This window comes from Actinomadura miaoliensis (assembly GCF_039536785.1).
Taxonomy (GTDB): domain Bacteria; phylum Actinomycetota; class Actinomycetes; order Streptosporangiales; family Streptosporangiaceae; genus Spirillospora; species Spirillospora miaoliensis.
Map to the genome: position 1 here is coordinate 1 of NZ_BAAAZG010000005.1, position 56,005 is coordinate 56,005.

Consider the following 56,005-nt stretch of genomic DNA (forward strand, 5'->3'; position numbering starts at 1 on the left):
ATCTGGCTCCGCAGCCTGCCAGCCCTCCCATGATCTGAACTAAGAACAGGCCCTAGTCCGCGCCAGGCCCCGCTCTACGGTGGGCCCGCCGCCGCGCGAGCGGACTGGTGACCTGGCATGACCTGGTCTGCGGGTCGGTGGTGGACCGTCCGACGGTTGTCAGGCGGGCAAGGTGGCCGATGCGGCGTTCCCTTGGTCGCGTGCGAGCCGATCAGAGGGGCGCGCCGGCGTCGGTGCCCGGTCTGTCAGCGGACGCCTCTCGGGCGGTACTGGATGCTGATTCGAGGGCCGGAGTCCTTGGCGCTCTTGGGGATGCTGTGCTCCCAGGTGCGCTGGCAACTGCCGCCCATGACGATCAGGTCGCCGTGGCCCAGGTCGTAGCGGAGGGCGGAGCCGCCGGAACGGGGGCGCAGCAGGAGGGAGCGGGGCGCGCCGACGGAGACGATGGCGACCATCGTGTCTTCCGTGCTGCCGCGGCCGATGGTGTCGCCGTGCCACGCCACACTGTCGCGGCCGTCGCGGTAGAGGCAGAGGCCGGCGGTGCGGAAAGGCTCGCCGAGTTCCTCGGCATAGTGGGCGTTGAGGGCCCGCTTGGCCTGGTCGAGGAGCGGGTCGGGGAGTTCGGCGTCCTCGTCGTAGAAGGCGAGAAGGCGGGGGACGTCCACCACGCGGTCGTACATGTGGCGGCGTTCGGCCCGCCAGGGGACCGCGGTGAGCAGGCGTTCGAAGAGCGCGTCGGCGCCGGCGATCCAGTTGGGACGCAGGTCGATCCAGGCCCCATGGGTGAGCGGGACGCGCCGGACGGACTGTCCGAGTTCGCGTGGGCCCGCCTCGTCCCAGGAGTCGAAGATCGAACCTTGGAGGGCGCTCTCCATGCCGTCATGCTACCCACCAGGTCAAACACATGTTCGAGGGCCTGGGAGTCCCTATCGGCCCGTGAGTCCGAGCCTTCGAGCGGCGTTCCACGCATCCGGCCCGTCGGGGAACGCCGCAACATCATCGTCCAGCGGAGGGCGATCCCGCCGGTGCCACCGCGTCATCGTTCCTGAGCAGCCCGGCCGTGGTCAGGTGACTCGGGTGGCCGACGTGCGTGGGGGGCCGCTTCCGGCCATGTAATGTTTTTCGGCCGTCTATTCGATTACGGTGCCGGTGTGGATGCTTCGGGAGCGGACGCGTACCGCAACGATGGGGTGGGAACCGCCGTCGCCTTGGTCAATGCGGTCACCGCCTGCGGCGCCGACGCCTCTGACGAAGGGCTGCGGGAGATTCTGCTGGCCTTCAAGTACGCGGCCGCGGAGCTGTCGGCGCCGGAGGCCTCGACGTTGCGTCGCTGGGCCCGGGACCTGCGGCCGGTCTTCGAGGCCGAGGACGTGACGGCGGCGGTCGCCCTGCTCAATGGGTTGCTGGCCGCCGTCCCCATGCAGCCGCACATCTCCGACCACGGTCTGGGGCCGCACATGCACTACGCGGTGTCCGGTGCCGCGTTGCCCGACCGGCTCCGGGCGCACACCGCGATGGGTCTGGCGACCCTGGTGTGCGAGTACGGCGTCGACCGGCTCGGTGTCTGCGCCCTGGACGATTGCGACCGGGTGTATGCCGACCTGAACAGGGGACGGCGGCGCCGCTACTGCTCGCGGGCCTGTCTCAACCGCGGCGGCGTCGCCGCTTTCCGTGCCCGGCGGCGGACGCCCGGGCCGTAGATCGCGCTGGAGGACCATGAGCCGTGCCGCCCGCCGCAACCTGTGCACGCTCGCACTGACACTGCTGCTGCTCAAGTCGACCTGGTTCTCGGCCTCCGCCGTGATTCCCCAGTTGCGCGCCGAATGGGGGTTGTCGGCGGGCGCGGCCGGCTGGCTGACCATCTGCGTGCAGTGGGGTTTCGTGGCCGGAGCGCTGGTGTCGGCGGCGACGAGCCTGCCGGACCGGATGGCTCCCGTCCGGCTGATCTTCGTCAGTGCTCTGGGCGCGGCCGTGGCCAACGCGGCGTTGCTGGCCGCCGACGGTGTCGTCGTGGCGAGCATGGTGCGCTTCGCGACCGGGTTCTTCATCGCGGGCGTGTACCCGCCGGCGCTCAAGCTCGTCGCCACCTGGTACCGGACCGGCCTGGGCGCGGCCATGGGGCTGCTGGTCGGCGCGCTCACCGTCAGCTCCGGGGCGCCGCATCTGGTCAACGGCCTGGGCGGGCTGGACTGGCACACCGTCATCTGGGCGACCTCGGTGCTCACCGCGCTCGGTGGGACGATCGTGGTGGTCGCCGTCCGCGAAGGCCCGTACCCCTTCCCGCGCGCCCGTCTGGAGCCGCGCCTCGTCGGACGGCTGCTGGCCGACCGCGGCACCCGGCTGGCGGTGGTGGGCTACCTGTGCCACATGTGGGAGCTGTACGCGATGTGGTCGTGGTTCCTGCTGTTCTACTCGGCGGCGCTGCGGCCGCGCGGTCTGGACGACTCGGCGCTGGCCGCCTACGTCACCTTCGCGGTCTTCGTGGCCGGCGGGGTGGGCAACTATGTCGGCGGTGTCCTCGGCGACCGCTTCGGCCGTGAACGCGCGGCGATCTGGATGATGGCCGGGTCCGCGGCCTGCGCACTGTTGATCGGCTCGCTGCTGCACGCGCCGCCCTGGGTGCTGGCGCTGGCGGGGCTGCTGTGGGGCTTCACCGTGGTCGCCGACTCTCCGCAGTTCTCGGCGCTGGTCACCGAGCTGGCCGACCAGCGGCTCGTCGGCAGCGCGCTGACGGTGCAGATGGCCTGCGGGTTCACCCTCACCGGCGTGACGATCTGGTTGGTGCCGGCGGCGGCGGACGCGGTCGGGTGGCAGTGGGCGTTCACCGTGCTGGCGCCGGGGCCGCTGTGCGGGATCGTCGCGATGCGGCTGCTGACACGTCACCGCGGCGCGCCGCCACCGCCGCCGGGACGCGGGGCGGCGGGCGTCGGCACGTGAGCATGTGGCCGTCAGTCGGCCGCGGCGCGGATCTGCAGCTTGCGGCCGATGCCGTCGCGGAAGGCGTTCAGGGCCTCGGGGTAGCGGTCCAGGGCGAACCGGTCGCTGATCACGACGTCGGGGTCGATGACACCGCGGCCCATCAGGTCCACGGCACGGCCGAAGCTGTGCAGGACGGCCATGCTGCCGACAATGGTGATCTCGTCGTTGTAGACGCGGAACGGGGAGAAGCGGGCGGTGGCGTCGGCGGGCGCGACGCCGAACTGCTGGAACGTGCCACCGCGGCGCACGCGGGTCAGGCCGTCCTCGATGGCGGCGACCACCCCGGTGCAGTCGATGACGACCTCCCAGCCCTGCGGGCGGTCGAACTCGTCGGCCGAGGCGGCCACCGCGTCGGCGCCGAGACGGGTCGCGACCGGCAGCCGTGCGGCGTTCAGGTCCACCACCGAGATGGACGCGGCCCCGGCGCGGCGAGCCAGTTGCAGCATCATCAGGCCCATCGTCCCCGCGCCGTAGATGAGGTAGTGGTCGCCCATGCGGCGCGGCAGCAGGTCGAACCCGCGCACCGCGCACGACAGCGGTTCGATGAGCGCGGCGTGCGACACGTCCAGGTGGTCGGGGAGCCGGTGGCAGTTGGCGGCGGGCGCGAGCGCGTACTCGGCGCAGGCGCCGTTGCGGGTGACGCCGATGGCGTTCCAGTTCTCGCACAGGTTGCCCTGGCCGCGTTCGCAGTAGTGGCAGGCGCCGCAGAACAGCGACGGGTCGACGGCCACGCGGTCGCCGGTGCGCAGGCCCGCCACGCCCGCGCCGACGGCGACGATCTCACCGGCGAACTCGTGGCCGGGCACGATCGGGTACGGGGTGGGTGCGAAGTCGCCGTCGAAGATGTGCAGGTCGGTGCCGCAGATTCCGCAGGCGGCGACGGCGACGACGACCTGGCCGGGCCCGGGCGCGGGGTCGGGCACGGTGGTGACGGCCACGGTTCCGGGGGTCTCGATCAGCGCTGCTCGCATGCCGGCACGCTCCTTGTCAGCGGGGTGGATCTTCAGGCGGGGTGGACGATCTGGACGGGGACGCCGAGGCCGCGCAGCGCGTCGATCTCCTCGGCGGGGGTGGCGGCGTCGGTCACGACCAGGTCGTAGCGGGCGGCGTCGCCGTAGGCGTAGGTGGCGGTCTTGCCGAACTTGGAGTGGTCGGCCAGCAGGATGTTGCGGCGCGCCGCGGCGAGCATGGCCTCCTTGACCTCGGCCGAGTCGCGGCTGGGGTGGAACAGGCGGCCCTCCAGCACGGCGGTGGCCGACACGAACGCCTGCTCGGCGGTGATGCGGGCGAGCGCGGCGGTCACGTCGGGGCCCGAGCAGGAGTTGAAGTCGCCCCGGTAGCGGCCGCCGAGCAGCACCACCTCCACGCCGTCGGCGTGCCCGAGGATCATCGCGATCGCCAGCGAGTTGGTGACCACGGTGAGCCGTTCCACGCCGGCGAGGCGGCGGGCCAGCGGGTGCAGGGTGGTGGAGTCGTCCAGCAGCACGGTGGTGCCGGGACGGACCAGCCCGGCGGCCGCCGCGCACAGGGCGTCCTTCTCCGTGGCGTGCAGGCGTTCGCGGAACCGTTCGGCGCTCTCGACGGTCAGCGACGGCAGCGCCGCGACCCGGCCGCGCAGCTTGCGCAGCAGCCGCCGCTCGACCAGGTCGTCCAGGTCGCGGTGCACGGTCATCAGGCTGACCCCGAACCGCGCGGCCAGGTCGTCGATGCGCGCCTCGCCGCGTTCCATGACGTGACGCAGGATGTCCTGGCGGCGTCGTTCCACGGCGGCCTCGGAGGGACGCCCCTTGCGGTTCACCCCTGTCCTCTCAGGGGCGCACGACGGGCTTGATCGCGGTCTCGTCGCGGGCCGCCACGGTGAGCGCGCGTTCGGCCTCGGCCAGGTCGAAGCGGTGGGTGACGAGCCGGTCGAGGTCGACCTTGCCGGACGCGGCCAGCGCGATCGCGGTCGGCCAGGTGTTGGCGTAGCGGAAGGTGCCGGTGACCTGGATCTCGTGCCGCTGGACGTGGTCCAGCGGCAGCGGGATCTCATCGCCGCCCATGCCGATCAGCACCACGCGGCCGCCGCGGCCGACCAGGCGGATGGCCGCGCCGATCGCGGCGGGCACGCCCGAGCATTCCAGCAGCACGTCGGGTTCGAAGCCCGACACGGGACGTTCGGCGACGTTGACGGTGGCGTCGGCGCCCAGGTCGGCGGCCAGCTCCAGGCGGTGCGGCCGCACGTCGGTGACCATGACCTCGCCGGCGCCGAACGCGCGCGCCGTCTGCGCCGCGATCAGCCCGATCGGTCCGGCGCCGGTGACCAGGACGCGTGAGCCGGGGCCGACGCCCCCCTTCTGGCACGCCCACACCCCGACCGACAGGGGTTCCAGCAGCGCGGCGGCCTCGTCGGACAGGGTGTCCGGCACCGGGTGCGCCATGGCCTCGTGCACGACGACGTACTCGCTGAACGCGCCGTCGATCGGCGGGGTGCCGAAGAACCGCATGTCCGGGCACAGGTTGTAGTGGCCGGTGCGGCACTGGTCGCAGGTGAAGCACGGCACGCCCGGTTCGATGGACACGCGCTGCCCGGGGTGGTTGCGGGTGACGCCCGGCCCGACCGCCGCGACCACGCCGCCGGACTCGTGCCCCAGGACCAGGGGCCGGCGCACCACGAAGTTCCCGATGCGGCCCTCCTCGTAGTAGTGGACGTCGGAGCCGCAGGTGCCGACGGCGCTGACCCGTACCAGCACCTGGCGGGGGCCCGGTTCGGGCACGGGACGTTCGTCCAGCACCAGGTCGTGCACCCCGCGCAGCAGCGACACCCGCATGGTGGCGGGAATGGTGTCGGGAATGGTGGCGGGGATGGTCTCACTCACCTGTGACCGCTCCTAGCGTGAGGCCGGTGACCAGCCACCGGCGGACGGCGATTCCTACGAGCATCATCGGGACGACGACGATGGTGCCGATCGCGGTGAGCTGTCCCCAGTCGATGCCGGTCTGGGTGACCAGCTGGCTGGCCGCGATCGGAAGGGTCTGGGAGCCGGGGCCGCTGAACACCAGCGCGAAGGCGTAGTCGTTCCAGGAGAACACCAGGCACAGCACGAACGTGGTGACCAGCCCGGGTTTGGTCAGCGGCAGCACCACGTACCAGAACGCCTGCCACCGCGAGCAGCCGGCGACCAGCGCCGACTCCTCCAGGGAGTAGGGCACCTGGGCGAAGAACGCGCTCATCAGCCAGATCGCGAACGGCAGGCTGAAGGTCAGGTAGGCCAGCACCAGGCCGGGAATCGAGTCCAGCAGGCCGAGCCGCCGGTAGATCAGGAACAGCGGCAGCACGACGGCGGCGATCGGCGCCATGCGGGTGGAGATGATCCAGAACGACAGGTGCCGTTTGCCGCGCGTGCGGGTGCGGGCCAGCCCGTACCCGGCGGGCGCGCCGAGCACGACCGCCAGCACCGCCGCGGCCCCGGCCGCCAGCATGCTGTGCCAGATGTAGGGGGCCAGGTCGTTGGCGCCGGTGAACAGCTCGCGGTAGTTGCCGAGGGTGGGGGTGAACAGCAGGTCGGGCGTGGCGGCGGTGACCTGCTCGGACGGTTTCACCGACGACAGCGCCATCCAGGCCAGCGGGACCAGGGTCCAGGCCAGCCCGACGGCGACGACGACGGTGGCGGCGACGCGGGAACGGCGGCTGCCGCGCTCCAGGGGCGTTTCGCGGGTCATCGGGTCAGTCCCTCCCGGTCCAGGACGCGGATGAACGCGCGGGCGACGACGATGGACGCGGCGAGCATGGCCAGGCCGATCGCGGCGGCGTAGCCCAGGTCGAAGAAGCGGAACGCGGTCTCGTACAGCCGGACCGGCACGGTCTTGGTGGCGTCGGCGGGTCCGCCGCCGGTGGTGACCCAGATGACGTCGAAGTAGCGGATGGCGTCCATCGAGCGGATCAGCAGCGCCACCAGCAGCACGTTGGAGATGGACGGCAGGATGATGTGCACCAGCATGCTCCGGCCGCCGGCGCCGTCGATGGAGGCGGCCTCGCGCAGGCTCGCGGGGATGGACGTCAGGCCCGCCAGCGCGATGAGCGTGATGAGCGGCGTCCACTCCCACACGTCCATCAGCACCACGGCGGTGAACGCCGACACCTTCGAGCCCATGATGTCGCCGTCGTAGCCGACCTGCCGCAGCACCCAGGTGTACAGGCCGAAGGTGGAGTCGGTGAGGAACCGGCCGAGCAGCCCGACGATGACGGGCGCGACGAACATCGGCAGCAGCAGCAGTGTCAGCGCCGCGTTGCGGCCGCGCGCCAGCCGCCACACCGCCAGTGCCAGGCCGACGCCCAGCAGCATCTCCAGCCCGACGGTGAGGGTGAAGTACACGGCGGTGCGGACCCAGGTCCAGCCCAGGTCGGGGTCGGTGAAGAACCGTGTCCAGTTGTCGGTGCCGACCCACTCCAGGCCGACGCCGCCCAGCAGCCGCACCCGGGCCAGGCTCATGACGATGATGGCCAGGAACGGCACGATCGACAGGGCGGCCAGCAGCAGCAGGCCGGGCGCCATCATGCGTCCCTCGAAGCCGGGCAGCCGGCGGGCGCGTCGTGTGCGCGGTGCGGTGCGGGCGGTGCCGGTGGCGCTGTCGGCGGGGGTGGCGGGGGCGGTGGAGCTGGTCATGCCGCCCACCCCCTGGCGATGATGCGGTCGAAGCGTCTGCGTGCCGAGCGCATCGCCTCGGCGGGCGAGGCGTCACCGGCCAGCATCCGCGACACCTCGGTGTAGATGGCGGTGTCGCACTCGTTCCACATGGGGATCTTGGGGCGCAGGCCGATGTTCTCGGTGCGCCAGGTCCGTTCGACGGCGTCGGTGGTCAGCAGGTTCGGCATCGGTGACGGGCGGCGGGCGGCGGCCTTGACGTCGGGACGCTCGTACACCGACCGGCGGGTGGGGGTGCCGCCGCCGACCTTGCTGGCCAGGCCGCGCAGCTGGGTGTCGGGGGAGGTGGCCCACAGCAGGAACAGCCAGGCGGCGCGGCGTTCGTTGGGCAGCGTGTTGGCGCTGATGGCGATGCCGGTGCCGCCGTACATGCCGGCGCGGCGGGCCGGTCCCTTGGGCAGCGGCGCGTAGCCGACCTTGCCGGGCATGACCTCTTCGTTGCTCGCGGCGAACTCGTGCCAGTTGGGGCACATGGCCAGGCGTCCGGCGCGGAACGCCGCGCCGACGCCGTCCCAGTCCCAGGTGCGCGAGGCGGGGTCGGCGACGGCCAGCAGTCTGCGGTAGAACTCGGCGGCGGTGACGGCGGCGTCGGCGTCCAGGCGGCACGGGCCGGGGTCGACGGTGCCGAGCCGTCCGACGGCGGGGTCGTCGTCGAAGTAGCTCCCGCCGTGGGCCCACAGCACGTTGGAGAAGTCGTTCATCAGCGAGTCGTGCTGTTTGGCCTGGTGGCCGGTGCCGTAGGGGACGTCGTCGACGTTGTCGGTGAACCACTTGGCGATGGCGTAGTACTGCTCCCAGGTGGAGTCGTCGCCGGGGGTGGGGTCGAAGCCCAGGTCGGCGGCCATGCGGTCGTGGTACTTGTCGAACAGGTCGCGCCGGTACTGCCAGATCATGGTGGGGCAGTCGTAGGGCAGGGCGAACACCTTGTCGGAGGCGGCGAAGCGTCCTGCGGCGTCCAGCTGGGTGGGGATGAAGTCGCCGAATCCGCCGGGCAGGGGCGGCAGGCTCGGGTCGGCGGCCAGTTCGCGCAGCTCGACCAGACCCTTGGAGTAGGGGGCGAGCACCTGGTAGGGGTCGGCGTAGATGACCTGGTACTGGGCCTCGCCGGAGGCCAGGTCCAGGGCGACCTTCTGCACCAGGGCCGACAGTTCCAGCGTGACGATGTTGACGCGGATGCCGGTGAGCCGGGTGAACGGCCGCAGGTCGGCGGCGATGGCGGCGGTGGGCGCGGTGTTCTCGGAGATGAAGTTCAGGGTGGTTCCGGCGAACTGCCGCCAGGGGTCGCCGGTGGCGCGGCGGGGCGCGTCCTTGCGGGTGCCGCAGGCGCCCAGCAGCAGCGCGCCGCCTCCGGCGGCGGCCGCGGCGCGCAGCACGGTCCGCCGGGGCAGAGTCGTCGCGGGGGACGTGTGGTGAGGTGACGTGGCTGGGGCGAACGTGTCTGGAGCGAAGGTGTCGTGGGAGGGGGCGGTTCGGGGAAACGGAGGGTCGGCGGGGGACGGAAGGTGAACGGCCATGGACACTCCCTGGTGTGACTGCCGTCACCTTCATCACTTATCAGACAAACCGCCCGTTGTTAACACTCTTTGTGTGAAGAATCCGCGCGGACGCCGGACTCACCCCGGTTCACTGCGGATTCCCTGCGGGGTTCACTGCAGGAGCGCGCGGGCCTCGGCGAGCCGGTCGCACTGCTCACGCCAGTCCCCTCCGGCCACGCCCACGACGACGTCCCGGACCCCGGCGTCGGCGTAGGCGGCCAGCCGGTCGGCCACCCGCGCCGGCTCGCCGGTGAGCGGGAGGTCCATCACCTCCTCAACCGGCCGCCCGTACGCGCCGGCGATGCCGGCGGCGATGTCGGCGCGTCCGGGGAGGTCCGCCTCCTTGCCGACGGCTCCGGTGGCGCCGACCGCGATCCGCGGGACGGGCCGGTCGTGCGCGGCGGCCAGTTCGGCGAGCCGGGCCGCGCCCTCGGCGACCTGCCGGACACCGATCAGGGAGGGGAACCAGCCGTCGCCGAACCGGGCGGCCCGCCGGATCGCCGCCGGGGAGGCGTTGCCCACCCACACCGGCGGCATCGGCACGGCGGGCGCCAACTGGACGTGCGGTTCGCCGGGCTCGCCCGGCAGCCGCACCCGCTCGCCCGCCAGCAGGCGCGGCAACAGTTCCAGCGCGGTGTCGGTGCGGGGGCCGCGCTCGCCGTAGGGGACTCCGGCGGCGGCCCACTGGCCGGGCCCGCCGCCCGACCCGACGCCCAGCACCAGCCGTTCGTCGCAGACGTGGCGCAGGCCGGCGATCTGCTTGGCGGCCCAGGCCAGGGGGCGGATGGCGGGGACGAACACGCTCGCGCCGACCCGGATGCGCGAGGTCGCGGCCGCCGCGGTGGCCAGGGCCACGGTCACGTCCAGGGCGGGGGCGCCGGTGGCCAGATGGTCGCCGTGCCACACGCCGTCCAGTCCCGCGTCCTCGGCGTGCCGGGCGGCCTGCCGCAGGTCCAGGCGCTGCCGGTGTTGCACGGTGACGCCGGGCAGGATCACCCCGATGCCGAGCACGGCCATGATCACTCCTTAACGTGTCGGTGTCGTCGGGGGCGAGCCTGCAATGTCAACCGAACCTGAGGTCAAGCGGCTGCGCCGTGCTCCCGCGTGCTCTCATGTGCTCCGTTGTGCCCCCCTTGTGCCCCCCTTGTGCCCCCCCGCGCGGGGGAGGCGGATCGGCCGCGACGGGGAGGTGGCGGCGGGCGGGCGCGCCGGAACATGGCGGTCATGGAGTCGACCATTCGAGCAGCGGCACGGACGCAACAGCGGGCGGGCGCCGCACCGCCGGGTGCCGCGCCGGCGCGTCCTGCGGTGGCTCGGGCGGCACTGGTGGGCGCTGCGCTGTACGGCATGCTGCGCGTGTACTGGCAGGCGGGGCACATGCCCGAGGCCCTGTCGCCGGTGGACGGGGACCTGATGGTGTTCACCGGCTGGTCATCGGCGGGCCTGTGCGGCGCCGCTGCGGTGGTGTCGGGGCTGCTGTGGGCGTCGCCGAAGGCGGTGACCGTGGGGCTGCCGCGTCGCGGGCTGCTGGCGGCCGGCTGGGCGGTGAGCGCGGCGCTGGTGGCGTCGGCGGCGTTGTTCCTGCTGGACGTGGTGGGCGGGATCCTGCCGGGGCTGGGCGTCCGCTTCTACCCGCTTGGGGCGCTGAGCAGGGCGGCGTGCCTGGGCGTGGCCGTACTGGTGGGCCTGGCGACGCTGGCGCACCAGCGCCGCACCCGGGACGGCTGCGCGGTGTGCGGTCGTGGCGACAACGCGCCCGCCGCGCTCGGCCACACCCCGCGCTGGGTGTTCGCCGCCGCCTACCTGGCGGTGGCCGGGTGCGCGCTGCGGCTCGTCGCGCAGGCGTGCGTGGGGTTCGGGGAGAACCCGATGACCGGCGGGGTGTCGGCGGTGTTGTTCGAGGCGGGGTTCGTGCTGGCCGGTACAGTGCTGCCGCTGGCGCTGGCGCACGGCTGGGGGCGGGTGTGGCCGCGCTGGGTTCCGCTGGCGGCGGGACGGAGGGTGCCCCGGCCGCTGGTGCTGTGGCCCGCGGCCGGGATCTCCGGCGGCATGGTGGTGTACTTCGGGCTGATGCTGGTGCTGATGGTCGGGGAGCGGCTGCAAGGCCGCAACCCGTTCCCGCCGAGCGGAGGGCTGGTGCTGCCCGAGGCGTTCTTCTGGGTCGCCGTGCCGTCCTACCTGCTGTGGGGCGTGGCGATGGCGGTCGCGGCGGCCGGGTACGCGCGCCGCACCCGCACCGCCTGCCGCTCCTGCGGCCGCTGACGTCGCCGGCCCCACAAGCCGGCCCCACGAGCCGGCCGCCGGGGTGCCCGCCGCCGAGTTGCCGGGCGTCGGGTTGCCGGGCGTCGGGTTGCCGGGCGTCAGCCCGCGGCGGGGACGAACTCGGGCTGGTCGAGCAGGCGCAGCCAGCTTCCGTCCGGCTGGCGGCGGACCACCTGGGCGCGGGCGCCCGCCCCGTCCTTGGGCGGGGTGCTGGTCAGGGCGATGTCACCGCTGATCAGGGTGGGCAGCGGCGGCTCGGGCTCGAAGCGGGGCCGGGCCGCCAGCACCTTCTCCCACAGCTCGCGGATGGCCTGGCGGCCCACGGTCTGGGCGCCGGGCGGGTAGGCCATCACCGCGTCCTCCTCGTACAGCGCGGCGATCCCGGCGGCGTCGCCGGCGTTGGCGCGTTCGACGAACAGGCGGGTGAGGTCTTCGGGGCGCATCGCCTTCTCGTACTCGGCCATGACGTCTCCTCTTCGAGGTTCTTCGAGGTGGGTTCGGGTGGAACGTTCTTCAGCCTGCCCGCGCCGCTGCCAGAAGTCCAACAGATTGTTCTGATGGAAACTAGAATCAGCAGTTATGGAATTGCGGCAGCTGGAGTACTTCGTGGCCGTGGCCGAGGAGCGCAACTTCACGCGGGCGGCCGAGCGGGTGCGCATCAGCCAGTCGGGGGTCAGCGCCCAGATCCGGCAGCTGGAGCGCGAGCTGGGCGCCGAACTGTTCGACCGTTCCGGCCGCACCGCCACGCTGACCGTCGCGGGCAAGGCCGCCCTGGAGCACGCCCGGGCCGCGCTGGCCGCCGCCCGGGCGGTCGAGCAGGCGGTAGGCGAGGTGAGCGACCTGATCCGCGGCCGCCTGGCCGTCGGCATGGTGGTCGGCTGCACGGTCACGCCGCTGTTCGACGCCCTGGCCGGGTTCCACCGGGCGCATCCCGGGGTGGAGATCGCGCTGCTGGAGGACGGCTCGGACCGGCTGGTGGACGGGGTGCGCGACGGCGCGCTGGACCTGGCCCTGGTCGGCACCGCGACCGCCGCCCCGGGCGGGCTGCCCGCGCTGACGGTCACCAGCGATCGGCTGGTCGCGGCCGTGCCCGCCGGGCACCCCCTGGCCGACCGGCCCCACGTCACGCTGGAGGACCTGAGGGCCCATCCGATCGTGTGCATGCCGCCCGGGACGGGGCTGCGCACGGTGTTCGACCGGGCGTGCGCCGCCCGCGACGTCCACCCGGTGATCGCGTTCGAGGTCAGCGCCGCCGATGCCATCGCCGACCTGGCGGGCCGCGGCCTGGGCGTGGGCATCCTGTCCAGCTCCATGGCCGGGGCCTACCGCGACCGCCTGACCGCGCGGGTCATCGACGACGCGGACGCGCCCGCCATGCTGGCCCTGGTCTGGAAGAACACCCACACCCCGGCCGTGCGCGCCTTCCTGGCCCAGGCCCGCCGCGCCTTCGCCGGCGCCTCTTCGCGCGTTTCCGACGCGGGGTGAGAGCGGGGTGAGAACGGGCCGGGTTCGGGGGCATACACAGCGGCGACGTGTCGGCGGCGCCGTCCAGGCGAACTCGAGATCGATCTCGACTTGGGGTCAACGGAAGTTATGGTGAAGGTGAAGACCAGTACGTCATAGGGGGCGTGGCCGTGGACGAGCAGGTCGAGGACACCGGCGGCGAGAACACCGGCACGGGCAAGGCCGTGGCGGTGCCCGAAGCGGCACCCGAGGCGGCGCCGCAAGTGGTGCCCGAGGTGGCGGCCGACCGTCCCTCCGGGCAGGGCCGTCCCGACCCGCACGCCGTGGCGCTGCCGGCGCGGCTGGACCGGGCGGCGGCCGAGCGGATCGAGGACGTGTGGCAGGGCGTGCTGGCGCCGTCGGCCGCCGACGCCGCCCGGTTGGCGGCCACCGCGTCCGGACCCGTGCGGCGGCTGGGACGCCAGGCGGCCGAGCGCGCCGCGACCCGCATCGTGGAGCAGGTGTCGCGCAGCCCCGCGATGGACGCCGTGGAGCAGGCGGCCCGCCAGGCCGCGACGCGGCTGGCGCGGGAGGCGGCCGACCGGGCCGTGTCGCAGGCCCGCGCGGCGGCCGAGTCGCACGTGCTGACCGGCACCGCGCTGGAGGTCGGCACCGCCGCGGTGGAGATCGTCGAGCAGGCCGCGTCCCATCCGATGGCCGAGGCGGCGTGGCGGCTGGCCGTGCGCAGCCCGCTGGCCCGCGCCGCCACCGCCACCGCGCTGGAGATGGCCGAACGCACCGCCTCCTCGCCGGTCGTGCAGGCCGCCACCCGCCAGATCGTCGACTCGGCGCTCGACACCGTCGCCGACGTGGCCGTGGACGTGGCGCTGGTCGCCGGCCGCGACATCGTCGTACGGGTCGTGCGGCAGACCGCCCGCGAGGCCGCCCGCGAGCTGGCCGGGACCGCTCGGGCGCGGGCGCGGGAGGCGGCCGACTGGGCGGGGATCACACCGGTGACCTCGGCCGTGGCGGACATGGCGGTCGAGGTCGCCGACGCGGCCGCCGAGGCCGCCGGACGGGCGTCCGGCAACGCCCGGATCCGCTCGGCGGGCGACCTGGTGGCCGCCGTCGCGGGCAGCGCCGTGGCCCGCACCGCCCGCGACCTGGCGGCGCAGGCCGCCACGCGCGCCGCGACAGCCGCGATCGAGGCGGTCATGGCCGAGCTGCTGCGCGACGCGCTGCGCGAGGCGATGAAGGTCGCGTTGCGCGGGCTGATGCGCGAGGTGGCGCGGGAGGTGGTCATAGACGTCATGCGCGGCGGCTGGACCGCGGCGACCCGTCCGGCGCCCGAGCCCGCGTCCCGGCGCGACGGCCAGGTGTCGGTCGCCGACCTGCTGACCCGCGCCGCACGCGCCACCGCGTCCCTGGCCGGGCCCGTGACCTCGGAGGTGTTCGGCGCGGCCACCGGCGCCCCGGTGCCCGCCGTGCCGAAGATCAAGGTCGGTGCGCTGCGGAACCCGTCGCGTTACAGCGCGGGGCTGCGGCGCCGTCCCGTGCCCGCCGCGGCGCCGCGTCCCGCCGTGTTCGTCCCGCTGCCGCCGGACGCCCCGTCCTGAGGGTGCCCTGAGGGTTCCTGAAAGATCCATGAGAATGGTCCGCGCCGTGCGTGGGCACCGCTGCCCGCTGGTTACGGTGTGTGCATGGAGCCGGGGACGCAGCAGGCGGCGGCGGGTGCGCGCATTCTGGTCGTGGACGACGAGCCCGCGGTGCGCGAGTCGCTGACCACCAGCCTGGAGTTCGAGGGGTACCGGGTCGCCGGGGCCGCCGACGGCGTCGCCGCGCTGGAGGAGGTCGAGCGCGCCCGTCCCGACCTGGTGGTGCTGGACGTGCTGATGCCGCGCATGGACGGGCTGACCGCCTGCCGCCGGCTGCGGGCCAGGGGCGCGATGATGCCGGTGCTGATGCTGACCGCCCGCGACATGGTCGGCGACCGGGTGACCGGGCTGGACGCCGGCGCCGACGACTACCTGGTCAAGCCGTTCGAGCTGGACGAGCTGCTGGCCCGCGTGCGGGCCCTGCTGCGCCGCAGCGCCATGGCCGTCGCGGCCGCCGGCGCCGCCGGCGGCGGGGACGGCGCGCAGGACCTGCTGGCCTTCGACGACCTGCGGATGAACACGCTGACCCGCGAGGTGTCGCGCGCCGGCAACCCGCTGGAGCTGACCCGCACCGAGTACATGCTGCTGGAGATGTTCCTGCGGCACCCCCGGCAGGTCCTCACGCGCGAGCAGATCCTGGAGACGGTGTGGGGCTTCGACTTCGAGCCCGCCTCCAACTCCCTGGAGGTGTACGTGATGTACCTGCGCCGCAAGACCGAGAACGGCGGCCTGCCGCGGCTGATCCACACCGTGCGCGGCGTGGGATACGTGCTGAGATCGGCGTCATGATGCGCCGGCTGCCGCTGCGCGGGCGGCTGGCGCTGCTGATCGCACTGGCGGTGGCCGTGGCGGTGGCGGTGTGCGCCTCGGCCAGCTGGTTCCTGGTGCGCGACCAGCTGTACGACAAGCTGGACCAGCGGCTGATGGGGATCGGCGGGCCGCTGATGGGCGAACACGGCGGTCCCGGCGGCCCGGGCGGGCCCAGCGTGTTCCGCATGCGGCGGGACCTGGCGTTCGTGCTGGCCGCGTGCACGCCGACCGCCACCAGCGAGGGCCAGGTGCGGCCGCTGCCCGGCCCGTACACGATCATGCAGGTGGTCACCCCGCAGGGCGGCCCCTGCACGGTTCCGGGCGCCGGGGCGCTGACGGTGACGCCGGCGGACGCGCAGGTCGCGCGGGGAGCGCGGCCGGACGCGCTGCACGACGGCACCGGAGTGGACGCCGACGGGAACCGCAGGGACGTGCGGATCTTCACCCGTCCGTTCCTGGCCGAGGACGGCACCCGCGCGGCGGTGTCGTTCGCGATCCCGCTGGAGGAGGTCACCGCGCCGCTGAACACGCTGGCGCTGTTCCTGGTGGCGGTGACGGCGCTGGGGGTGCTGGCGTCGGCCGGTGCGGGGCTGGTGATCGCGCGGGCGTCGCTGCGTCCGGTGGACGAGCTGACCGAGGTGGTCGAGCACATCGCCCGCACCGAGGACCTGGACACCCGCATCCCCGAGGAGGGCCGCGACGAGATCGCGCGGCTGAGCCGGTCGTTCAACACCATGACCGCGGCGCTGGCCGCCTCCCGTGAGCGGCAGCAGCAGCTGATCGCCGACGCCGGGCACGAGCTGCGCACGCCGCTGACCAGCCTGCGCACCAACATCGACCTGCTGCTGCGCTCGCAGGAGACCGGGCGGGAGCTGCCGCCGGACACGCGGCGGCGGATGCTGGTGAACGTCAAGGCGCAGATGCAGGAGCTGTCCAGCCTGGTCGGGGACCTGCTGGAGCTGGCCCGTCCCGCCGAGCAGGAGCCCTCGCGGGAGATCGTGGCGTTGCACGAGGTGGTGGGACGCGCGGTGGAACGTGCCCGGCTGCGCGGCCCGGGGCTGCGCATCGGCACGGAGGCCAAGCCGTGGTTCGTGCGCGGCGACCCGGGGTCGCTGGAGCGGGCCGTGGTGAACCTGCTGGACAACGCGGTGAAGTTCAGCCCGCCGGGCGGCGCGGTGGACGTGCGGCTGAGCGCGGGCGAGCTGACCGTGCGCGACCAGGGGCCGGGCATCTCCGCCGACGAGCTGCCGCACGTGTTCGACCGGTTCTGGCGTTCGCCGTCGGCGCGGAGCCTGCCGGGGTCGGGGCTGGGTCTGTCGATCGTGGCGCGGGTGGTGCGCGAAAGCGGCGGCCAGGTGAGCCTGGACCCGGCGGACGGGGGCGGCACGCTGGTGCGCGTGCACCTACCCGGCTCCCCGTCCCGCCCGGACTGAAACGCGCCCCCCGGGGCCGCCACCATTTGTGACGCGGGCGGGCGGGGTTTCTCATGCGGGGTTAAGGAAGGACTCAGGGCCTTCCCACACCGCCCGGTCAGCGTGTTCCCATGAGTCACTTGGTCACCGATCGGGCCGACCCCGCCGGGCCGTCGCCGTCCCCGCCCGGTCCGGGCGGACGGGGACGCCTGGTGGAGATCGCCGTGCCCGTCTACAACGAGGAGCACGTGCTGGCGGGCAGCGTGCGGCGGCTGCACTCCTATCTCGAGCAGACCTTCCCCTACCGGTTCCGCATCACCGTGGCCGACAACGCCAGCACCGACGGCACCTGGCGGGTCGCGCGGGAACTGGAGGCCGAACTGCCGGGAGTGCGGGCGGTGCGGCTGGAGCAGAAGGGCCGGGGCCGCGCGCTGCGGCACGTGTGGGGCGCCAGCGACGCCGACGTGGTCGCCTACATGGACGTGGACCTGTCCACCGACCTGGACGCGTTCCTCCCGCTGGTGGCGCCGCTGATCTCCGGGCACAGCGACCTGGCGATCGGGTCGCGGCTGACGCGGGGGTCGGCGGTGGTGCGCGGCCCCAAACGGGAGGTGATCTCCCGGTGTTACAACCTGCTGCTGCGCACGACGCTGGCGGCCCGGTTCACCGACGCGCAGTGCGGTTTCAAGGCCGCCCGCACGCAGATCGTGCAGGCGCTGCTGCCGTCGGTGGAGGACGAGCAGTGGTTCTTCGACACCGAGTTGCTGCTGCTGGCCGAACGCAACGGGCTGCGCATCCACGAGGTGCCGGTGGACTGGGTGGACGACCCCGACAGCCGCGTGGACGTGCTGCGCACCGCGCTGGACGACCTGAAAGGCATGGCGCGGGTGGGACGCCGCATGCTGACGGGCGCGTTCCGCGCGCCGGTGGGTGGGCGGCCCAGGCCCCGGCTGCCGGCCGGGATGGCGCGGCAGCTCCCCTCGTTCGCGATCATCGGGGTGTTCAGCACGATCGCGCAGCTGGTGCTGTTCGTGCTGCTGCGCACGGTGATGGGGCCGCTGTGGGCGAACGCGCTGTCCCTGGTGGTCACCACGGTCGGCAACACCGCCGCCAACCGCCGCTTCACCTTCGGGGTGACCGGGCCCGAGCGGGCGCTGCGCCAGCAGCTGGAGGGCGGGCTGGCGTTCCTGCTGGGATTGGCGCTGAGCACCGGGGGCCTGGCGCTGCTGCACGCGCTGACGCCCGGCGCGTCCCGGGTCGTGGAGGTGGTGGCGCTGGTGTGCGCCAACGGGGTGGCGACGTTGGTGCGGTTCCTGCTGATGCGCGCCTGGATCTTCCACCCGCGGCGCCTGGGACGCCCCGCCGCGCCCGTCTCCGCGCCTGTCCCCGAGACTGTCCCCGAGACTGCCGCCGCGTCCGCTTCGCCTCCTGCTTCGGCTCCTGCTTCGGCTTCGTTTTCGCGTGATCCTGCCCAGAGTCGTCCCGACACGGAAGAGACCCGATGACCACCCCCGCACATTCGACACAGACGTTCCCCGCGGCGTCGCAGCAGACCCGCGCCACCGGTGACGGCCGTGGTGCGCCACGCGGGTCCGGCCGTCTGCGGCGGCTGGCCCTGGGCGGCCCGGACGACCCGCGCTGGTCGCGGCCCGCACTGTGGGGGGTGCTGCTCGCGGCCTTCGCGCTGTACGTGTGGGGGCTGTCGAAGAACGGTTACGCCAACACCTACTACGCGGCGGCGGTCAAGAGCGCGACGCAGAGCTGGAAGGCGTTCTTCTACGGGTCGCTGGACGCCGGGTCGTTCATCACCGTGGACAAGCCGCCGATGGCGTTGTGGGCGATGGCGCTGCCGGCGCGGGTGTTCGGGTTCGGGTCGTGGAGCATGCTCCTGCCGCAGGCGCTGCTGGGCGTGGCGGCCGTCGCGGTGCTGCACGCCACGGTGCGGCGCGCGTTCGGGCATGTGGCGGCGCTGGTGGCGGCCGGGGTGCTGACGCTGACGCCGATCACCGTGGCGATCAACCGCGACAACAACCCCGACACGCTGCTGGTGCTGTTCCTGGTGCTGGCCGCCTGGGCGTGCCAGCGCGCCGTCGAGTCGGGGCGGCTGCGGTGGCTGTCGCTGGCGGCGGTGTTCGTCGGCTGCGGGTTCAACACCAAGATGCTGCAGGCGTTCGTGGTGGTGCCCGCGCTGGCGCTGGCGTACCTGGTGGCGGGCAGGCCCGGGCCGGTGCGGCGGGTGTGGCACCTGCTGGCGGCCGGTGGCGTGCTGGTGGTGGCCGCCGGGTGGTGGATGGCGATCGTGGACGCCGTTCCCGCCGACCGCCGCCCCTACATCGGCGGCAGCGAGAACAACAGCGTGTGGGACCTGGTGATCGGCTACAACGGCCTGGGCCGGGTGTTCGGTGAGGGCGACGGCCCCGGCGGTGGCCCCGGCGGCGGGCCGGGCGGTGGCGGTGGTTTCGGTGGCGCCGCGGGCGCGGGCCGCATGTTCAACCAGATCGTCGGGGGGCAGATCTCCTGGCTGCTGCCGTTGTCGGCCGTCGCGCTGGTGGCGGGGCTGGTGCTGCTGCGCAGGCGGCCGCGCGCCGACCTGCAGCGTGCGACGCTGGTGCTGTGGGGCGGCTGGCTGGCGGTGCATTTCGTGGTGTTCAGCTTCGCCCGGGGCATCTTCCACCCGTACTACGTCACGGCGATGGCCCCGGCGATCGGCGCGTTGACCGGCGCGGGGGCGGTGCTGCTGTACGAGGCGTACCGGCGTTCGGCGGCGTGGGCGTGGGTGCTGCCCGCGGGCGTGGCGGTCACCGGCGGGTGGGCGTTCGTGCTGCTCGACCGCACTCCGGAGTGGCATCCGTGGCTGCGGTGGCTGGTGGCGGCGGTGACCGTGCTGGCCGTGGGCGCCTTGCTGGTCGCCCGGTTCGGCCCGCGGGCGGGACGGTCGGTGACGGTCGCGGGGCTGGTGCTGGGGTTGGTGGCGGTTCTGGCGGGGCCGGGCGCGTACGCGGCGTCGGCGGCGTCGTCCCCGGTGAACGGCAGCAATCCGCTGGCGGGTCCCGGCACGCAGATGGGGCCCGGCGGGTTCGGCCGTCCCGGTGGCCGGGGGTTCCCGGGCGGGCAGGGGTTCCGTTACCGGGGTGATGGCGCGCGGCGTGGCATGCCGGGCGGGGCTTCCGGTGAGGTTCGTGGTGGCATGCCGCAGCAGATGCCCATGCCCGGGCCGGGTGCGGGCTTGGGCGGCGACGGCTCGGCGGGCGTGCCCGGTGGCGCGCCTGGCGGCTCGGGCGGGCCTGGCGGGTCCGGTGGTGGACGCGGCGGCATGGTCGACCAGCAGATGATCTCCTACCTGGAGAAGAACCAGGGGTCGGCCGAGTGGCTGGTGGCGGTGTCGAGCGCGATGGAGGCGTCCTCGATCATCCTGCAGACCGGCCGTCCCGTCATCGCGATGGGCGGCTTCAGCGGCCGTGACCCGGCGATGACCGTGGACAAGCTGCAGCGGTACGTCAAGGAGGGCAGGCTCCGCTACATCCTGCTCGGCGGGCGGGGCTTCGGCGCAGGCGGCCCGGGCGGCGGTGGTTCCGGTGGCGGCTCGGACGTCTCGTCCTGGGTGCAGCAGCACGGCGAGCAGGTCGACCCGAGCGAGTACGGCGGCTCAAGCGGCGACTCGACGTCGGGCAGTGCGACGACGTCGCCCATGGGCGGCGGGCAGCTGTACCGGTTGGGCTGAGGAGAATCCATGGCGAGTGTGTTGGAGGCCGTGCCCGTCCTTCGGGCGCGTGAACGGTCTTTGGGCGGCGATCCGGTGTGGGCGCGTCCGGCGCTGCTGGTGCTGCTGGCGGCCACGGCCGTGCTGTACGTGTGGGACCTGGGCGCCTCGGGGTGGGCGAACTCCTTTTACTCGGCCGCCGTTCAGGCCGGGGCGTCCAGCTGGAAGGCGTTCTTCTTCGGCTCCTCGGACGCGGCCGGCGCCATCACCGTGGACAAGACGCCCGCGGCGTTGTGGCCGATGGCGTTGGCGGCGCGGGTGTTCGGGGTGAACTCCTGGAGCATCCTGGTGCCGCAGGCGGTGATGGGCGTGGCGACCGTCGCCACCGTGTACGCGGCGGTGCGGCGTGCGCTCGCCGGTGCCGTCACCCCGCGCGTGGAGGCCGGGGCGGGGTTGCTGGCGGGTGCGGTGCTGGCGTTGACTCCGGTGGCCGCGCTGATGTTCCGGTTCAACAACCCCGACGCGTTGCTGGTGCTGCTGCTGACGGTGGCGGCGTACGCGCTGGTGCGCGCGCAGGCGCAGGCGAGCACCCGCTGGCTGGTGGTGTGTGGGGCGTGTGTGGGGCTGGGGTTCCTGGCCAAGATGATGCAGGCGTTCCTGGTCCTGCCCGCGTTCGGCCTGGTGTACCTGCTGGCCGCGCCGACGCCGCTGCGCCGCAGGATCTGGCAGCTGGCGCTGGCGGCGGCCGCGATGGTGGCCGCCGCGGGGTGGTGGGTGGCGATCGTCGCCCTGCTCCCCGCGGGGTCGCGTCCCTACATCGGGGGGTCGCAGAACAACAGCGTGCTGGAGCTGGCCTTGGGCTACAACGGGCTGGGGCGGCTCAACGGCAACGAGGTCGGCGGGCTGGGCAACACCAACCAGGACGCCGGGTGGGGCCGCATGTTCGGCTACGCCAACGGCGGCCAGATCTCCTGGCTGCTGCCCGCCGCGCTCATCCTGCTGATTGCGGGGCTGTGGGTGGTGCGGCGGGCGCCGCGTACCGACCGGGTGCGGGCGTCGCTGGGGCTGTGGGGCGGGTGGCTGTTGGTCACCGGCGTGGTGTTCAGCCTGATGCAGGGCATCTTCCACGAGTACTACACCGTGGCGTTGGCTCCGGCGGTCGCCGCGCTGGCCGGCGTGGGCGCGGGGCTGCTGTGGCCGCGCCGGCGGCGGGCGGCGGCCGCGGCGACGCTGGCGGCGGTGGTGGCGGTGACGGCGGTGTGGTCGTACACGCTGCTGCACCGCACGCCGGATTGGCTTCCGTGGCTGGCCCCGGTGGTGCTGGTGGGTGGTGTGGTGGCCGCCGGGGTGCTGCTGGGGGCCGCGTATCTGCCGGGACGTGCCGTCGCGGTGGCGGCGGCGGTGGCCGTGGCGGCGTCGCTGGCGGGCCCGGCCGCCTACGCCCGCGACACGGTCACCACCCCGCACACCGGGGCCATCGTGACGGCCGGGCCGTCGGCGGGTTTCGGGCCAGGACGTTCCGGCCGCGGCGGACGGCCGGGCGGCATGCCCGGTGGCGGTATGCCCGGCGGTATGGCGGGTGGTGCGCGGCGCATGCCGCAGGGCGGTCCGCAGGCCGGGGCGCCCGGCGGGGGCATGAACGGAGGCCTGGACGGGGGCTGGCCGGGCCGTGCTCGCGGTGACGGCGGCGGTTTCCGCTCGGGGCAGGGACGCGGCGCCCCGGGCGGCGGCCGGCCGGGGGGCCTGCTGAACTCGCCGACGCCGAGCGCTGATCTGGTGGCGCTGCTGAAGGCGAACGCGGGCTCCTACCGGTGGACGGCCGCGACGGTCGGGTCCAACAACGCCGCCGGGTACCAGCTGGCCACGGGAACGCCGGTAATGGCGGTCGGCGGGTTCAACGGCACCGACCCGGCCCCGACACTGGAGCGGTTCCAGGCGTACGTGACCCAAAAGAAGATCCACTATTTCGTCGGCGACGGGATGGGCATGGGGCGCGGGGGCATGGGGGGTGCGGCCGGCGGCAGCGACGCCGCCCAGCGGATCGCCCAGTGGGTGCAGGCCAACTTCACCGCCCGCACGGTCGGCGGCGTCACCGTCTACGACCTGACGGCCCGGTGACCCGTGCCCGCCGGGACGGCGCGGTGGACGGCGGTTAACGTCGGTAGGGACGGCACCTGGCGCAGGGACGCCGGACCGCGTCCGGCGCAGCACGGCTGGCCGCGTCATGCGACAAGGGGAGGCAACCGATGGCCGACAGGCTCGACGATTCCGCCGTGACCGCCCGTCTGAAGGACCTGCCGAACTGGGCGCGCGACGGCGACCAGATCCACCGGCGTTTCAAGGCGCCGTCGTTCATGGCGGGGATCGACCTGGTGGGCGAGGTGGCGCGGGCGGCCGAGGAGGCCGACCACCACCCCGACATCGACATCCGCTGGCGGACGGTGACGTTCACGCTGACCACGCACAGCGCGGGCGGGCTGACCGAGCGGGACTTCGCGCTGGCGCGGCGGATCGACGAGGTCGCGGCACGGCACGGCGCCCAGTAGGCGCCGGTGGCGGTACAGGTGGCGGTGTGCGGGCCGCGTGAGTGCTCGCGCACCGAATGGGAGCGGGCCCGTGAGGTGGGGCGGTTGCTGGCCGAGCGGGGCGCGGTGGTGGTGTGCGGCGGCTACGGCGGCGTGATGGCCGCCGTGGCCGCCGGGGCGTACCGGGCGGGCGGCGTGGTGGTGGGGGTTTTGTCGGCGGACGACCGGGTGGGGGCCTGTGAGGACCTGACGGTGGTGCTGCCGACGGGGCTCGGCGAGGCCCGCAACAACGTGATCGTCAACGCGGCGGACGCGGTGATCGTGGTGGGCGGGTCGTGGGGGACGCTGTCGGAGGTGGCGCTGGCGGTGCGGCGCGGCGGGGTGCCGGTGGTGCAGCTGGGCGGCTGGCAGGTCCTGGACGAGCACGGCCGCCCGCTGGACGCCGTCCGCCGGGCAGCGACCGCCGCCGAAGCCCTGGACAGGACCGGCCTGTGGCCCTGACCTCCCGCACACGCCGACGTCACGACCGCCGGTCGCTCGGCTCCCCGGCGCCCTTCTCGCCCTTCCCCCGTTTGGCGTCCTTGTCTGCGGCGTCCTTGGTGTCGGTGTTCTCGGGGGCGGCGGGTTCGCGGCGTCCACGGTCCTGTTTCTTGCGCCGGTCGACCTCGTGGACGGCGACGCCGATGGCGATCAGGATCGGTATCCAGTATTTGGTCGTGGCCAGGATCGCCTGGAGCCAGGCGGGCAGGGCGACGTCGGGCAGGTCGATGTCCGGCCAGGGGATATCGGGCCAGGGAATGTCGGGCAGGGGCAGGTCCGGCGGGTCGATGTCGGGCAGGTCGACGTCGGGGCGCGGCAGGTAGGACACCAGCAGCCGCACCACGGCGCTGATCAGGGCGCTGATGCCCAGGATCCCGAACACCACCTTGCCGGTGGCCGCCACGACGTGCCGTGAGGCGTACAGGGCGGGGTGCTCGCGGGCCAGGCGTTCGCGGCGAGCGGCGCGGGTGCCCTCCGGAGGCGTGAACGGGACTTTTTCCCGCCCGGAGTCGCCGCCCTCCTTTCCCTCGCCGTCCTTCTTCGCCTCGCCGTCCTTGGTTTCGCCGTCTTCGGCGCCGTCCTTCTTGTCGGGGGTGTCGTCGTCGGGGCGGGGCGGGGCCAGGACGCAGCGGGCGGCCTGGCCGTCCAGCAGGCCGAGGGGGTCGAACGCGACCAGCACGGACATGTCGCCGTAGGGGAGCTTGGCCTGGTGCAGTGCCTGGGTCTCGGCCTGCTGGACGCCGTCCACGTACAGGCGGACGATGCGCATCCAGCCGACGCGTTCGGTCTCGACCTGCAGGCGATGCCCGTCGTGGTCGAGCAGCCAGCGGCCGCCGGCAGCCGCGTCGGTCATGACGCTCCCCCTGGTCGTGGACACTGATCCTCCCGTATCGACTGGGTTCAGCGTGCCGGGACCAGGGGGAGGGCGGCATCGGCCGATGGGTCCGACCGCCATCGACCAAAGTCGATGAGCGTCATGCCGATACGGACGACGGCTTGGCACGGCAACGTAAACCGAGTGCCCGGCCGAGGGCTGTGAACGGCTAACGGCGGTGACGGGCCGCCGCCGGTCACAGCGGCGGCCGCACACCGGTCACAGGCCCCGTTCACAGGCTCGGGATCTGGTGGTTGCGGAAGCGTCGACGAAGAGCCGGTGGTCGTCGCGCACCACCGCCGCGTACTCCATCCCGAGCTCGATCATCGCCTGCACGAACGCCGACTCGTGCCCGTCATTGTGATGTGGGCGGCCGGGAGCGCGTCGACACGACCGTCAGGTGGCGCTCCAGAGAGGGCGTTCCCGGCCGGGGGCAGGCATGGTGGCCCTTTGCGGCTGCGGGGGGTGGGGGGACGGTCGCTGGGGTGGGCGGCGTCTGCCGTGGGGGCGATCCGGGCGGTCAGTTGTGGGAAGGCAGGCTGCGGGCAAGGGCGACGACCTGTGGCGGCGCCGTCTCGGGGGATCCGGCGTCGAACGGCGGCCGCGGGTCGTACTCGAACATCAGCTGGACGAGCTGGGCGCGGTGTTCGTCCCAGAGCTTGGCGATCAGGGTGAGGGCCATGTCGATGCCGGCCGACACGCCCGCCGCCGTGATGACGTCGCCGTCGACGACCACGCGTTCGGTGCTGACCACGGCGCCGAGGTCGGCGAGCAGGTCGCGGGCGAGCCAGTGCGTGGTGGCGGGGCGGCCGGTCAGCACGCCGGCCTTGGCCAGCAGGGTCGAGCCGGTGCACACCGAGGTCGTCCAGGTGGCGGTGGGGTGGGCGGTGGCCAGCCACGCCAGCAGCGGCTCGTTGTCCAGGGCGGCGTGCCATGTCGAGCTGCCCGGCACCACGATCACTTCGGGGCGGGGCAGTTCGTCGAATGCGGTGTCGGCCTGGATCACCAGGCCGGAGTCGCAGCGGATCGGGCCGGGGCGGGCGGCGACGAAGTGCGGTGTGACCTCGGGCATGGCGGAGATCGCGTCGTACGGGCCGATCAGGTCCAGGGCGGTCATGTTGTCGTAGAGCACGAAGGCCGCGTCCATGGCGGTTCCCTTCCGGTGATGGTCGTCTGGCTCGATCGGGGCGCTTGATCGAGGGCGGTTTCAGCTTCGGGGATGCGGCGGCGCGTCATCAATGACGGGTCGCCCACGGATCAGGACATCCGGGGTCCGCCGGCCGGGGCGCCTGCAGCATGCTTGTCGGCATGCGGGAGGTGCTGATCGTGGTGTACGACGGCGTCCAGTCGCTGGACGTCACGGGCCCGGCGGAGGTGTTCGACGGCGCCGCCCGGCTGCTGCGCGGCGGGTACCGGGTGCGGCTCGCCTCGCCGGACGGCCGGGAGGTGACGACGTCGTCGGGTCTGCGCCTGGGTGTGCACACCGGCCTGTCGGCGGCCGCGCCGCTGGACACGCTGGTGGTGGCGGGCGGCCTGGCCCCGGACGTCTCGCCCGACGGGGGTCTGGTCGCGGGGGTGCGCGAGGCGGCCGCCGCGGCCCGCCGGGTCACCTCGGTGTGCACGGGCGCGTTCCTGCTCGCCGCGGCCGGGTTGCTGGAGGGGCGCCGCGCGACCACCCACTGGGCGTACTGCGATCGGCTGGCCGCCGCGCATCCGGGTGTCACGGTGGCGCCGGACGCGATCTACGTGCGGGACGGTCCCGTGGTGACCTCGGCGGGTGTGACGGCGGGGATCGACCTGGCGCTCGCGCTGGTCGAGGAGGACCACGGTGCCGCGCTGGCCCGCGAGGTCGCCCGCTGGCTGGTGGTGTTCATGCAGCGGCCCGGCGGGCAGTCGCAGTTCAGCCGGCGCGCCCGGACCCGGCCCGTGCGGCGTGAGGCCCTGCGCGCTCTGCTGGACCACATCGCCGCCGAGCCCGCGGCCGACCTGTCGTTGGAGGCGATGGCGGCGCGGCTGGCCATGAGCCCCCGCCACTTCAGCCGGGTCTTCGCGGAGCAGGTGGGGGTGAGCCCGGGACGGTATGTGGAGGAGTCGCGTGTGGAGGCGGCCCGCTGCCTGCTGGAGACCGGCGACGACGGTGTCGACACCGTGGCGCGGCTGAGCGGTTTCGGCAGCGCCGAGACGATGCGGCGGGCGTTCCTGCGGCACGTCGGCGTGCCGCCCACCGCGTACCGGGACCGTTTCGGCACCGCGGCCCGTCCCGTCGCGCCGCGGCCGGACGCCGCCAGCGGGTGAGGTTCCCGGCGCCGAGCGTCCGGCCTGCCTGCGGGCGGCCTCCGGCACCTTGGTGTCCATGCCGGCGGTCGGCGCGGATTCGTCACGTGGTGCGCCTGGGCGGCTCCGACGTGGGGCGGCGTTGCCACCAGGTCACCGGCCTGGTCGACCAGCGCGGTGTCGTGGCGGGCAACCCGCGCCCATCACGGCGCGCCGCGTCCGCACGCCGCTGCGCCTTCGGCGGCAACGGCTCGCTCCGCTCCCGCAAGCCGTCCCGCACGAGCCATGGCGGCTGCTCCCCCTCCTCACACCGATGGGCGAACAGGCGGAGCGATCGTCACCGGGTGACAGTCATCTGTCTGGGGTGAGGAGAGGTTTGACGTCCAGGATCGGCGTTGCGTCGAGGGCTTCGAGGTGGCGGACGTGGACGCGTGTTCCGGCGATGGTGAGGATGTGCACCTGATGCAGGCCGATCGGGTTGGGCCGGTCGGGACTGCGGGTGGCGAAGACGCCGGCGCGCGGGCGGGTCGCGTCGCCGCGTGGGTGGACGGTGAGCGTGTCGCGCTCGGCGCGGTCGAGCCAGGTGAGCAGGAGCACGTCGGTGCCCGGGGCCAGTCCCTGCAGGGCGGGTGCGTACCGGTCGTCGAAGACCAGCCAGGCGTCGGGGGCTCCCTCGTCGGCTTGCCGTGGTGCCGCCGCTGGATCGGTCAGGGACGACTCGACACGCCCGATCACGCGCACGGGGTATTCGGTCACGAGCTTGGCTCCTTTCCTGGGTGCCAGTTGAAACACTGTTGATCTCGTTTGGAAGTGGGGCACGGCGGTCGGGTTCCGACCGGCTCGGGGAGAACGGGGTTGACTCAGCGTCGCCGCAGGTCGCCGGTTTCGATCGCCCGCTGGAACGCCTTACAGAATCCTCGTCAACGCCGCCGCTCCCGGTTACGTCGACACCGACAGCAACAACCACACCGGCCACCTCACCCCGGCGCAGGGTGCCGCGGTGGTGGTGCGCCTGGCCACGCTCGGCGTGGACGGCCCGACCGCCGGGTTCTTCAGCGAGGACGGGCCGCTGCCCTGGTGACGGGCAGGCGAACAGACCTGGGCTCGAATGCGCAGCACTACGGCGACCAGATTGTTGCGCTGGCTCTCTGACCGCCGTGGTCAACGCGGCCGACCGGTGCGGCGTGATGGCGCACGACCGGGGCTCTTCCTGCGCACCCGGCATGTCACCCGCATGTTGAACCGACCGGCAGACGCCCCGGGCCCGGGCTTGGCCTCAAGTTCGCGGCGGGGAAGGATCGCCGGGGGCGGGGTCAGGCGGGGAGGGCCGCGTCGTCCGGGTGTTCGCCGGAGGGTTGGCGGAGGTTTTGGCGCAGGTGGTCGGCGGTGAGGGAGCCGGTGGCGGTGAGAAGCTCGGCGGGGGTGCCGGTGAACAGGACACGGCCGCCGTGTTTGCCGCCGCCCGGCCCGAGGTCGATGATCCAGTCGGCGTGTTTGATCACCTCGAGGTCGTGTTCGATGACGATCACGGTGTTGCCGGTGTCGACGAGGCGGTCCAGCAGGGCGAGCAGGGCGTCCACGTCGGCCATGTGCAGGCCGCTGGTGGGTTCGTCCAGCACGTACAGGGCGCCGGTGCGGTGCAGGCGGGTGGCGAGTTTGAGGCGTTGGCGTTCGCCGCCGGACAGGGTGCTGAGCGGCTGGCCGAGGCGCAGGTAGTCCAGGCCGACGTCGGTGAGGGCGCGCAGCCGGGTCGCGACGGGGCGTTCGGTGAACACCTGCAGGGCCTGGCCGGCGGTGAGGTCGAGGACGTCGGCGATGGTGTGGCCGCGCAGGGTGTGCCGCAGCGCCTCGGGGCGGTAGCGGGTGCCGCCGCAGGTGCGGCAGGTGGTGGTGACGGGGTCCATGAACGCCAGGTCGGTGACGATGACGCCGTTGCCGTCGCAGTCGGGGCAGGCGCCTTTGGCGTTGTGGCTGAACAGTCCGGGGTCGGCGCCGGTGGCGTGGGCGAACAGGCGGCGCAGGTGGTCCATGACGCCCAGGTAGGTGGCGGGGCTGGCGCGGCGTGAGGCGGCGATGGCCGACTGGTCGACCACGATGGCCTCGGGGTGGCGGGGCAGCAGTTCGCGGTGGACCAGGGTGCTCTTGCCCGAGCCGGCGACGCCGGTGACGGCGGTGAGCACGCCGGTGGGGAAGTCCACGGTGACGTGGTGCAGGTTGTGGGTGGTGGCGTCGGTGACGGTGAGCCGGCCGGTGGGGCGGCGCACGTGGCGTTTGGGCGGGGTGCGGCGGCGCAGGTGGCGTCCAGTGAGGGTGTCGGCCTGGCGCAGCGCGGACACGGTGCCCTGGAACACCACGTGTCCGCCGTGGGTGCCGGCGCCGGGGCCCATGTCGATGACGTGGTCGGCGATGGCGATGACGTCGGGGTCGTGTTCGACGACCAGGACGGTGTTGCCCTTGTCGCGCAGCTGGACGAGCAGTTCGCCGAGGCGGCCGACGTCGCTGGGGTGCATGCCGACGCTGGGTTCGTCGAAGATGTAGGTCATGCCGGTGAGGCTGGAGCCCAGGTGCCGCACGACCTTCAGGCGCTGGCCCTCGCCGCCGGAGACGGTGTCGGTGGGGCGGTCGAGGCTGAGGTAGCCCAGGCCGATGGCCTCCAGCCGCCGCAGCCGGGTGACGGCGGCCTGGGCGATGGGGGCGCCGACGGGGTCGTCGATGCCCTCCAGCACGCCGATCAGCTCACCGATCTCCATGCGGCAGTAGTCGGCGATGTTGTGTCCGCCGATCGTGGCGGCGCGGGCGGCGGCGTTGAGGCGGTCGCCGTCGCAGGCGGGGCAGACACCGTCGGTGACCATCTCCAGCGCCTCGCGGCGCTGCCGGTCGGGCAGGGTTTCCAGACCGCGTTTGAGGTACAGGCGGTGGAAGCGTTCGGCGATGCCCTCGTAGGCGTTGTGGCCCATCTCCCCGGTGCGGTTGAGGCGCTGCACGCGAAAGCCCTTGCCGTGCAGCAGCAGGTCCATCTCCTCGGCGGTGAACTCGCGCAGTGGTTTGGCGGGGTCGAACAGGCCCGACTCGGCGTACAGCTGCCAGGGGAAGGTGCCGACGCCGAAGGGGGCGAAGCGGATGGCGCCGTCGTTGAGGCTCTTGCTGGTGTCGAGCATTTTGTCGACGTCCAGGCGGGCGAGGCGGCCGAGGCCGTCGCATTCGGGGCACATGCCCTGGGGGTCGTTGAAGGAGTAGGCGGTGGCCTCGCCGGCGCTGGGGTGGGCGCAGCGGGAGAACAGCACGCGCAGCACGGCGTGGATGTCGGTCATGGTGCCGACGGTGGAGCGGCTGTTGCCGCCGACGGGGCGCTGGTCGACGACGACGGCGGGGGCGAGGTCGTCGATGACGTCGGCGTCGGGGCGTTCGTGGCGGGGCATCCGGTTGCGGACGTACCAGCTGAAGGTCTCGCCGAGCTGGCGCCGCGACTCGGCGGCGACGGTGTCGAACACCACCGAGGACTTGCCGGAGCCCGACACCCCGGTGAACACCACGATCTGCTCCTTGGGGATGCGCAGGGTGATGTTCTTCAGGTTGTTCTGCCGGGCGCCTTTGATCAGGATGTGGTCGCGGTGCGCGGCCCGCATGGGCGGTGTCCCTCCTCGGCCGGTGACGGATGTTGGGTGCGGCCGGTTGGCGGCCGGGTGGCCACGTTAGGCGGCAATGAGGTCGGATCCGGTCCTCATTGGCGGGGCATACTGGGCGGGTGACCGACACCTCCGCCCGGCTGCTGCGTCTGCTGTCGCTGCTGCAGACGCGGCGGGAGTGGACGGGCCCGGAGCTTGCGGAGCGGCTGGGCGTCAGCGTGCGGACGGTGCGCCGTGACGTGGAGCGGCTGCGTGAGCTGGGGTATCCGGTGCATGCGACGCTGGGGTCGGTGGGGGGTTACCGGCTGGAGGCGGGCGCGGCGATGCCGCCGTTGCTGCTGGACGACGAGGAGGCGGTGGCGATCGCGCTGGGGCTCGGCGCGGCGGCCGGCGGTGCGGTGGAGGGCATCGAGGACGCGACGGTGCGGGCGCTGGCCAAGCTGGAGCAGGTGCTGCCGGAGCGGTTGCGGCGCCGGGTGTCGGCGCTGCACGCGGTGACCGTGCCGATCGACGGGCCGCCGGCGGGTCCGACGGTGGCGCCGGAGACGCTGACGGTGCTGGCGGCGGCGTGCCGTGACCACGAGCGGCTGCGTTTCTCCTACCGCGCACCGAACGCCGACAAGGGCGCCGACATGGGCGCTGGTGAAGGCGGCGCCGGGGACGCCGATGAGGTCGGCGGTTCGGTGGAGGCGGGGGACGGGCGGCTGGTGGAGCCGCACGGCCTGGTATCGGCGGGGCGGCGCTGGTATCTGCTGGCCTGGGACGTCGACCGTGCCGCCTGGCGCACGTTCCGGGTGGACCGGATGCGGGCGCCGCGTGCGGTGGGGGTGCGGTTCGCGCCGCGTGAGGTGCCGGGCGGGGACGCGGCGCAGTTCGTGCGGCGGTCGCTGGCGGCGTCGCGTCCCACGGTGCGGGCGGTGCTGCGGGTGCACGCCCCGGCGCACGTGCTGGCCGACAGGTTCCGCGTCACCGGCCAGGAGCTGGAGCCGGTGGACGAGCGCACCTGTCTGCTGCGCACCCGGGTGGAGTCGCTGGAGTGGACGGCGCTGCGGGTGGCGTTCCTGGAGCTGGACTTCGAGGTGGTGGAGCCGCCGGAGTTGGCCGACCGGCTGCGTGATCTGGGCCGCAGGCTGCAGCGCGCCGCCGGTCCGCCGCCCCCGCCCTCCTCTCCGTCCCGTCCGTCCGGCGGACCGGCCTGAGCGGCCGCGTCGCGGTGGGCGGCCGTCGTGCCGTCCGGCGTCCGCTAGGCCCTGCGGCGGGGTTCAGTGTGTGCGGTAGGGGGCGAGAAGGCCGTCCAGGTCGGCGTGGACGGTATCGGCGAGCGGGGCGCCGCCGGGGTCCAGCGCCCACAGGATGAGGGTGCCGTTGTAGGTGACGTGGACGGCGCGGGCCAGGGCGGCGGTGTCGACGTCGGCGGTCAGTTCCCCGGCGTCGACGGCTCGGGTGAGCAGGTCGGTGATCTGTTCGCGGACGGCGCGGGCGTGGGCGGCGGCGTGTTCGCGGAAGCCGGGGTCGGTCAGGTCCAGTTGCAGGAACCCCAGGCTGTTGGCCATTTCCTCGGGGTCGCGGACGCTGGAGGCCATGGCGGTCAGCGCTGCGCGCAGGGCCGCCAGGGGTGAGGGGTGCTCGCGGCGCGCTTGGTCGAACGGGTGGCTGGCGCCCTGGGCGGCGCGGCGGGCGAACGCCAGCAGCAGGCCGCGTTTGGAGCCGAAGCGCTGCACGAGGGTGGCGGGTGACAGGCCGGCCTCGGCGGCGACGCCGCCGAGGGTGAGCCTGCCGGGTCCGTGCCGCAGCAGGGCGCGGCCGGTGGCCTGCAGGATGGCCTCGTCGCTGGTGGTGCGCGGTCGCGCCACGGTGCGCGTTCCCTCCGACACGGGTTATTGAATGGCTGTTCGTAAACCTTATCGGACGTCGCCGTCCGGCCCGCGACTCCGGGTGTGATGCCCGGTGTGATGTGCGCGGCGCCCGCGTGCGGGGCTGTTTGGGGTGGTCGCTCACGGGCACGCCCACGCCCGTCACGAAAGGAGAGGAGACGCTTCCGATGAGCACGATCGAGCAGTCGATCGACGTCAGGGTGCCCGTGCGGGCCGCCTACAACCAGTGGACGCAGTTCGAGGACTTCCCGCAGTTCATGGACGGCGTGGAGCGCATCGACCAGGTGTCCGACACCCGCACCCACTGGGTGACCAACATCGCCAAGGTGCGGCGGGAGTTCGACGCCGAGATCACCGAGCAGCGTCCCGACGAGCGCATCGCCTGGACGTCGGTGGGCGAGCCGCGGCAGGCGGGCGTGGTGACCTTCCACCGGCTGGCGCCCGACACCACGCGGGTGATGCTGCAGCTGGAGTTCGCCCCGCAGGGGATGGCCGAGAAGGCCGCCGACGCGCTGCACCTGGTGGAGCACCGCGTCAAGGGCGACCTGCGGCGGTTCAAGGAATTCATCGAGGAGCGCGGCGGGCAGGAGACCGGTTCCTGGCGCGGCGAGGTCGGCCAGGACCCCACCTCCTGACACCCCTCACGGCGCCCCCATGACGCCATGACGGCACGGCGCCATGGGCGGTGGTGAGGCGGTGACGTTCCTGGGCCCGCCGGGCATGGCGGAGACGTCCCCCCGTCCGGGACGTGGACCGGAGTAGACGTGGGCCGGGCGAGACGTCCATCGAGCAGGCGTCTCGCCCGCCATGTCCCCCGGCCCGCGGCCCCGCGCGGCACGGTTCTTGGCAATGTTCGCCCGTTTCCGTGCCGCGGGGCCGTGTTACAAACACGGGAACAGAACGTGAACCGCAGGGGTCTGCCCCGTGAACGGTTCGCGTCGGCGACGCACACACGGAGTGGCCCATGGCAGTGCCCGTCACCCGACGGCGGCTTCTGGCAGGTTCCGGCACGCTCGGCGCCGGGATCGCGTTCACCGGCCCGGTGGAGGCCCTGTTCTCCGGCTCGGCGCAGGCCGCCGAGGTCGGCGGCGCGGCGGGGTACGGGCCGCTGGTGCCCGATCCCAAGGGCGTGCTGGACCTGCCGCGCGGGTTCCGCTACACGATCCTGTCGCGGGAGGGTGAGCCGCTGCGGTCGGGTCAGGGTCCGGTGCCCAGTCACCACGACGGCATGGCGGCCTTCCCGGGGCGCCGCGCGGGCGAGGTGCTGCTGGTACGCAACCACGAGAACCGTCCCGACGCCGCGCACCGTGTGCCCGCCGTCGACGGGCTGACCTACGACCCCGAGGGCAAGGGCGGCTGCACCGCGCTGGAGGTGGACGCCGCCGGGCGGGTGCGCGCCGAGCGCGTGGCGATCGCCGGGACCGCGGTCAACTGCGCCGGCGGCCCCACCCCGTGGGGGACGTGGCTGACGTGCGAGGAGACCGAGGACAGGGCGGGCACCAACGGCTACACCAAGGACCACGGGTTCGTGTTCGAGGTGGATCCGCGGGGCCGCCGCACCGAGCCGGTGCCGCTGACGGCGATGGGCCGCTTCCAGCACGAGGCGGTGGCGGTCGATCCGCGCGACGGCGTGGTGTACGAGACCGAGGACGCCTTCGACCGGCCGTTCGGGCTGTTCTACCGGTTCCTGCCGCACCGGCCGCGGGGCGGGTTCGGCAGCCTGCGCGCGGGCGGGCGGCTGGAGGCGATGCGGGTGCCGGACGTGCCGGACCTGTCGGTGGTGCGCGAGCCGGGCACGGTGTTCGAGCGGATCGAGTGGGCGGCGGTGCCCGACCCGCTGGCGCGCCGGACGCCGATCCGGTTCCAGGACTTCGGCCCGCGCGGCATCACGCACGCCCAGAAGCTCGAGGGCTGCTACTGGGGCGGCGACCGGGTGTACTTCGTGTCCAGTTTCGCCCGCAGCCGGGAGGGGTCGGGCGCCGACCACTTCGGGCAGGTGTGGTCGTATGAGCCGGCGCGGCGGCGCCTGACGCTGGTGGTGGTGTTCGGCCCGGACACCGACGTCCAGGCGCCGGGCGAGTCGCCCGACAACATCTGCCTGGCGCCGCAGGGCGGGCTGATGGTGTGCGAGGACGGCAGCGGCGCCCAGCACGTGTTCGGGGTGACGCGCGGCCGCCAGGTGTATCCGATGGCGCGCAACCGGCAGAACATCGGCACCGAGGCCGAGCCGGAGTGGGGGGAGTTCGCCGGGGTGACGTTCTCTCCGGACGGCCGGACGATGTTCGTCAACGTCTACGACCCGGGCACCACGTTCGCCGTCACCGGCCCGTGGCGCCGCATGTGACCGCCGCCTGACCGTTCGCGCGGGCGGCCGCGTCGTCGGCGGGCGCGGGTCTTGACGGGCAGGTCTTGACGCGCCGGTCGTCAGGTGCCGGCTGTCAGGTGCCGGTCGCCGCGCTAGCGGTTTCCGAGGGGTCGTCCGGCCGGATATCGCCTGCCCGGGTGCCGTCCGTGAGCGTGCCGTCCGTGAGCGTGTCGTTCGCCGGGGGCTCGTTCGTGAGCGTGTCGTTCGTCAGGGTGTCGGCGGCCGCGCACAGTTCGTCCAGCAGCGCCGACACCGCGGGCGGGCGGGGCGCGTCGGGCAGCAGCACGCTGACGTGGCGTCGTCCCAGTTCGGGGGCGGGCGGCAGCGCGACGTGCGGTTCGCGGTGCAGGCCCAGGGCCAGGCCGGGCAGTGCGGTGACGGCCAGGCCGCGGGCGACCAGGCGCTGCACGGCGATGTGGTCGTCGGTTGCGAACGCCACGCGCGGGGTGAACCCGGCGTCCCGGCAGGCGCGCAGGAGGTGGCCGCGGCAGCGTTCGCAGCCCGAGGCCCAGGTCTCGTCGGCCAGGTCGGCCAGGTGGACGCGGTCGGCGCGGGCGAGCGGGTGGTCGCCGGGCAGCACCACGCGGATCGGGTCGTCGAACAGCGGGACCTGCCGCAGCCGCGTGCCGGCGTCGGGCGGGGTGTGGGGGTAGGCGAACACCACGGCCAGGTCGGCCTCCCCGGCGCGCAGCGCGGCCACGGCGCCGGGCGGTTCGGCCTCGGTCAGCGACACCGTCACGCCGGGGGCGCGGGTGCGCAGCGCGGCCAGGGCGTCGGGCAGCAGGGCGGCGGCCGCGGTGGGGAACACCGCGATGCGGGCCCGCCCGGCGCGCAGCCCGGCGATGGCCGCCAGCCGCTCCTGCGCGTCGGCCATGCGCGCCAGGGCGTCGTCGACGTGCTCGACCAGGATCCGCCCGGCCTCGGTGAGGCGGACGCCGCGGCCGTGCCGCACCACCAGCGGCGTGCCCGCCTCGGCCTCCAGCCGGGCGATGTGGTGGGAGATCGCCGGCTGGCTGTAGGACAGGGCGCGCGCGGCGGCGGTCATCGAGCCGAGCCGGGCGACTTCGCGCAGGATGCGGGCGCGGTTGAGGTCCAGCATGCCGGCAAGGTATCAATGATGTTGGGGTCTGGCCTCGAAGATAGTCCTTTGTGTTATGGCGGCGGGGTGGTCGATGATCGGGGCATGACTGCTTCGATCGACATCGACCGGGCGCGGCGCGAGTTCGCCCCCCAGGTCACCTACCTCAACACCGCCGCCTACGGGTTGCCGCCGCGGGCGGCGCACGAGGCGATGTTGGCGGCCGAGCGTGACCGCGCGGCCGGGCGGATGACCACCGGGCAGATGGACGAGGTGGTGGCGCGGGCGCGGGGCGCGTTCGCCCGGCTGGTCGGCGTGCCCGCCGAGCGGGTGGCGATCGGGCCGCAGGTGTCGTACTTCGTGGGGCTGGTGGCGTCCTGGCTGCCCGACGGCGCGACCGTGCTGGTCGCCGAGGAGGACTTCACCTCGGTGCTGTTCCCGTTCGCGGCCCGGCCGGGGCTGCGGGTGCGGCCGGTGCCGCTGGAGTCGATCGCCGAGGCGGTGGACGGCACGGTCGACCTGGTGGCGGTGTCGGCGGTGCAGTCGGCCGACGGCCGCCTGGCCCCCATGGAGGATCTGATCGAGGCGGCCCGCGCGCACGGGGCGCGGGTGCTGCTGGACGCCACGCAGGCCGCCGGGTGGCTGCCGCTGCCCGCCGACCGCGTCGACCTGCTGGTCGTCGGCGGGTACAAGTGGCTGCTGGGCCCGCGCGGCACCTGTTTTCTGACCGGCGACCGGGAGCTGCTGGCGCAGTTGCCGGCGGTGGCGGCGGGCTGGTACGCCGGGGCGCAGGTGTGGGAGTCGCTGTACGGGCTGCCGCTGCGGCTGGCCGGTGACGCGCGCCGTCTGGACATGTCCCCGGCGTGGCAGAGCTGGGCGGGGCACGCCCCGGCGCTGGAGCTGCTGGAGCGGGTCGGCGTGGACGCCGTCCACCGGCACAACCTGGCCATGGCCGACCGGTTCCGCGCGGGCCTGGGCCTGGAGCCGGGGGATTCGGCGATCGTGTCGGTGCCGGTGCCCGAGGGGACGGCCGAGCTGCTGCGCGAGCACGGCGTGGTGGCGTCGGTGCGGGCCGGGCGGTTGCGCTGCTCGTTCCACCTGTACACCGAGGAGGCCGACGTGGACCGCGCGCTGGAGCTGCTGGCGGACCGCGTCACCGTCGGGTGAACCACCGCCTTATATAAGGCTTGACTTTAATAAGTTGGGGTCGATAGTTTCGGTCCGTGCACGCGTTCGACGTTCTCGGTGACCCGGTGCGCCGCCGGATCCTGGAACTGCTGGCCGAGGGGGAGATGACCTCCGGCGCGGTGTCGGAGCGGATCCGGGACGAGTTCGGGATCTCCCAGCCGGCGGTGTCGCAGCATCTGAAGGTGCTGCGCGAGTCCGGGTTCGCGACGGTGCGCGCGCAGGGCACCCGCCGCCTGTACGCGGTGGACTCGGCGCCGCTGCGGGAGGTGGACGCCTGGCTGGACCGGTTCCGGCGGTTCTGGACGCCGCACCTGGACGCGCTGGGCACCGAGCTGGCGCGGGGGCGGCGGGAACGCCGCCTGCGCGAGTCCGCCGGCCGCGGCGAGTCCGCCGGCCGTGGTGACGACATCGGACGCGGTGACCACACCGGGCGCGGTGACACGGCGCCGTGATCCGGGTCGTAGGGACCCGGGTCGCGGTGACCCTGGTGACTGGGGGTCGCGGTGACACCGGCCGCGGCGCCATCGACTCTGACAAGGAGAGCCCTCATGATCGAGGTCAGTGAGCAGATCAACGCGGTGACCCGCACCATCGGCACCCGGACGCTGGAGGCGGGGGAGGCGCGGGTGCTGACGATCGCGCAGACCTATCCGGCGCCGATGGAGGACGTGTGGGACGCCTGCACCAACATCGAGCGCATCCCGCGCTGGTTCCTGCCGGTCACCGGTGACCTGCGGGCCGGCGGCCGCTTCCAGCTGGAGGGCAACGCCGGCGGGACGATCGAGCGCTGCGACCCGCCCAAGAGCTTCACCGCCACCTGGGAGTTCGGCGGGGAGGTCAGCTGGATCGAGGTGCGGCTGACCCCCGTCGAGGACGGCGGCACGCGGCTGGAGCTGGAGCACGTCGCGCACGTCGACGACGAGATGTGGGCGCGGTTCGGCCCCGGCGCCGTCGGCATCGGGTGGGACGGGGCGCTGATGGGCCTGGCGCTGCACATGACCACGGGCCGGGCCGTCGACCAGCAGGAGGCGGCGGCCTGGATGACCTCGCCGGAGGGCGTGCGGTTCTACCAGGAGAGCAGCGAGCGGTGGCGGGAGGCCAGCGTCCAGGCGGGCACGGACCCGCAGGCGGCCCGCGCGGCGGCCGACCGGGTCTTCGCCTTCTACACCACCCCTCCCGAGCAGTCCTGACTCGCGGCGCGCGGCGGGAACCCCGAAGGGGTGGAAGGTGGTGCGGGCGGCGGTTCCTTCCGCCGGTCGGCCGGGGTGTTCGCCGGTGCCGGGAAGTCGCGTCGTACGGACGGTTGTCAGGCCGATTTCGCGAGTGAATAATCGCCTGTAACTTTTGCTCCATATTCGGCGGCTCTGCGCACTTTAGTTACGAAGGTGACCGGCCGCCGGAGTGAGGAGACCGCCGTGTCGTCCCTGCACTCCCCGTCACCGCCCGGATCCAGACCCCGTGACACGCTGCCGGACACGCCACCGGACGGGCGACCGGGCGCGCTGCCGGATGACGGGTGGGCGTTGCTGTTCCCGGGGACGGGGGCGGCCGGTGCGCCGGCGGTGCGGGCGCTGGCCGGGTCCGGTCGCGCCGCGCGCAGGATCGTCGCCGACGTGCTGGATGCCGTGCAGGAAGGGCTGCCGCGCCGATGGCCGTCGCTGCGGCGCGTCCTGCTGGACGATCCGGCGTCCTACCGCGCCGCGGCCGCCACGCCCGGCGTGCCGCAGCTGTCGGACTACGCCACCTCGGTCGCCGTGGAGCGGGTGCTGCGCGCGGGCGGTGCGGCCCCGGCGTTCGCGGTCGGGCAGAGCTTCGGGGAGATCGCCGCGCTGGTGTGCGCGGGCGCGTTCACCGTCACCGACGGCGCGCGCCTGGCGGTGGGCGCGGTGCGCGTGCTGGCCCGGCACGGCCACGGCGGCGGCATGGCGCTGCTGCAGGCCGCCCCACCGTCCGCCGAGACGCTGATCGGGCGGGCGGGGGCGGCCGGCCAGGTGGTGGTGGCGTGCGTCAACGCGCCGGAGCTGACGGTGGTCGCGGGCCCGGAGGAGTCCCTGGAGCGCGTGCTGGACGCGGCGCGCCGGCAGGGGGTGCGGGCCGGGCGGCTGGCGGTGCCCTACCTGTCGCACCATCCGGCGATGGCCGCGGCGGGCGAGGAGTGGTACGCGATGATCCGGGACGTGCCGCGGCGGCCCCTGGAGCTGCCGGTGTACTCGCCGGTGCGCGGCCGCGCCTACAGCGACGGCGACGACCTGCACCGGGCGATGGCCGACTGCATGGCCCGGCCGCTGCGGCTGCCGCCGGTGCTGCGGGCGGTGCGGGACGCGGGCGCCACGGTGTTCGTGGAGGCCGCCCCGGGCGACACGCTGTGCCAGTGCGTGCGGCTGACGCTGCCGCGTGCGCGCACGTGGGCGCCGCTGCACGAGCGTTCCCACCGCCGCCGACCCGCCCGCGCCACGTCCCCCGCCGCGTCCCCCGCCACCCCGGCATCGCAGACCTCGCCGTCATCGCCGGGGTCGTCTGGGGGCGGTGCGGCGCGCGTATCACCGTCCGACGGCATCGCCGCACGGCCCGCCACCGGCCCCGCGTCCCCGGCCGCACCGGCGGGCGCGCCAGCAGGCGGGTTCGGGTCCCGGGCGGGGGTTCGTGCGGCGCAGTCGGCGGACTCGCCGTCCGACGCGTGATCGTGACAGGAGCGCCGTCATGGCCACCAGCCCCCCACCCGCATCCGGCCCCGCTGCCGACGGCGACCTGCGGCGTTTCGTGCACGGCACGGCCGTGACCGACGGGAACCGCGCCTTGCTGGCCGAGGCGATCCCCGGCGAGTTCTTCACCTACCCCGGCGGGCTGACCGCCACCGAGCGGCACGCCCTGACCTACCGGCGGCTGCGGCATGCCGGGCTGGCGGCGCCGCCCGCGGCCCGGCTGCTGGACGACCCGCCGCTGCTGTGCGCGCTGCTGGACCGCGCCGCGACCGCCGACCCGGCGCTGTTCCACCTGATGCTGCTGCACTACACCCTGGCGCTGGGCCCGGTGCTGCGGTTCGGCGACCACGAGCACCACGGCCGCGACGGCCGCGACGAGCAGGACGGGGACGACGGGCGGGGGCCGCGTCCCGAGCGGGAGGCGCTTGAGTCGATGGCCTCCTACGGGGCGCTGCTGATGACGGAGGTGGGCCGCAGCAACAGCCACCTGTCGCCGCGCACACTGGCCCGCTACGACGCCGCGTCCGGTGACTTCGTGCTCAGCACGCCCGACGCGCGGGCGGCCAAGTTCCCCACCAACACCGGGCATCCGGGCCTGCCCAAGACCGCCGCGATCTACGCGACGCTGGTGCACGAGGGCGTCGAACGCGGCGTGTTCGTGTTCGTGGCGCCGTTGCGGCGGGAGGATGGTTCCGTCTGCGACGGGGTGCGGATCGTGCCCGCCCCCGAGGTGTCGGGCCTGCAGGTCGACTACGCGGCGGTGCGTCTGGACGGGCTGCGCGTCCCCTACCGGGCGTGGCTGCGCGACGGGGCGCGGATCGACGCCGACGGGTCGTTCCACGATCCGGCCGGCGGCCCGGCGCAGCGGCTGACGCGGTCGATGGGCGTCGCCCCGCCGGTGTGGCGGGCGGTGATCTCCATGTCGGCGGCGGTCACTCGGGCGTCCGCGGCGATCCTGCTGCGGCACTCGGCGGACCGGACGACGCTGGGACGGCTGGCGCCGCGGCGTGCGCTGACCGACTACCGCAACCAGCGCGAGGCGGTTCTGGAGGCGCTGGCGTCGGCGTACGCGCTGACGGCGGTGGCGCGGCGGGTCACCGCGCCGTCCCCGCCGGCCCCTGGGGTACAGCCGGATCTCCAGGCTCAGGCGGGTGGCGGGCCGGTGACGGCGTGGGCGCCGTGGTCGGCGGTCGACCGGGACCTGGCGCTGCTGAAGGCCGCCGCGACCGCCGAGGCCCACGAGACGGTGTCGCGGTGCCGGGTCCACGCGGGCGCGCCGGGTTTCGCCGCCACCGACCGGCTCAACGGCTACCGCGCCCTGGCCCACGCCTACACCAACGCCGGCGGCGACAACCAGCTGATCCTGTTCGACACGGCGCGGGCCATGGCCGAACTGGACCGCTACCGGCCGCCGCCGGTGGCCGGCACGGTGCCCGACGAGGGGGACCTGGCCTCGCCGCGGGTGTGGTCGCATCTGGCGCGGTCACTGGAGCGGGCGTCGCGCGAGCGGCTGGCGACGCGGGTGCGGGCGGCGCGGCGGGACGGCGCCGACGCCTTCACCGCCTGGAACGACAACCTCGCGCTGGCCGCGCGGACCGCGACGGCGTGCGCCGACCGCGTCCTGCTGGAGATCGCCGCCGAGGCGTGCGCGTCGGACCCGGCCGTGGCGCCGTTGCTGCGCCTGTACGCGCTGCGGTGGGCCGAGCGGCGCGCCGGGGCGCTGCTGAACGAGGGGGTGGCGGCGGCCGGGCTGCTGGACCGTGTCGAGGAGCTGCGGCGGCGGGTGTGCGACGAGGTGATGCCGCGCGCGGCCGAGTACGCCCAGGCCTTCGACCTGCCCGCCGAGATCACCGCCCCGGCCTCGTTCGTCCTGGACGCCTGACGTGCCTGGCCGCCCACGGCGTATCGTCGGGCACGTGTCGTCCGGCGTTCCGTGCGGCGTTCCGTGCGGCGTGTCGTCCGGCGCGCGGAGATCTGCCAAGTGCACCGGGGAACCGTGGCCGGGTGACTACCGTTTGACCCAACACAGACCGCGCGGGCGAGGCGGCCCGCGCGGACACCGATATGGAGGGAGACACAGTGGGAGTCAGTCTGAGCAAGGGCGGCAACGTCTCGCTGACCAAGGAGGCTCCTGGACTGACCGCGGTCGTGGTGGGTCTGGGCTGGGACGTGCGGACCACTACCGGTACGGACTTCGACCTCGACGCCAGCGCCCTGCTGTGCTCGCAGGACGGCAAGGTCCTGTCGGACAAGCACTTCGTGTTCTTCAACAACCTCAAGAGCCCCGAGGGGTCGGTCGAGCACACCGGCGACAACCTCACCGGTGAGGGCGAGGGCGACGACGAGCAGATCAAGGTCAACCTCGCCACGGTGCCCGCCGAGGTCGACAAGATCGTGTTCCCGGTGTCCATCTACGAGGCCGACGGCCGCCAGCAGAACTTCGGCCAGGTCCGCAACGCGTTCATCCGGGTGGTGAACCAGGCCGACAACAACGAGATCGCCCGCTACGACCTGTCGGAGGACGCCTCCACCGAGACCGCGATGGTGTTCGGTGAGCTCTACCGTCACGGCAGCGAGTGGAAGTTCCGCGCGGTCGGGCAGGGCTACGCCTCGGGCCTGGCGGGCATCGCCTCCGACTACGGGGTGCGTGTCTGATCCTGGGCCTGCGGGTCCCCGGGGGCGCAGAGCGCGGGGGGTGCGCGGCGATCACGCCGCGCACCCCCCTTTTTTGTCTTTCCGTCGCGCTGTGGCGGCGGCGCAGGGCAGGTGGGGCGGGTCAGGCGGGCACGACGGCCAGTGCCTCGACCTCGATGAGCAGGTCGTCGCGGAACAGGCGGGCCACCTCCACCAGGGTGCTGGCGGGCGCGACCCCCGGCGGCAGAAACTCGTCGCGGACCTGGCGGACGGCGATGACCTGGGACGCGTCCCGCACGAAGTACCCGAGTTTGATCACATGCCGCCAGTCGGCGCCGGCGGCGGTCAGCGCGGTGTGCAGGTTGGTGAACACCTGCCGGGTCTGGGCGCGCAGGTCGCCGGGGCCGACGAGGGCGCCGTCGGCGTCTAGGGCGATCTGCCCGCTGATCACCACGAGGCGGCCCGGGGTGTCGACGCTGATGACGTGGCTGTAGCCGGGGCCGGGCGCCAGCTCCGGCGGATTGATCGCACGGACGCCGGGGACGGTTTCACCGGACGGCTCGCTCACGGGTTGTTCCCTTTCGACGTGGGCAGGACGGTGCGGTCGCGGCCGGGACCGGTCGGCGGCGCCCGCGCCCCCGACCACCCGTCCGCGATCAACGAGGGGCCACTGTAGAAGGCGCCCCGCCCCCATGGCCAGCGATAATCCGCGTCACCGTACCTCCGCCGCCCCACCGGGCCGACGTTCCGGCGACGTCGGCAGGCGGGCCTCCGAGGAGGAGTCGGACCTGATCGTGGCGGTAATCGCCAACGTGGCGGGTCAGCGTGTGCGTCGACGGGCGGCGGGCCCGGTGTCGGCGTGACCTTTTGCGGAGGTCGGTTCGCCGCGGCGGAGGACGGCCTTGATGGAGACGACGGCGTCGATGAGTTCGGTGGCGTGGGCGTGGCGTGGCTGGTGGACGTCGATTGAATGCCGAGCAGGTCGCCCAGTTCCCACAGGGACAGGCCGCCGGCGCGCAGCGGCTGGTGGAAGACCTCAGGCGTCATGGCGCCGCCCCGGTAATGATGCGGTGGTCGCGGAGGAGCGAGGGCGGGGCCAGGCGCGGGATGTGCAGCCCACCGAGGACGGTAATTCAGGCGACCTGCACTTTCGTGCCTGGATCCCCTGGTGTCATCGGTTTTGTCAGGGGCAGGGGACGGAGGACGCAGGGGCGCCGGCAGACCGGGGGCCGCCTGCGGCGTACACACATGCCACCACAACCTGTGTTAGGACGCATGATGACCGACAGATTCGCCCGTGCGCTCGGGTGGACCAGCCTCGCGCTGGGCACGGCGCAACTGGCGGCGCCCAGGGCCGTGACCAGCCTGTGCGGCGTCGACGACGCGCCCGGGGCAGCGACCGTCGCCAGGCTCGTCGGCGGGCGCGAGCTCCTGCACGCCGCGCTGCTGCTCGGCGCCAAGAACCCCGCCCGGTGGGCGTGGACCAGGGTCGCCGGCGACACGATGGACCTCGGCGTCCTCGGCAGGGCCGCCGCCAACCGCGCGGGCACTCGCCGCGCCCGCGCGCTGGCTGCGCTCGGCGCGGTCGCCGGGATCGCCGCCCTCGACGCCGTCTGCGCCCGGCGCGGCACCGCCAAGGCCAAGGGCCCGCTGCAGGTGCGCGCCTCCATCACCGTCAACAAGCCGCGCGAGGAGGTCTACCGCTTCTGGCGGGAGCTGGAGAACCTGCCCTCCTTCATGGTCCACCTGGACTCGGTGCGCTCCCTCGACCAGCGCCGCTCCCGCTGGAAGGCCAAGGGCCCGGTGGTCGACCTGGAGTGGGAGGCCGAGATCATCGACGAGCGGGCCGGCGACCTCATCGCCTGGCGGTCCGTGCCCGGCACCGGCGTCCCCACCGCCGGCCGGGTCAGCTTCACCGACGGGCCCGGCGGGCGCGGCACCGTCGTGGACGTCTCGCTGGAGTACGGCATGCACGGGCGCAAGCTCGCCGCCGCCGTCGCCCGGATGTTCGGCGAGCACCCCGAGCAGCAGGCCCGCGACGACCTGCGCCGCTTCAAGCAGGTCATGGAGACCGGCGAGGTGGTCCGCTCCGAGGGCAGCCCCGAGGGCCACCGCGCCCTGCGCCAGCTCCGCCAGCATCCCGCACAGCCGATCGGAGGACGGGCATGAAGGCCAACGTGTGGACGGGCCGCAACCACCTGGAGGTCCGCGACGTCCCCGACCCGCAGATCCTCAACGCGCGCGACGCGATCGTCCGCGTCACCTCCACCGCGATCTGCGGCTCCGACCTGCACCTCGTGGACGGCTACATCCCGACCGTCAAGAAGGGCGACGTGCTCGGCCACGAGTTCATGGGCGAGGTCGTCGAGGTCGGCCCCGGTGTGCGTGACCTGCGCGCCGGCGACCGCGTCGTGGTGCCGTTCCCGATCGCCTGCGGCGCCTGCTTCGCCTGCGAGGCCGAGCTGTACTCGCTGTGCGAGAACTCCAACCCCAACGCCGGGATGGCTGAGAAGCTGATGGGCCACGCGCCCGCCGGGATCTTCGGCTACTCCCACATGCTGGGCGGCTTCGCCGGCGGGCAGGCCGAGTACGTGCGCGTCCCGTTCGCCGACGTCGGTCCCGTCAAGATCGAGGACGGCCTGCCGGACGAGAAGGTGTTGTTCCTGTCGGACATCTTCCCGACGGGCTTCATGGGCGCGGAGATGTGCGACATCAAGCCGGGCCAGACGATCGCGATCTGGGGTGCGGGGCCGGTCGGGCAGCTCGCCGCGGCCAGCGCGTTCCTGCTCGGCGCGGACCGGGTCATCGTCATCGACCGGTTCCCGTACCGGCTCAGGCGGGCCCAGCGGACCGGCGCCGAGGTCCTCGACTACGAGGAGGTGAACGTGCTGGACGCGCTGCGCGACATGACGGGCGGGCGAGGCCCCGACGCCTGCATCGACGCCGTCGGCATGGAGGCTCACCACCCGACTCCGGCCATGTACGCCTACGACCGCGGCAAGCAGGCCGCCCGGATGGAGACCGAGCGCCCCTACGTGCTGCGCGAGGCCATCATGGCCTGCCGCAACGGCGGCGTGGTGTCCGTCATCGGCGTCTACGGCGGGTTCGTGGACAAGTTCCCGATGGGCACCGTCATGAACCGCTCCCTGACCATCCGCACCGGCCAGTGCCACGTGCAGCGCTACACGGGGCCGCTGCTGGACCGGATCCGCGCGGGGGAGATCGACCCGAGCTTCGTCATCTCGCACCGGATGCCGCTCAGCGAGGCGCCGCGCGCGTTCGAGCTGTTCAAGAACAAGCAGGACGAGTGCAACAAGGTGGTCCTCACTCCGTAGCGCCGGCCTTCGCCGCTCAGAGCCGGTTCCCCTCGCTCTCCGCGGTGGCCCGCCGCTCCGCCCGGTAGGCGGCGAAGGCGGCAAGCCCGGCGGCGGTGAGCGTCGCGGCGGTCCGCCTGCGCCGCACCACGCCCAGCAGGAAGTCCTCGCCGGCCGCCCGCAGCGGCTCGAGCAGCTGTCGGCTGGGAACTGCACGCAGCCCACGCCTTGGGGTCGGGACAAGTAAGCGAGAACCCGACCCTGCTGGTGTTCACCCAGGCTGACAAGGGTGCCCATCCGTCCGTCTTACCGACGCCTCCAGTACGGTCAACCGATCTGGTCGCCGATCAGGTCGACTAGCAGCTGTGCCACGGCGACGCCACCCACCTCGGCGCCGCCGAAGTGCCGCTGCAGCTCATCATGGGCAAGACTCGGCACAAGAACCCCCGCACCGCTCTGCGCTACGTCAAACCCGGCGCCGATGCCGTCACCGAGGTCCTGGCACCCCGCCGCCGTACGCATTGACCAGCGAAGACGAGCGAATGCCCCGGCCAGCACGAGCTGTCACGGCCTAGCGCTGATACTCGCGAGCAGGGTCCCGGCGCCCCGGAACGGCGGGCGGCGGGGCGGCGAACTTTCGGTGACGGGATCGCGGTGGCGGGCATGGGAGGGCCGCGAGGAGGCAGGGTGTGGTGTCGCACTCCGGGTGCCGGCGGCGCGCGAGGGGTGCGGGGAAAGATCCAGACCTGCGAGAATGATGACATGAGTGTGCGTAAGCCGATCGAGTCGTGGCTGTCGGACATGGACGGCGTCCTGGTACATGAGGGGCAGCCCGTTCCGGGCGCCGACGAGTTCGTCCGGCGGCTGGAGGCCTCGGGCAAACGCTTCCTCATCCTGACCAACAACTCCATCTACACCCGCCGGGACCTGGCGGCGCGGCTGGCGGCGGTGGGGCTGAACGTGCCGGTCGAGTCGATCTGGACCTCGGCGCTGGCGACGGCGCGGTTCCTGCAGGACCAGCGTCCGGAGGGGTCGGCGTACGTGATCGGCGAGGCGGGGCTGACCACGGCGTTGCACGAGGTCGGGTACGTGCTGACCGACCTGGACCCGGACTATGTGGTGCTGGGGGAGACCCGCACCTACAGCTTCTCCCAGATCACCAAGGCGATCCGGCTGATCGAGCGGGGCGCGCGGTTCATCGCGACCAACCCGGACCCGATCGGCCCGTCGATGGAGGGGTCGCTGCCGGCGTGCGGCGCGGTCGCCGCGATGATCACCAAGGCGACGGGGGTGCAGCCGTACTTCGTCGGCAAGCCCAATCCGCTGATGATGCGCACGGCGTTGAACGTGGTCGGCGGGCACAGCGAGAGCACGGCGATGATCGGCGACCGGATGGATACCGACATCGTGGCCGGGGTGGAGGCCGGGCTGGAGACGATCCTGGTGCTGACCGGGGTGACGCGTAAGGAGGAGGTGGAGCGGTTCCCGTTCCGTCCCTCGCACGTGGTGCCGTCGATCGCCGACGTGATCGGGATGATCGACGGCGGCCCGGCGTCCTGACGGCGTCACCTCGACGACACCGCCTCGACGCCGTCACCTTGATGGCACCGCCTTGACGGCGTCGCGTGGACGGTGTTGTCCGTGGCGGGGCGTGCGGGCTGCGGTCAGCCGATGAGGGCGGCGTAGCGGCGTTGCAGGGCGTGCTGGTCGTCGCCGGTCCAGTGCAGGGCGGTCTCGGCGGGGTGGGCCAGGCGGCGTTCGTAGCGGAACGTGACCCGGTGGCCGCGGCGTTCTATGGTGCCGTCGGCGGTCATGACCCCTCCCTCACTGCCCGGCGTCGGCCGGGCACACCCCCCAATATGCCGCTGCCGGAATATGTCGTCAACGGCATGCAGCGGCCGGGGGCGTAGACTCGAGGGCACACCATGCGCATGATCAAGCAGGCGGGTCGTCACGAGCTGGAGATCCGCAAGTCCCGTTTCGTCTGCACGCTGGCCCGGGTGCGGACCGAGGCCGAGGCGGTGGCGTTCATCGCCGCGCACCGGCGGGCGCATCGCGACGCCACGCACAACTGCACCGCCTACGTGGTGGGCGAGCACGGTGAGATCACCAAGAGCAGCGACGACGGGGAGCCGTCCGGTACGGCGGGCGTGCCGATGCTGGAGGTGCTGGTGCGGCGCGGCCTGACGGGGGTCGTCGCGGTGGTCACCCGGTATTTCGGCGGGGTGAAGCTGGGCGCGGGCGGGCTGGTGCGCGCCTACGGGCAGGCGGTGGCCGAGACGGTCGACGCGGTGGGCGTGGTGGAGCTGCGTCCGGTGGTGACGGTGACGGTGTGCGCCGATCACGCGCTGGCGGGGCGGCTGCTGGGCGACCTGCACGGGCGGGGCCGTGAGCCCTCCCAGGTGCGTTACGGGCGGCTGGTGGAGGCCGACGTGCCGGTCGCGGTGGCCGAGCTGGAGGATTTCGGGGCGTGGGTGGCGCAGGTGACGGGGGGACGCGCCGAGCTGCGTCGCGGCGCCGAAGGCTACGTCGAGGTCCCCGTCCCCTGACTTGCGCCCCCTTTCACCTGCCTGTCCCGACCTGTGTCCCTGCCCCGCGCCCGGCGTCCCCGTGCCCGGTGTTCGGTGAGCGGGCCGGGGGAGAGGCGCGGCCGGGTGTGGTGATGGTCACAGACGGGGTGTGGTGGGGGCCGCGGGGGCGGTTTCGATCGTCTGTAGGAGCAAGTCGTGATGCCCGTCGTCCCAGTGAGGAGGCCCTGTGACCGCCACCCACACCCGCCACCATGCCGACCCCGCCGCCAACCCCGCCGATTCCGGCGCGGGGAACGCCGAGGGGGGCGGTGAGGTCGCGTCGGCGCCGCGGACGGGCCGTGCCATGGGTTGGCGCCTGCTGCGCAAGGTGGCGGTCGCGATCGCCGGAGTGGCGTTGATCGCGGCGGGTGTGGCGATGCTGGTGCTGCCGGGCCCGGGAGTGGTGGCGATCCTGGCCGGGCTGGGACTGCTGGGCACCGAGTTCCCCGCGGCGCGCCGCGTCAGCGAACGGATCAACGGCTACATCCGCACCGCCTGGCGCAAGATCCGCCGCCGCCCCGAAGCCCGCCCGGACGCCGGCCCGGACGCCTGACCGCATTCCGCGTGACCCGCCCCCACCTGCTGGCACCTGTCAGCGGATTGGGGGCGGGTCGTGCTTTTCAGCTGAGCCAGCCGGGGCGGATCATGCCGCTCTCGTAGGCCAGCACCACCAGCTGGGCGCGGTCGCGCGCGTGGAGTTTGGCCAGGATGCGGCTGACGTGGGTCTTGGCGGTGGCGGGGCTGAGGACGAGCCGTTCGGCGATCTCCTCGTTGGACAGGCCCGCGGCGACCAGCTCCAGCACCTCGCGTTCGCGGTCGGTGAGCAGGTTCAGCTCGACGGCGGGCGGGGGCTGGGTGATGCGGGCGGCGAACTCGGCGATCAGGCGGCGCGTCACCGTGGGCGCCAGCAACGCGTCCCCGCGCGCCACCACCCGCACACCGTGGATCAGTTCGGGCGGTTCGGTGTCCTTGACCAGAAAGCCGCTGGCCCCGGCCTTGATCGCGCCGTAGACGTAGTCGTCCAGGTCGAACGTCGTCAAGATCACCACTTTGACGTCCGTCAGGCGCGGGTCGGACACGATGCGCCTGGTGGCCTCCAGGCCGTCCAGGACGGGCATGCGGATGTCCATCAGCACCACGCGGGGGCGCAGGCTGGCGGCCAGGTCGACGGCGGTCTGCCCGTCTCCGGCCTCGGCGACGATCTCGATGTCGTCCTCGCCCTCGAGGATGGAGCGGAATCCGGCCCGGACCAGCGTCTGGTCGTCGGCCAGCAGCACCCGGATCAACTGTTCTCCTTCATGTCGCCGGTCTGGTCGCCGGTCTGGTCGTCGGTTGCGGGGGCGTGGGGGAGGGGGAGGCGGGCGTGGACGCGGAACCCGCCCGACGGTCCGGGCTCGGCGCTGACGCGTCCGCCGACCGCCGCGGCGCGTTCGCGCATGCCGCGCAGCCCGTTGCCGCGTTCCAGCGCGGCCGGGTCGCACGGCCCGGCGCCGTCGTCGTCGACCTGCAGCACCACCGCGCCGTCGGCCCGGGTGATCCGCACGGTCGCCGAGGAGGCGTGCGCGTGCCGCACCACGTTGGTCAGCGCCTCCTGGACGATGCGGTACCCGGCCGCCGACACCGGCGCGGGCAGGGAGCCCAGGAACTCCGGGTCGGTGTCGCCGGTCAGCCGCACCGCCAGCCCGGCGGCGCGGGTCCGCGCGACCAGTTGCCCGGCCAGTTCCAGCGACGGCGCCCCCACCGCCGCCCCCGCCGTTCCCGCCGTTCCCGCCGGTGGCGCCGGCGGTGTGGTGCTGGACGCCGGTGAGGGGCCGGTGTCGTCGACGTGCCGCAGGACGCCCAGCACCGCCCGCAGCTCCCGCAGGGTGTCCTTGCTGGCCTGTTTGATCGCCTCCAGCGACGCGTAGGCCTGGTCGGCGTCGTCACGGCGGTGCAGCGCCGCCCCGGCCTGCACGTGGATCAGTGAGATCTGGTGGGCGAGCACGTCGTGCAGCTCCCGCGCGATGCGCAGCCGTTCCTCGGTGGCGCGGCGCCGCGCCTCGGCCTCGCGGTCGCGTTCGGCCTCGGCCGCGCGCCGCTCGGCGGCCGCCAGCTCGGCGCGGCGCGCCCGCACGTACTGGCCCATCCCCACGGTGACCAGGAGCACCACGCCCAGCGCGCCGACCGCCTCACCGTTGACGACCGCCTCGCGGTCGTCCAGGCGGCCCTGCGAGCGCAGCACCCCCACGACCACGAACCCGCAGTTGACGACGATCACGGCGCCCAGCGGCACCGCCAGGCGGCAGCGCGTCGCCGCGTTGAACAGCGCCGGCAGCAGCACCAGGGCCACGGGCCCGTCGGGGTACCCCATCGGGTAGTACAGCGGCACGGCCAGCGTGACCACGGCCACCACCAGCACCGGGTGCCGCCGCCGCAGCGCCCAGATCCCGCACATCAGGACGATCAGCACGGCGCCGCCCGGCCACAGCGGCCGGTCCTGCGGGCGCGCGACGGCGGCCGACCACCCCAGGAAGACCACCGTCGTGGCCGCCGCGACCAGCAGGTCGGCGGTGCGTCCCCGCGCCCATCGGGTCACTGTCACGGCACCACCGTAGTTGAGCGGCGCCCCCACCAGTGATCAACCCTCGAACGGCCCGGATCCCGCCGCGGACCGGGTGCGTCAGGGCGAGCCGACATGCTGTGCCGGGGCGCCCGCGCCCCGGCGGGCAGGGCTTGACTTTCGGCAGTATCACCGCAGTTGGACGGCTTGTACCGTGGGCCGGATGAACGACCCGACCTCCCCGGCCCTGCCGCGGCCTGGTCCCGCCCCGGCCGACGCGTCTGCGGCGTCCCCGCGGCCACCCCGCGACGGCGACCCGCACCCGCGGCCGGATTGGCGGGATCGGCGGGACTGGTGGGGGGTGGCGGCGGCGCTGCTGGCGCGGCCGTCGCGGCGCGCGGCGTGGCTGGACCTGCTGTTGTGGGCGGCGCTGTCGTTCCCGATGGTGGTCGGCACCGTGCTGCCCGCGCGTGCGGGACAGGCCCGCTGGTGGCTGGAGTTCGCCGGGGTGCTGGTGCTGGGCGCGGCCATCGCGGTCGGCCGGGCCTGGCCGCTGACGGCCCTGGTGACCGGGACGGCGCTCATCGCCGTCCACGGCAACTTCGTGTTCGCCCTGCCGGTCCTGGCATATCAGACCGGGCTGCGCCGCACCCACGCCCGCCCGGTCCTGTGGGGGTTCACCGGCATCTTCGTGGCCGGGACCACGCTGAACCTGATCCGCGGCATCGACGTCACCGTCTGGTTCCCGCTGACGATCTGGCTGGTGCTGCTGGGCGTACTGCCCTGGATGGTCGGCCGCTACTGGCGCCAGTACCGCCAGCTGCTGCACGCCGGGTGGGAACGCGCCGAGCAGCTGGAACGCGAGCAACGCATCGTCGCCGAACGCGAACGGCTGCGCGAACGCGCCCGCATCGCCCAGGACATGCACGACTCCCTCGGCCACGAACTGGCGCTGCTGGCGGTGCGCGCCGGCGCCCTGCAGGTCGCGCCCGGCCTGGACGACCACCACCGCGCCGCGGCCGCCGACCTGCGCGCCGGCGCGGCCGAGGCCACCGAACGCCTGCGGCAGATCATCGGCGTGCTGCGCGAGGACGCCCCGCCCGGCGCCGCCGGCGGCGGAGTGCCGGCCGACGATCCGCCCGTGCGGGACGTACCGGTCGGTCACGCAGTGGCGGAGCTGACCGCCCGCGCCCGCGCGTCGGGCATACCCGTCGAACTCGTCGAAGACCCCTCGCCGGCCGCCCCACCCGGGGATGCGGCTGGGGATACGGCGGGCGCGGGGGAGGAGCCCGCGGACCTGGCGCCGATGGTGCGCCTGGCGGTGTACCGGGTGGTGCAGGAGGCCCTCACCAACGCCGCCAAGCACGCCCCCGGCGCGCCGGTGCGGGTCCGGGTGAGGCATCACGCGTCGGGGGTGACGGTGACGGTGTCCAACCAGGCCCCGCCCACCGGGACGCGGCCGCTGCCGGCGGGCGGCGGGCACGGGCTGACCGGGCTGGCCGAGCGGGTCCGCCTGGCCGGTGGCGTCCTGCGCGCCGGCCCGACCCGCGGCGGCGGGTTCGAGGTGACCGCCGACCTGCCAGCCACCCCCGCCGACCCCGCACCGGCCCCAACCCCAGGCACAGGCACGGACGCGGGGGCGGTGTCGGAGTCGGCGCGTCACCTGGCCAGGCAGCGCCGCCAGCTGCAGCAGCGGCTCGTGCACGCCATCGCGGTGCCGACCGCGCTGCTGGCGGCGCTGTCGGCCGTGATGGTCGGCTACTACGTCTACATGACGCTCAACTCGGTGCTGCGGCCGTCCGACTTCGCCGCGCTGCGCGCGGGCGACGACAGCGCCCAGGTGACGCAGGTGCTGCCGCGCGAGGAGCTGATGAACCCCGACGCCTACCGCACCTGGTACCCCGAGCCGCCCGGCGCGGACTGCCGCTACTACCGGCCGGACGCCAACGTGCTGGGCCTGTACAAGGTGTACCGGCTGTGCTTCGCCGACGGGCGCCTGTCGTCCAAACAGGTGCTGTACGCGCCCGGCGGACCCGGGCACCCGAACGCCCCTGACACCCCCGAACGAGACGGGACGGGACGGTAGGGGATACGCCCAGCCGCACGTTTCGCGGCGCCCCACGACCGTCCACGATCCACGACCGTACGATGCCGCACGATGACCGCACGACGGCCGGTGACCGCACGACCAACGGCCGGCCGCACGGGAAGGGAACCAGGTGATCCGCGTACTGCTCGCCGACGACGAGGCGATGATCCGCGCCGGGGTGCGGGCCATCCTGACCGCCGACCCCGCCATCGAGGTCGTCGCCGAGGCCGGCGACGGACGCGAGGCGATCGAGCTGACCCGCAGCCACCGCCCCGACGTGGCGCTGCTGGACATCCGCATGCCCCGGCTGGACGGCCTGGCCGCGGCCGCCGAACTGCGCCGCGCCGCCCCCGGCACCGCCGTGGTCATCCTGACGACGTTCGGGGAGGACGAGTACATCGCCCGCGCCCTGTCCGGCGGCGCCAGCGGGTTCCTGCTGAAGTCCGGCGACCCGCACGAACTGATCGCCGGGGTGCGGGCCGTCGCGGGCGGCGCCGCCTACCTGTCACCCAAGGTCGCCCACCGCGTCATCACCGAGCTGCGCGGCGGGCGCATGGCGCACGGCGCGCACGCCCGCCGCCGCGTCGACGCGCTCACACCGCGGGAACGGCAGGTGCTGGCGCTGGTGGGCGCCGGACTGTCCAACGCCGAGATCGCCTCCCGGCTGCACGTGGTGGAAGGCACCGTCAAGGCGTACGTGAGCACGATCCTGACGCGGCTGGAGGTCCGCAACCGGGTGCAGGCCGCGATCGTCGCCTACGAGGCCGGCCTGGTCGGCGACGACACCCCCGCCCCCTGACCTGCGCGTCCCCGGTCACCCTTCGACCAACGATCAGGGGCCGTTCTCGCGGGAAGGCTCCCGCGAGAACGGCCCCTTGTCTTCGGCGTCCGCCCCGTTGCCCATGTGCCGCGCACGTACACGGGCGCGGTGGTGGCGGGCGGTCAGCGACGCGGCGGTTCGGGGTTGCGGCCGGGGACGGCCATCACGTCCGGCATGGTGACCGCCGTCCCCGGGTCGCCGGCCGGCGGCGTGTGCGCGACCCCGCCCGCCACGACCGGGGCCGGGACGGTCTCGACCGGGACCCCGGTGCCCAGCAGCACCGCACCCGCGGCCACGCCCCGCAACGCCACCACCAACGGCGCGACCAGACGCACCAGCACGACCGCCACCAGCGGCGCCGCCACCACGCCCAGCACGAACCCGGCGGCCACGTCGTGCGGGTAGTGCACCCCCACGAACACGCGGGAGAACGCCATCACCGCCGCCAGCGGCAGCACCAGCCACGCCATCGCCCGCCACGCCACCACGATCACCGCGGCCGACGCCGCCGCGATCGTGGCGTGGTTGCTGGGGAACGACCAGTCGCCCGGCGCCGGACACGCGACGATGTTCATCGCGCCCGCCACCGCACGGCACGGCCGCTCCTCCTGCAACGCGCTCTTGGACACCTCGCTGACCAGGTACGCGGCCACCACCGCCACCGGCGCCAGCAACGCCAGCCCCATCGCCCGCGCGTCGCCGCCACGGGCCCGCCACCAGCCCGCCACGAACAACGCGGCGAACACCAGCAGCCCCGCGTCCGTGCCGATCTCGGCGACCGAATGCACCCACGACGGCGTGCCATGGGCGAACTCGGTGATCTCGCGGTACCAGTCAGCGCTGAACTCAGGCGCGCGCATGCTCTCCCTCACGCTCGGAGCGATTGATGTGACATCCACATCGAAATGTGATCCTGCACCAGACTGCTGAGGTTCACCCGACGTTCACGATTATGTCGAGAATGTCACGTAACACCGGCTTTGTTGATCAGGGGTGCGGCACGCGCCCCACGTCCGTCTCCCGGCCCGCCGCGCCCCCGCCGCTGCCGCTGCCCGCGGCCGCACCCGCCACGTCCCCGGCCACGTCCCCGGCCACGTCCCCGGCCACGTCCCCGGTCGCGCCCGCAGCGTCCTCGGCGTCCTCGGCCACGGCGGCGACCGCGTTCGCCTCCGCCACGTCCACCAGCGGCCCCGCGGACGCCTCCCGGCCACGACGGCGGCCGCCACGGCGATGCCGCAGATACCGCACCACCTCCACCACCACGGTCACCGCCAGCGCCAACCCCAGCCCCATCGCCACACCCTTGACCGGGTCGTGCTCGAACGCCACCCCGCCCACGTAGCCCAGCACCGTCCCGTACACCGCCCAGCTCACCGCCGCCACCCCCGCGAACAAGGTGAACGACCGCGCCGGATAACCCACCGACCCCATCGTCATCGTCACCGCCGTCCGCCCGCCCGGCACATACCGCGCCACCACCAGGATCAACCCGCCCCGCTCACCCAGCACCCCACGCGCCCAGCCCAGCGCCCGGCCACGCCGCGACCCCGGCGGCACCCGCGCCACCAGCCGCCCACCCCACAGCCGCCCCACCAGATACGACACGTGGTCGCCCACGAACGCGCCCAGCGCCGCGAGCACCACCACCGCCACCACGTCCGGCTCACCCGACGCCGCGTACACACCCCCCGTGATCACCATGCTCTCGCTCGGCACCGCCGGGAAGAACCCGTCGATCACGGCCACCGCGAACAGGGCCACGTAGAACCACGGAGAGGTCACCGCGGCGTGCAGCACCTGCCCCACCAGATCCGTCACTGCGTCCATGCCGACTGACGCTAGAAAACGATCACCCTTGGCGGCATCGGACGAACGGCGCCCACCACCCCCCACTTTCGTCAGGTCCACGCCGCGTCCTGCGAACGATGTACACCAGGTTCCTCATGCCGGAGGACGATCCACCGCTCCCGCCGCCCACATCCTGGAACCACCCCGCCACCACCGCTCCACAGCACTGGCCGGCACCCAGGAGAAACGACCCCATGCACAACACCCCCCACGGCGCCCCGCACGGCCTCCCGCACGACGCCCGGCACCGCGCCCCGCACGACGCCCCGCACGACGCCCCGGACGGCGTGCCGCACGCGCCGGCGATGCGCGCCTCCGACGCCGACCGCACCGCCGTCATCGAACGCCTCGGCGACGCCCTCGCCGAAGGCGCCCTCGACACCGCCGAATACCAGCGCCGCCTCGACGCGGCCGCCACCGCCGTCACCACCGCCCAGCTCGCCCCGCTCACCGCCGACCTGCCCGTCTCCCGCGCCGCCCAGGCCAAGGCCGCCGCCGCCCGCCGCGCCGCACGCGCCCGCGCCGACAAACGCGCCTGGTTCGACGAATGGGGCTACTGGGCTGGCGGCGCACTCATCATGACCGTCATCTGGGCCGCCACCAGCCTGCAGGCGGGGGAGTGGAAGACCTACTGGCCCGCCGCCCCTCTCGGCATCTGGGCCGC

At 73.8% G+C, this 56,005-nt stretch carries 52 protein-coding genes (1 of these 52 cut by a window edge); 30 read left to right on the plus strand and 22 right to left on the minus strand.

What is annotated here, in order from left to right:
* Positions 1-245: 245 nt before the first annotated feature.
* Positions 246-875, minus strand: a complete 630-nt coding sequence (locus ABD811_RS07305) for an alpha-ketoglutarate-dependent dioxygenase AlkB (RefSeq protein WP_344942777.1) — start codon at positions 873-875, stop codon at positions 246-248.
* Between the two features lie 276 nt (positions 876-1,151).
* Here ABD811_RS07305 and ABD811_RS07310 point away from each other — a divergent pair, with 276 nt between their 5' ends.
* Both ABD811_RS07310 and ABD811_RS07315 read left to right on the plus strand, forming a co-directional pair.
* Complete coding sequence (locus ABD811_RS07310; RefSeq protein WP_344942780.1) at positions 1,152-1,700, plus strand: CGNR zinc finger domain-containing protein; 549 nt, start codon at positions 1,152-1,154, stop codon at positions 1,698-1,700.
* 16 nt (positions 1,701-1,716) lie between these two features.
* Positions 1,717-2,937 (plus strand): MFS transporter, encoded by a 1,221-nt coding sequence (locus ABD811_RS07315; RefSeq protein ID WP_344942782.1) that lies wholly within the window; start codon positions 1,717-1,719, stop codon positions 2,935-2,937.
* 11 nt (positions 2,938-2,948) lie between these two features.
* On the opposite strand, the gene ABD811_RS07320 is transcribed toward ABD811_RS07315, so the two are convergent.
* The 7 genes from ABD811_RS07320 to ABD811_RS07350 form a co-directional block, all read right to left on the minus strand.
* The gene (locus tag ABD811_RS07320; RefSeq protein WP_344942785.1) at positions 2,949-3,950 is read right to left on the minus strand and encodes a zinc-dependent alcohol dehydrogenase family protein; all 1,002 of its coding nucleotides are present in this window, start codon (positions 3,948-3,950) and stop codon (positions 2,949-2,951) included.
* 32 nt (positions 3,951-3,982) lie between these two features.
* Positions 3,983-4,777, minus strand: coding sequence for a DeoR/GlpR family DNA-binding transcription regulator (locus ABD811_RS07325; protein WP_344942788.1), 795 nt, complete (start codon positions 4,775-4,777; stop codon positions 3,983-3,985).
* A 10-nt stretch (positions 4,778-4,787) separates the two neighbouring features.
* On the minus strand, positions 4,788-5,837 hold the full coding sequence (locus tag ABD811_RS07330) for an NAD(P)-dependent alcohol dehydrogenase (protein WP_344942792.1): 1,050 nt from the start codon (positions 5,835-5,837) through the stop codon (positions 4,788-4,790).
* On the minus strand, positions 5,830-6,681 hold the full coding sequence (locus ABD811_RS07335; RefSeq protein WP_344942794.1) for a carbohydrate ABC transporter permease: 852 nt from the start codon (positions 6,679-6,681) through the stop codon (positions 5,830-5,832). The genes ABD811_RS07330 and ABD811_RS07335 overlap by 8 nt, the downstream gene beginning before the upstream one ends.
* Complete coding sequence (locus ABD811_RS07340; protein ID WP_344942797.1) at positions 6,678-7,625, minus strand: carbohydrate ABC transporter permease; 948 nt, start codon at positions 7,623-7,625, stop codon at positions 6,678-6,680. The genes ABD811_RS07335 and ABD811_RS07340 overlap by 4 nt, the downstream gene beginning before the upstream one ends.
* Positions 7,622-9,037 carry an extracellular solute-binding protein gene (locus ABD811_RS07345; RefSeq protein WP_344942800.1) on the minus strand — a complete coding sequence of 472 codons (1,416 nt, stop codon included), beginning with the start codon at positions 9,035-9,037 and terminating at the stop codon, positions 7,622-7,624. Before ABD811_RS07345 ends, ABD811_RS07340 begins: the two co-directional genes overlap by 4 nt.
* Before the next feature lie 273 nt (positions 9,038-9,310).
* Positions 9,311-10,216, minus strand: a complete 906-nt coding sequence (locus ABD811_RS07350; RefSeq protein WP_344942803.1) for an LLM class flavin-dependent oxidoreductase — start codon at positions 10,214-10,216, stop codon at positions 9,311-9,313.
* A 309-nt stretch (positions 10,217-10,525) separates the two neighbouring features.
* Between ABD811_RS07350 and ABD811_RS07355 the strand changes: the two genes are divergently transcribed.
* Positions 10,526-11,461: a hypothetical protein gene (locus ABD811_RS07355; protein ID WP_344942806.1), complete on the plus strand. Its 936-nt coding sequence runs from the start codon at positions 10,526-10,528 to the stop codon at positions 11,459-11,461.
* Between the two features lie 98 nt (positions 11,462-11,559).
* Here the strand turns inward: ABD811_RS07355 and ABD811_RS07360 are convergent, their stop codons facing one another.
* Positions 11,560-11,925, minus strand: a complete 366-nt coding sequence (locus ABD811_RS07360) for a YybH family protein (protein ID WP_344942809.1) — start codon at positions 11,923-11,925, stop codon at positions 11,560-11,562.
* 115 nt (positions 11,926-12,040) lie between these two features.
* Between ABD811_RS07360 and ABD811_RS07365 the strand changes: the two genes are divergently transcribed.
* The 9 genes from ABD811_RS07365 (at position 12,041) to ABD811_RS07405 (ending at position 23,507) form a co-directional block, all read left to right on the plus strand.
* Positions 12,041-12,946: a LysR family transcriptional regulator gene (locus ABD811_RS07365; protein ID WP_344942812.1), complete on the plus strand. Its 906-nt coding sequence runs from the start codon at positions 12,041-12,043 to the stop codon at positions 12,944-12,946.
* 149 nt (positions 12,947-13,095) lie between these two features.
* The gene (locus tag ABD811_RS07370; protein WP_344942815.1) at positions 13,096-14,520 is read left to right on the plus strand and encodes a hypothetical protein; all 1,425 of its coding nucleotides are present in this window, start codon (positions 13,096-13,098) and stop codon (positions 14,518-14,520) included.
* Between the two features lie 84 nt (positions 14,521-14,604).
* Positions 14,605-15,348 (plus strand): response regulator transcription factor, encoded by a 744-nt coding sequence (locus ABD811_RS07375; RefSeq protein ID WP_344942816.1) that lies wholly within the window; start codon positions 14,605-14,607, stop codon positions 15,346-15,348.
* Positions 15,345-16,802 carry a HAMP domain-containing sensor histidine kinase gene (locus ABD811_RS07380; protein WP_344942819.1) on the plus strand — a complete coding sequence of 486 codons (1,458 nt, stop codon included), beginning with the start codon at positions 15,345-15,347 and terminating at the stop codon, positions 16,800-16,802. The genes ABD811_RS07375 and ABD811_RS07380 overlap by 4 nt, the downstream gene beginning before the upstream one ends.
* Positions 16,803-16,912: 110 nt before the next feature.
* Complete coding sequence (locus tag ABD811_RS07385) at positions 16,913-18,286, plus strand: bifunctional glycosyltransferase family 2/GtrA family protein (protein ID WP_344942822.1); 1,374 nt, start codon at positions 16,913-16,915, stop codon at positions 18,284-18,286.
* Entirely contained in the window at positions 18,283-20,502 is a 2,220-nt protein-coding gene (locus tag ABD811_RS07390; protein WP_344942824.1) for an ArnT family glycosyltransferase, read from the plus strand. Before ABD811_RS07385 ends, ABD811_RS07390 begins: the two co-directional genes overlap by 4 nt.
* A 9-nt stretch (positions 20,503-20,511) precedes the next feature.
* Entirely contained in the window at positions 20,512-22,599 is a 2,088-nt protein-coding gene (locus ABD811_RS07395) for an ArnT family glycosyltransferase (RefSeq protein ID WP_344942827.1), read from the plus strand.
* Positions 22,600-22,727: 128 nt separating this feature from the next.
* Entirely contained in the window at positions 22,728-23,027 is a 300-nt protein-coding gene (locus ABD811_RS07400; protein WP_344942830.1) for a 4a-hydroxytetrahydrobiopterin dehydratase, read from the plus strand.
* A gap of 6 nt (positions 23,028-23,033) precedes the next feature.
* Positions 23,034-23,507, plus strand: a complete 474-nt coding sequence (locus ABD811_RS07405) for an SLOG cluster 4 domain-containing protein (protein WP_344942832.1) — start codon at positions 23,034-23,036, stop codon at positions 23,505-23,507.
* A 19-nt stretch (positions 23,508-23,526) separates the two neighbouring features.
* Here ABD811_RS07405 and ABD811_RS07410 read toward each other — a convergent pair whose 3' ends face one another.
* Both ABD811_RS07410 and ABD811_RS07415 read right to left on the minus strand, forming a co-directional pair.
* Positions 23,527-24,399, minus strand: coding sequence for a hypothetical protein (locus ABD811_RS07410; protein WP_344942835.1), 873 nt, complete (start codon positions 24,397-24,399; stop codon positions 23,527-23,529).
* A 541-nt stretch (positions 24,400-24,940) separates the two neighbouring features.
* Positions 24,941-25,567, minus strand: a complete 627-nt coding sequence (locus ABD811_RS07415) for a DJ-1/PfpI family protein (RefSeq protein WP_344942837.1) — start codon at positions 25,565-25,567, stop codon at positions 24,941-24,943.
* A 161-nt stretch (positions 25,568-25,728) separates the two neighbouring features.
* Between ABD811_RS07415 and ABD811_RS07420 the strand changes: the two genes are divergently transcribed.
* Complete coding sequence (locus ABD811_RS07420; protein ID WP_344942840.1) at positions 25,729-26,715, plus strand: GlxA family transcriptional regulator; 987 nt, start codon at positions 25,729-25,731, stop codon at positions 26,713-26,715.
* A gap of 330 nt (positions 26,716-27,045) precedes the next feature.
* Here ABD811_RS07420 and tsaA read toward each other — a convergent pair whose 3' ends face one another.
* Together tsaA and ABD811_RS07430 are read right to left on the minus strand one after the other, a co-directional pair.
* The gene (tsaA, locus tag ABD811_RS07425; RefSeq protein ID WP_344942844.1) at positions 27,046-27,450 is read right to left on the minus strand and encodes a tRNA (N6-threonylcarbamoyladenosine(37)-N6)-methyltransferase TrmO; all 405 of its coding nucleotides are present in this window, start codon (positions 27,448-27,450) and stop codon (positions 27,046-27,048) included.
* Positions 27,451-28,007: 557 nt separating this feature from the next.
* A complete protein-coding gene (locus ABD811_RS07430) occupies positions 28,008-30,320 on the minus strand; it encodes an ATP-binding cassette domain-containing protein (protein ID WP_344942846.1) in 2,313 nt (770 codons plus the stop codon).
* A 119-nt stretch (positions 30,321-30,439) separates the two neighbouring features.
* On the opposite strand from ABD811_RS07430, the gene ABD811_RS07435 reads away from it, so the two are divergent.
* A complete protein-coding gene (locus ABD811_RS07435) occupies positions 30,440-31,519 on the plus strand; it encodes a helix-turn-helix transcriptional regulator (protein ID WP_344942849.1) in 1,080 nt (359 codons plus the stop codon).
* Positions 31,520-31,582: 63 nt separating this feature from the next.
* On the opposite strand, the gene ABD811_RS07440 is transcribed toward ABD811_RS07435, so the two are convergent.
* Positions 31,583-32,173, minus strand: a complete 591-nt coding sequence (locus ABD811_RS07440; protein WP_344942852.1) for a TetR/AcrR family transcriptional regulator — start codon at positions 32,171-32,173, stop codon at positions 31,583-31,585.
* 188 nt (positions 32,174-32,361) lie between these two features.
* On the opposite strand from ABD811_RS07440, the gene ABD811_RS07445 reads away from it, so the two are divergent.
* Both ABD811_RS07445 and ABD811_RS07450 read left to right on the plus strand, forming a co-directional pair.
* Positions 32,362-32,829, plus strand: a complete 468-nt coding sequence (locus ABD811_RS07445) for an SRPBCC family protein (protein ID WP_344942855.1) — start codon at positions 32,362-32,364, stop codon at positions 32,827-32,829.
* 329 nt (positions 32,830-33,158) lie between these two features.
* The gene (locus ABD811_RS07450) at positions 33,159-34,538 is read left to right on the plus strand and encodes an alkaline phosphatase PhoX (RefSeq protein ID WP_344942857.1); all 1,380 of its coding nucleotides are present in this window, start codon (positions 33,159-33,161) and stop codon (positions 34,536-34,538) included.
* Positions 34,539-34,632: 94 nt separating this feature from the next.
* Here the strand turns inward: ABD811_RS07450 and ABD811_RS07455 are convergent, their stop codons facing one another.
* Positions 34,633-35,658 (minus strand): LysR family transcriptional regulator, encoded by a 1,026-nt coding sequence (locus ABD811_RS07455; RefSeq protein ID WP_344942859.1) that lies wholly within the window; start codon positions 35,656-35,658, stop codon positions 34,633-34,635.
* 84 nt (positions 35,659-35,742) lie between these two features.
* Between ABD811_RS07455 and ABD811_RS07460 the strand changes: the two genes are divergently transcribed.
* The 6 genes from ABD811_RS07460 (at position 35,743) to ABD811_RS07485 (ending at position 42,182) form a co-directional block, all read left to right on the plus strand.
* Complete coding sequence (locus tag ABD811_RS07460; protein ID WP_344942862.1) at positions 35,743-36,804, plus strand: aminotransferase class V-fold PLP-dependent enzyme; 1,062 nt, start codon at positions 35,743-35,745, stop codon at positions 36,802-36,804.
* A 56-nt stretch (positions 36,805-36,860) separates the two neighbouring features.
* Entirely contained in the window at positions 36,861-37,277 is a 417-nt protein-coding gene (locus ABD811_RS07465; RefSeq protein ID WP_344942865.1) for an ArsR/SmtB family transcription factor, read from the plus strand.
* Positions 37,278-37,373: 96 nt separating this feature from the next.
* Complete coding sequence (locus tag ABD811_RS07470; RefSeq protein ID WP_344942868.1) at positions 37,374-38,015, plus strand: SRPBCC family protein; 642 nt, start codon at positions 37,374-37,376, stop codon at positions 38,013-38,015.
* A 225-nt stretch (positions 38,016-38,240) separates the two neighbouring features.
* Positions 38,241-39,506: an ACP S-malonyltransferase gene (locus ABD811_RS07475; protein WP_344942871.1), complete on the plus strand. Its 1,266-nt coding sequence runs from the start codon at positions 38,241-38,243 to the stop codon at positions 39,504-39,506.
* Between the two features lie 19 nt (positions 39,507-39,525).
* A complete protein-coding gene (locus ABD811_RS07480; RefSeq protein WP_344942874.1) occupies positions 39,526-41,409 on the plus strand; it encodes an acyl-CoA dehydrogenase family protein in 1,884 nt (627 codons plus the stop codon).
* Between the two features lie 197 nt (positions 41,410-41,606).
* Entirely contained in the window at positions 41,607-42,182 is a 576-nt protein-coding gene (locus ABD811_RS07485; protein ID WP_344942877.1) for a TerD family protein, read from the plus strand.
* A gap of 121 nt (positions 42,183-42,303) precedes the next feature.
* Here ABD811_RS07485 and ABD811_RS07490 read toward each other — a convergent pair whose 3' ends face one another.
* Positions 42,304-42,729 (minus strand): RidA family protein, encoded by a 426-nt coding sequence (locus ABD811_RS07490; protein ID WP_344942880.1) that lies wholly within the window; start codon positions 42,727-42,729, stop codon positions 42,304-42,306.
* A 710-nt stretch (positions 42,730-43,439) separates the two neighbouring features.
* On the opposite strand from ABD811_RS07490, the gene ABD811_RS07495 reads away from it, so the two are divergent.
* Both ABD811_RS07495 and ABD811_RS07500 read left to right on the plus strand, forming a co-directional pair.
* The gene (locus ABD811_RS07495) at positions 43,440-44,330 is read left to right on the plus strand and encodes an SRPBCC family protein (protein ID WP_344942883.1); all 891 of its coding nucleotides are present in this window, start codon (positions 43,440-43,442) and stop codon (positions 44,328-44,330) included.
* Positions 44,327-45,496, plus strand: a complete 1,170-nt coding sequence (locus ABD811_RS07500; protein WP_344942886.1) for a zinc-dependent alcohol dehydrogenase — start codon at positions 44,327-44,329, stop codon at positions 45,494-45,496. The genes ABD811_RS07495 and ABD811_RS07500 overlap by 4 nt, the downstream gene beginning before the upstream one ends.
* 306 nt (positions 45,497-45,802) lie before the next feature.
* Here the strand turns inward: ABD811_RS07500 and ABD811_RS07505 are convergent, their stop codons facing one another.
* A complete protein-coding gene (locus tag ABD811_RS07505) occupies positions 45,803-45,997 on the minus strand; it encodes a hypothetical protein (protein WP_344942889.1) in 195 nt (64 codons plus the stop codon).
* A gap of 240 nt (positions 45,998-46,237) precedes the next feature.
* On the opposite strand from ABD811_RS07505, the gene ABD811_RS07510 reads away from it, so the two are divergent.
* Positions 46,238-47,035 (plus strand): HAD-IIA family hydrolase, encoded by a 798-nt coding sequence (locus tag ABD811_RS07510; protein WP_344942892.1) that lies wholly within the window; start codon positions 46,238-46,240, stop codon positions 47,033-47,035.
* 104 nt (positions 47,036-47,139) lie between these two features.
* Here the strand turns inward: ABD811_RS07510 and ABD811_RS07515 are convergent, their stop codons facing one another.
* Positions 47,140-47,289, minus strand: a complete 150-nt coding sequence (locus tag ABD811_RS07515) for a hypothetical protein (RefSeq protein ID WP_344942894.1) — start codon at positions 47,287-47,289, stop codon at positions 47,140-47,142.
* Between the two features lie 111 nt (positions 47,290-47,400).
* Between ABD811_RS07515 and ABD811_RS07520 the strand changes: the two genes are divergently transcribed.
* A complete protein-coding gene (locus tag ABD811_RS07520) occupies positions 47,401-48,024 on the plus strand; it encodes a YigZ family protein (RefSeq protein WP_344942897.1) in 624 nt (207 codons plus the stop codon).
* A gap of 208 nt (positions 48,025-48,232) precedes the next feature.
* A complete protein-coding gene (locus ABD811_RS07525; RefSeq protein WP_344942900.1) occupies positions 48,233-48,598 on the plus strand; it encodes a PGPGW domain-containing protein in 366 nt (121 codons plus the stop codon).
* A 67-nt stretch (positions 48,599-48,665) separates the two neighbouring features.
* Here ABD811_RS07525 and ABD811_RS07530 read toward each other — a convergent pair whose 3' ends face one another.
* Positions 48,666-49,331, minus strand: a complete 666-nt coding sequence (locus ABD811_RS07530) for a response regulator (RefSeq protein ID WP_344942903.1) — start codon at positions 49,329-49,331, stop codon at positions 48,666-48,668.
* Positions 49,328-50,626, minus strand: coding sequence for a sensor histidine kinase (locus tag ABD811_RS07535; protein WP_344942907.1), 1,299 nt, complete (start codon positions 50,624-50,626; stop codon positions 49,328-49,330). The genes ABD811_RS07530 and ABD811_RS07535 overlap by 4 nt, the downstream gene beginning before the upstream one ends.
* A gap of 181 nt (positions 50,627-50,807) precedes the next feature.
* Here ABD811_RS07535 and ABD811_RS07540 point away from each other — a divergent pair, with 181 nt between their 5' ends.
* Together ABD811_RS07540 and ABD811_RS07545 are read left to right on the plus strand one after the other, a co-directional pair.
* Entirely contained in the window at positions 50,808-52,670 is a 1,863-nt protein-coding gene (locus ABD811_RS07540; RefSeq protein WP_344942910.1) for a sensor histidine kinase, read from the plus strand.
* A 133-nt stretch (positions 52,671-52,803) separates the two neighbouring features.
* Positions 52,804-53,472 (plus strand): response regulator, encoded by a 669-nt coding sequence (locus ABD811_RS07545; protein WP_344942913.1) that lies wholly within the window; start codon positions 52,804-52,806, stop codon positions 53,470-53,472.
* Between the two features lie 143 nt (positions 53,473-53,615).
* Here the strand turns inward: ABD811_RS07545 and ABD811_RS07550 are convergent, their stop codons facing one another.
* Positions 53,616-54,353, minus strand: coding sequence for a phosphatase PAP2 family protein (locus ABD811_RS07550; protein ID WP_344942916.1), 738 nt, complete (start codon positions 54,351-54,353; stop codon positions 53,616-53,618).
* A gap of 127 nt (positions 54,354-54,480) precedes the next feature.
* On the minus strand, positions 54,481-55,320 hold the full coding sequence (locus ABD811_RS07555) for a DedA family protein (protein WP_344942919.1): 840 nt from the start codon (positions 55,318-55,320) through the stop codon (positions 54,481-54,483).
* Positions 55,321-55,535: 215 nt separating this feature from the next.
* Here ABD811_RS07555 and ABD811_RS07560 point away from each other — a divergent pair, with 215 nt between their 5' ends.
* A protein-coding gene (locus ABD811_RS07560; protein WP_344942922.1) for a DUF1707 SHOCT-like domain-containing protein crosses the window boundary here: on the plus strand, positions 55,536-56,005 show its 5' portion. 88 nt of this gene lie beyond the right edge of the window; the window shows 470 of its 558 coding nt (coding positions 1-470); its start codon is at positions 55,536-55,538; the stop codon falls past the right edge of the window.

What these genes read in the sequence shown, in the direction of transcription:
- ABD811_RS07305 (WP_344942777.1), bottom strand. Translation starts at nt 875, where the DNA reads ATGGAGAGCGCCCTCCAAGGTTCGATCTTCGACTCCTGGGACGAGGCG.
- ABD811_RS07315 (WP_344942782.1), top strand. Translation starts at nt 1,717, where the DNA reads ATGAGCCGTGCCGCCCGCCGCAACCTGTGCACGCTCGCACTGACACTG.
- ABD811_RS07320 (WP_344942785.1), bottom strand. Translation starts at nt 3,950, where the DNA reads ATGCGAGCAGCGCTGATCGAGACCCCCGGAACCGTGGCCGTCACCACC.
- ABD811_RS07335 (WP_344942794.1), bottom strand. Translation starts at nt 6,681, where the DNA reads ATGACCCGCGAAACGCCCCTGGAGCGCGGCAGCCGCCGTTCCCGCGTC.
- ABD811_RS07340 (WP_344942797.1), bottom strand. Translation starts at nt 7,625, where the DNA reads ATGACCAGCTCCACCGCCCCCGCCACCCCCGCCGACAGCGCCACCGGC.
- ABD811_RS07350 (WP_344942803.1), bottom strand. Translation starts at nt 10,216, where the DNA reads ATGGCCGTGCTCGGCATCGGGGTGATCCTGCCCGGCGTCACCGTGCAA.
- ABD811_RS07360 (WP_344942809.1), bottom strand. Translation starts at nt 11,925, where the DNA reads ATGGCCGAGTACGAGAAGGCGATGCGCCCCGAAGACCTCACCCGCCTG.
- ABD811_RS07365 (WP_344942812.1), top strand. Translation starts at nt 12,041, where the DNA reads ATGGAATTGCGGCAGCTGGAGTACTTCGTGGCCGTGGCCGAGGAGCGC.
- ABD811_RS07375 (WP_344942816.1), top strand. Translation starts at nt 14,605, where the DNA reads ATGGAGCCGGGGACGCAGCAGGCGGCGGCGGGTGCGCGCATTCTGGTC.
- ABD811_RS07380 (WP_344942819.1), top strand. Translation starts at nt 15,345, where the DNA reads ATGATGCGCCGGCTGCCGCTGCGCGGGCGGCTGGCGCTGCTGATCGCA.
- ABD811_RS07385 (WP_344942822.1), top strand. Translation starts at nt 16,913, where the DNA reads ATGAGTCACTTGGTCACCGATCGGGCCGACCCCGCCGGGCCGTCGCCG.
- ABD811_RS07390 (WP_344942824.1), top strand. Translation starts at nt 18,283, where the DNA reads ATGACCACCCCCGCACATTCGACACAGACGTTCCCCGCGGCGTCGCAG.
- ABD811_RS07395 (WP_344942827.1), top strand. Translation starts at nt 20,512, where the DNA reads ATGGCGAGTGTGTTGGAGGCCGTGCCCGTCCTTCGGGCGCGTGAACGG.
- ABD811_RS07400 (WP_344942830.1), top strand. Translation starts at nt 22,728, where the DNA reads ATGGCCGACAGGCTCGACGATTCCGCCGTGACCGCCCGTCTGAAGGAC.
- ABD811_RS07410 (WP_344942835.1), bottom strand. Translation starts at nt 24,399, where the DNA reads ATGACCGACGCGGCTGCCGGCGGCCGCTGGCTGCTCGACCACGACGGG.
- ABD811_RS07415 (WP_344942837.1), bottom strand. Translation starts at nt 25,567, where the DNA reads ATGGACGCGGCCTTCGTGCTCTACGACAACATGACCGCCCTGGACCTG.
- ABD811_RS07420 (WP_344942840.1), top strand. Translation starts at nt 25,729, where the DNA reads ATGCGGGAGGTGCTGATCGTGGTGTACGACGGCGTCCAGTCGCTGGAC.
- ABD811_RS07430 (WP_344942846.1), bottom strand. Translation starts at nt 30,320, where the DNA reads ATGCGGGCCGCGCACCGCGACCACATCCTGATCAAAGGCGCCCGGCAG.
- ABD811_RS07445 (WP_344942855.1), top strand. Translation starts at nt 32,362, where the DNA reads ATGAGCACGATCGAGCAGTCGATCGACGTCAGGGTGCCCGTGCGGGCC.
- ABD811_RS07450 (WP_344942857.1), top strand. Translation starts at nt 33,159, where the DNA reads ATGGCAGTGCCCGTCACCCGACGGCGGCTTCTGGCAGGTTCCGGCACG.
- ABD811_RS07455 (WP_344942859.1), bottom strand. Translation starts at nt 35,658, where the DNA reads ATGCTGGACCTCAACCGCGCCCGCATCCTGCGCGAAGTCGCCCGGCTC.
- ABD811_RS07460 (WP_344942862.1), top strand. Translation starts at nt 35,743, where the DNA reads ATGACTGCTTCGATCGACATCGACCGGGCGCGGCGCGAGTTCGCCCCC.
- ABD811_RS07470 (WP_344942868.1), top strand. Translation starts at nt 37,374, where the DNA reads ATGATCGAGGTCAGTGAGCAGATCAACGCGGTGACCCGCACCATCGGC.
- ABD811_RS07480 (WP_344942874.1), top strand. Translation starts at nt 39,526, where the DNA reads ATGGCCACCAGCCCCCCACCCGCATCCGGCCCCGCTGCCGACGGCGAC.
- ABD811_RS07495 (WP_344942883.1), top strand. Translation starts at nt 43,440, where the DNA reads ATGACCGACAGATTCGCCCGTGCGCTCGGGTGGACCAGCCTCGCGCTG.
- ABD811_RS07500 (WP_344942886.1), top strand. Translation starts at nt 44,327, where the DNA reads ATGAAGGCCAACGTGTGGACGGGCCGCAACCACCTGGAGGTCCGCGAC.
- ABD811_RS07505 (WP_344942889.1), bottom strand. Translation starts at nt 45,997, where the DNA reads ATGCGTACGGCGGCGGGGTGCCAGGACCTCGGTGACGGCATCGGCGCC.
- ABD811_RS07510 (WP_344942892.1), top strand. Translation starts at nt 46,238, where the DNA reads ATGAGTGTGCGTAAGCCGATCGAGTCGTGGCTGTCGGACATGGACGGC.
- ABD811_RS07515 (WP_344942894.1), bottom strand. Translation starts at nt 47,289, where the DNA reads ATGACCGCCGACGGCACCATAGAACGCCGCGGCCACCGGGTCACGTTC.
- ABD811_RS07520 (WP_344942897.1), top strand. Translation starts at nt 47,401, where the DNA reads ATGCGCATGATCAAGCAGGCGGGTCGTCACGAGCTGGAGATCCGCAAG.
- ABD811_RS07540 (WP_344942910.1), top strand. Translation starts at nt 50,808, where the DNA reads ATGAACGACCCGACCTCCCCGGCCCTGCCGCGGCCTGGTCCCGCCCCG.
- ABD811_RS07550 (WP_344942916.1), bottom strand. Translation starts at nt 54,353, where the DNA reads ATGCGCGCGCCTGAGTTCAGCGCTGACTGGTACCGCGAGATCACCGAG.
- ABD811_RS07555 (WP_344942919.1), bottom strand. Translation starts at nt 55,320, where the DNA reads ATGGACGCAGTGACGGATCTGGTGGGGCAGGTGCTGCACGCCGCGGTG.